43 protein-coding genes are annotated in these 57,671 nt (G+C 42.4%); 25 read left to right on the top strand and 18 right to left on the bottom strand.

From position 1 onward, the window contains the following. Nucleotides 1–70: 70 nt before the first annotated feature. The gene (locus tag Q7J63_RS01645; protein WP_304883703.1) at nt 71–3,016 is read right to left on the bottom strand and encodes an FAD-binding and (Fe-S)-binding domain-containing protein; all 2,946 of its coding nucleotides are present in this window, start codon (nt 3,014–3,016) and stop codon (nt 71–73) included. Nucleotides 3,017–3,514: 498 nt separating this feature from the next. Here Q7J63_RS01645 and Q7J63_RS01640 point away from each other — a divergent pair, with 498 nt between their 5' ends. Beyond that, the gene (locus Q7J63_RS01640) at nt 3,515–4,273 is read left to right on the top strand and encodes a YdcF family protein (protein WP_019598907.1); all 759 of its coding nucleotides are present in this window, start codon (nt 3,515–3,517) and stop codon (nt 4,271–4,273) included. A 95-nt stretch (nt 4,274–4,368) separates the two neighbouring features. Here the strand turns inward: Q7J63_RS01640 and Q7J63_RS01635 are convergent, their stop codons facing one another. The 5 genes from Q7J63_RS01635 to Q7J63_RS01615 all read right to left on the bottom strand — a co-directional run bounded on the left by Q7J63_RS01635 (nt 4,369) and on the right by Q7J63_RS01615 (nt 9,085). Next, nucleotides 4,369–4,827 (bottom strand): CBS domain-containing protein, encoded by a 459-nt coding sequence (locus Q7J63_RS01635; RefSeq protein ID WP_019598908.1) that lies wholly within the window; start codon nt 4,825–4,827, stop codon nt 4,369–4,371. Nucleotides 4,828–5,097: 270 nt separating this feature from the next. Beyond that, nucleotides 5,098–6,651 (bottom strand): VCBS repeat-containing protein, encoded by a 1,554-nt coding sequence (locus Q7J63_RS01630; RefSeq protein WP_304883702.1) that lies wholly within the window; start codon nt 6,649–6,651, stop codon nt 5,098–5,100. Between the two features lie 120 nt (nt 6,652–6,771). Further along, complete coding sequence (locus Q7J63_RS01625; protein WP_304883701.1) at nt 6,772–7,350, bottom strand: sugar O-acetyltransferase; 579 nt, start codon at nt 7,348–7,350, stop codon at nt 6,772–6,774. Further along, nucleotides 7,347–8,093 carry a copper homeostasis protein CutC gene (locus Q7J63_RS01620; protein ID WP_370691854.1) on the bottom strand — a complete coding sequence of 249 codons (747 nt, stop codon included), beginning with the start codon at nt 8,091–8,093 and terminating at the stop codon, nt 7,347–7,349. The genes Q7J63_RS01625 and Q7J63_RS01620 overlap by 4 nt, the downstream gene beginning before the upstream one ends. A 5-nt stretch (nt 8,094–8,098) precedes the next feature. After that, nucleotides 8,099–9,085, bottom strand: a complete 987-nt coding sequence (locus Q7J63_RS01615; protein WP_304883699.1) for an isoaspartyl peptidase/L-asparaginase family protein — start codon at nt 9,083–9,085, stop codon at nt 8,099–8,101. 229 nt (nt 9,086–9,314) lie between these two features. Between Q7J63_RS01615 and Q7J63_RS01610 the strand changes: the two genes are divergently transcribed. After that, on the top strand, nt 9,315–10,076 hold the full coding sequence (locus Q7J63_RS01610; RefSeq protein WP_304883698.1) for a creatininase family protein: 762 nt from the start codon (nt 9,315–9,317) through the stop codon (nt 10,074–10,076). Between the two features lie 224 nt (nt 10,077–10,300). Beyond that, nucleotides 10,301–10,489, top strand: coding sequence for a hypothetical protein (locus Q7J63_RS01605; RefSeq protein WP_019598917.1), 189 nt, complete (start codon nt 10,301–10,303; stop codon nt 10,487–10,489). A gap of 594 nt (nt 10,490–11,083) precedes the next feature. On the opposite strand, the gene Q7J63_RS01600 is transcribed toward Q7J63_RS01605, so the two are convergent. The 4 genes from Q7J63_RS01600 to Q7J63_RS01585 all read right to left on the bottom strand — a co-directional run bounded on the left by Q7J63_RS01600 (nt 11,084) and on the right by Q7J63_RS01585 (nt 22,223). Then, nucleotides 11,084–14,605: a VCBS repeat-containing protein gene (locus Q7J63_RS01600; RefSeq protein WP_304883697.1), complete on the bottom strand. Its 3,522-nt coding sequence runs from the start codon at nt 14,603–14,605 to the stop codon at nt 11,084–11,086. A gap of 163 nt (nt 14,606–14,768) precedes the next feature. After that, entirely contained in the window at nt 14,769–16,502 is a 1,734-nt protein-coding gene (locus tag Q7J63_RS01595) for a RagB/SusD family nutrient uptake outer membrane protein (protein ID WP_304883696.1), read from the bottom strand. A 59-nt stretch (nt 16,503–16,561) separates the two neighbouring features. Further along, complete coding sequence (locus Q7J63_RS01590) at nt 16,562–19,822, bottom strand: TonB-dependent receptor (RefSeq protein WP_304883712.1); 3,261 nt, start codon at nt 19,820–19,822, stop codon at nt 16,562–16,564. A 607-nt stretch (nt 19,823–20,429) separates the two neighbouring features. Beyond that, nucleotides 20,430–22,223 carry a tetratricopeptide repeat protein gene (locus Q7J63_RS01585; RefSeq protein WP_304883695.1) on the bottom strand — a complete coding sequence of 598 codons (1,794 nt, stop codon included), beginning with the start codon at nt 22,221–22,223 and terminating at the stop codon, nt 20,430–20,432. A 78-nt stretch (nt 22,224–22,301) separates the two neighbouring features. Between Q7J63_RS01585 and Q7J63_RS01580 the strand changes: the two genes are divergently transcribed. After that, complete coding sequence (locus tag Q7J63_RS01580; RefSeq protein WP_019598922.1) at nt 22,302–22,520, top strand: PspC family transcriptional regulator; 219 nt, start codon at nt 22,302–22,304, stop codon at nt 22,518–22,520. Here the strand turns inward: Q7J63_RS01580 and Q7J63_RS01575 are convergent. Beyond that, nucleotides 22,517–23,521: a glycosyltransferase family 2 protein gene (locus Q7J63_RS01575; protein ID WP_304883694.1), complete on the bottom strand. Its 1,005-nt coding sequence runs from the start codon at nt 23,519–23,521 to the stop codon at nt 22,517–22,519. The two genes, Q7J63_RS01580 and Q7J63_RS01575, sit on opposite strands and share 4 nt — an antisense overlap. Beyond that, on the bottom strand, nt 23,521–23,853 hold the full coding sequence (locus Q7J63_RS01570) for a YbaB/EbfC family nucleoid-associated protein (RefSeq protein WP_019598924.1): 333 nt from the start codon (nt 23,851–23,853) through the stop codon (nt 23,521–23,523). Before Q7J63_RS01570 ends, Q7J63_RS01575 begins: the two co-directional genes overlap by 1 nt. 210 nt (nt 23,854–24,063) lie before the next feature. Between Q7J63_RS01570 and Q7J63_RS01565 the strand changes: the two genes are divergently transcribed. Beyond that, on the top strand, nt 24,064–24,345 hold the full coding sequence (locus tag Q7J63_RS01565; protein WP_019598925.1) for a hypothetical protein: 282 nt from the start codon (nt 24,064–24,066) through the stop codon (nt 24,343–24,345). Nucleotides 24,346–24,464: 119 nt separating this feature from the next. Here Q7J63_RS01565 and hisS read toward each other — a convergent pair whose 3' ends face one another. Both hisS and Q7J63_RS01555 read right to left on the bottom strand, forming a co-directional pair. Further along, nucleotides 24,465–25,832, bottom strand: a complete 1,368-nt coding sequence (gene hisS, locus Q7J63_RS01560) for a histidine--tRNA ligase (protein WP_304883693.1) — start codon at nt 25,830–25,832, stop codon at nt 24,465–24,467. Nucleotides 25,833–26,365: 533 nt separating this feature from the next. After that, nucleotides 26,366–26,866 carry a metallophosphoesterase gene (locus Q7J63_RS01555; protein WP_304883692.1) on the bottom strand — a complete coding sequence of 167 codons (501 nt, stop codon included), beginning with the start codon at nt 26,864–26,866 and terminating at the stop codon, nt 26,366–26,368. A gap of 89 nt (nt 26,867–26,955) precedes the next feature. On the opposite strand from Q7J63_RS01555, the gene Q7J63_RS01550 reads away from it, so the two are divergent. Continuing rightward, nucleotides 26,956–27,375, top strand: coding sequence for a rhodanese-like domain-containing protein (locus Q7J63_RS01550; RefSeq protein WP_304883711.1), 420 nt, complete (start codon nt 26,956–26,958; stop codon nt 27,373–27,375). 119 nt (nt 27,376–27,494) lie between these two features. Next, entirely contained in the window at nt 27,495–28,475 is a 981-nt protein-coding gene (locus Q7J63_RS01545) for a pyruvate dehydrogenase complex E1 component subunit beta (protein ID WP_022582195.1), read from the top strand. A 508-nt stretch (nt 28,476–28,983) separates the two neighbouring features. Here the strand turns inward: Q7J63_RS01545 and Q7J63_RS01540 are convergent. After that, nucleotides 28,984–31,500: a TonB-dependent receptor domain-containing protein gene (locus Q7J63_RS01540; RefSeq protein WP_304883691.1), complete on the bottom strand. Its 2,517-nt coding sequence runs from the start codon at nt 31,498–31,500 to the stop codon at nt 28,984–28,986. Nucleotides 31,501–31,774: 274 nt separating this feature from the next. Here Q7J63_RS01540 and Q7J63_RS01535 point away from each other — a divergent pair, with 274 nt between their 5' ends. The 10 genes from Q7J63_RS01535 (at nt 31,775) to Q7J63_RS01490 (ending at nt 44,947) form a co-directional block, all read left to right on the top strand. Further along, entirely contained in the window at nt 31,775–32,848 is a 1,074-nt protein-coding gene (locus Q7J63_RS01535) for a sensor histidine kinase (RefSeq protein WP_019598934.1), read from the top strand. Then, nucleotides 32,845–33,576, top strand: a complete 732-nt coding sequence (locus tag Q7J63_RS01530; RefSeq protein WP_019598935.1) for a LytTR family DNA-binding domain-containing protein — start codon at nt 32,845–32,847, stop codon at nt 33,574–33,576. The genes Q7J63_RS01535 and Q7J63_RS01530 overlap by 4 nt, the downstream gene beginning before the upstream one ends. Nucleotides 33,577–33,752: 176 nt before the next feature. Next, entirely contained in the window at nt 33,753–34,229 is a 477-nt protein-coding gene (locus Q7J63_RS01525; protein ID WP_019598936.1) for a nucleoside deaminase, read from the top strand. 16 nt (nt 34,230–34,245) lie between these two features. Next, the gene (locus Q7J63_RS01520; protein ID WP_019598937.1) at nt 34,246–34,776 is read left to right on the top strand and encodes a hypothetical protein; all 531 of its coding nucleotides are present in this window, start codon (nt 34,246–34,248) and stop codon (nt 34,774–34,776) included. A 160-nt stretch (nt 34,777–34,936) separates the two neighbouring features. Next, nucleotides 34,937–36,202 (top strand): FAD/NAD(P)-binding oxidoreductase, encoded by a 1,266-nt coding sequence (locus tag Q7J63_RS01515; RefSeq protein WP_304883690.1) that lies wholly within the window; start codon nt 34,937–34,939, stop codon nt 36,200–36,202. Between the two features lie 337 nt (nt 36,203–36,539). Then, nucleotides 36,540–38,954: a TonB-dependent siderophore receptor gene (locus Q7J63_RS01510; protein WP_304883689.1), complete on the top strand. Its 2,415-nt coding sequence runs from the start codon at nt 36,540–36,542 to the stop codon at nt 38,952–38,954. A gap of 250 nt (nt 38,955–39,204) precedes the next feature. Further along, on the top strand, nt 39,205–39,624 hold the full coding sequence (locus Q7J63_RS01505; protein WP_304883688.1) for a DsrE family protein: 420 nt from the start codon (nt 39,205–39,207) through the stop codon (nt 39,622–39,624). A gap of 80 nt (nt 39,625–39,704) precedes the next feature. After that, nucleotides 39,705–42,113, top strand: a complete 2,409-nt coding sequence (locus tag Q7J63_RS01500) for a TonB-dependent receptor domain-containing protein (protein WP_304883687.1) — start codon at nt 39,705–39,707, stop codon at nt 42,111–42,113. Nucleotides 42,114–42,267: 154 nt separating this feature from the next. Beyond that, nucleotides 42,268–43,095 carry a ZIP family metal transporter gene (locus Q7J63_RS01495; RefSeq protein WP_022582191.1) on the top strand — a complete coding sequence of 276 codons (828 nt, stop codon included), beginning with the start codon at nt 42,268–42,270 and terminating at the stop codon, nt 43,093–43,095. An 82-nt stretch (nt 43,096–43,177) separates the two neighbouring features. Further along, entirely contained in the window at nt 43,178–44,947 is a 1,770-nt protein-coding gene (locus Q7J63_RS01490; protein ID WP_304883686.1) for an SLC13 family permease, read from the top strand. Here the strand turns inward: Q7J63_RS01490 and Q7J63_RS01485 are convergent. The 3 genes from Q7J63_RS01485 to Q7J63_RS01475 form a co-directional block, all read right to left on the bottom strand. Further along, nucleotides 44,942–45,253 carry a chaperone modulator CbpM gene (locus Q7J63_RS01485; RefSeq protein ID WP_304883685.1) on the bottom strand — a complete coding sequence of 104 codons (312 nt, stop codon included), beginning with the start codon at nt 45,251–45,253 and terminating at the stop codon, nt 44,942–44,944. The genes Q7J63_RS01490 and Q7J63_RS01485 overlap by 6 nt on opposite strands. After that, a complete protein-coding gene (locus Q7J63_RS01480; protein WP_304883684.1) occupies nt 45,240–46,154 on the bottom strand; it encodes a J domain-containing protein in 915 nt (304 codons plus the stop codon). The genes Q7J63_RS01485 and Q7J63_RS01480 overlap by 14 nt, the downstream gene beginning before the upstream one ends. Nucleotides 46,155–46,222: 68 nt before the next feature. Continuing rightward, on the bottom strand, nt 46,223–46,987 hold the full coding sequence (locus Q7J63_RS01475) for a TIGR00730 family Rossman fold protein (RefSeq protein ID WP_304883683.1): 765 nt from the start codon (nt 46,985–46,987) through the stop codon (nt 46,223–46,225). 389 nt (nt 46,988–47,376) lie between these two features. Here Q7J63_RS01475 and Q7J63_RS01470 point away from each other — a divergent pair, with 389 nt between their 5' ends. From Q7J63_RS01470 to Q7J63_RS01435, 8 genes are all read left to right on the top strand, one after another. Then, a complete protein-coding gene (locus Q7J63_RS01470) occupies nt 47,377–47,793 on the top strand; it encodes a hypothetical protein (RefSeq protein ID WP_304883682.1) in 417 nt (138 codons plus the stop codon). Nucleotides 47,794–47,878: 85 nt separating this feature from the next. Then, entirely contained in the window at nt 47,879–50,371 is a 2,493-nt protein-coding gene (locus Q7J63_RS01465; RefSeq protein ID WP_304883681.1) for a YbcC family protein, read from the top strand. A 3-nt stretch (nt 50,372–50,374) separates the two neighbouring features. Next, a complete protein-coding gene (locus tag Q7J63_RS01460) occupies nt 50,375–52,252 on the top strand; it encodes a proton-conducting transporter membrane subunit (RefSeq protein WP_304883680.1) in 1,878 nt (625 codons plus the stop codon). A 10-nt stretch (nt 52,253–52,262) separates the two neighbouring features. Further along, nucleotides 52,263–53,897 carry a SulP family inorganic anion transporter gene (locus Q7J63_RS01455; protein WP_304883679.1) on the top strand — a complete coding sequence of 545 codons (1,635 nt, stop codon included), beginning with the start codon at nt 52,263–52,265 and terminating at the stop codon, nt 53,895–53,897. Beyond that, nucleotides 53,894–54,292, top strand: coding sequence for a hypothetical protein (locus Q7J63_RS01450; RefSeq protein ID WP_304883678.1), 399 nt, complete (start codon nt 53,894–53,896; stop codon nt 54,290–54,292). The genes Q7J63_RS01455 and Q7J63_RS01450 overlap by 4 nt, the downstream gene beginning before the upstream one ends. Before the next feature lie 188 nt (nt 54,293–54,480). Further along, nucleotides 54,481–55,359 carry a LysR substrate-binding domain-containing protein gene (locus tag Q7J63_RS01445; protein WP_304883677.1) on the top strand — a complete coding sequence of 293 codons (879 nt, stop codon included), beginning with the start codon at nt 54,481–54,483 and terminating at the stop codon, nt 55,357–55,359. A 53-nt stretch (nt 55,360–55,412) separates the two neighbouring features. Next, on the top strand, nt 55,413–56,585 hold the full coding sequence (locus tag Q7J63_RS01440; RefSeq protein ID WP_370691853.1) for a threonine synthase: 1,173 nt from the start codon (nt 55,413–55,415) through the stop codon (nt 56,583–56,585). 66 nt (nt 56,586–56,651) lie between these two features. Beyond that, nucleotides 56,652–57,107, top strand: a complete 456-nt coding sequence (locus tag Q7J63_RS01435) for a CHY zinc finger protein (protein ID WP_304883675.1) — start codon at nt 56,652–56,654, stop codon at nt 57,105–57,107. Nucleotides 57,108–57,671 lie beyond the last annotated feature (564 nt).

Genomic DNA, 57,671 nt, shown 5'->3' with positions numbered 1-57,671 from the left:
TGTTTTTTTGAACAGCAAATTGACATAACTCCGGTTTCAAACCTGTTGCGCATGGCATTCACCCCAAAACCTATCGCATGGCTTCCCACAATATTTCAACAGGATGTTTAGCTTTTTTGCCCGTACCGTCTGAAATCTGGTGCCGGCAGGAAGTTCCGGGTGCGGCAATCAAGGTATCCTTTTCTGCCTGCCTCACTGAGGGAAACAAAACCATCTCTCCTATCTGCATGCTGACTTCGTAATGCTCTTTTTCGTATCCAAAGGATCCAGCCATACCACAACAGCCAGAAGGAATCACTTCCACGGAATAATTCTTGGGAAGGGAGAGAAGTTTTTCACTCCAGCTGACAGCCGACAATGCCTTTTGGTGACAATGTCCATGGAATTTTATTTTCTGCTGCTCCTCCGTAAAAGAACTTGCATTGATGTTCCCCGCTACGATTTCCCTTCCTATAAACTCATCTATCAAAAGGGTGTGGAATTTCAATTTCTTGGCTCCTTCTACCAAATCCTTTCCCACCAGTCTCGGATATTCATCCCTAAAACTCAAAATGGCCGATGGCTCTATGCCGATCAGTGGGGTATTCCCATCTACCAAATCCTGAAAAACCCGAACATTCGCTTCTGCATGTTTTTTGGCTTTTTCCAAAAGACCCTTGGACATTGCAGAGCGGCCGCTTTCTTCATGTTTCACCACTTTCACCCCATAGCCCAGTTTTTTGAGCAATTGAATGGCAGCAATGCCAATTTTAGTGTCATTATAATTTGTGAATTCATCTATAAAAAGATAGACGGATTTGATTTCTTTTGCATTTCCCGGCAATGAGGCATAATTTTTTTCATACCAGTTCCTCAAACTCAACTTACTGATCTCGGGAAGATTTCTTTTTGGGGCTACCCCAAGAAAAGACTTCATCAATCCTCCGGTCAATTTATTGCCCAGGAAGAAATTCGCAATCCCTGGGGTTTTTCCCCCAATTGTATTCAATGCATTGATATAGGCGAAGGCTTTGGAACGGAGCGGGATGCCATACGTTTTTTGATATTGGTACAAAAATTCAGCTTTCATTGTCGACATATCCACATTGGAAGGGCACTCAGCAGTACATCCCTTACAAGAAAGACAAAGATCCAAGGCTTCCTTTATTTCGGGATGGTCAAAGGCGTTGGGCTTCTGGTCCTGAGTCAAAAATTCCCGCAAGACATTGGCACGCCCTCTGGTAGTGTCTTTTTCGTTGCGCGTGGCCTGGTAACTTGGGCACATCGTCCCACCCGAGGAGGGAAGCTTGCGACAATCTCCAGATCCATTGCACTTTTCGGCCATCCTGAGGATTCCTCCTTCAAAGGTAAAATCCATCAGCGTTTCTTGAACGGGAGTCAACATGTCGGCTTCATACCGCAATGATGTATTCATGGGTGCGGTATCCACGATCTTACCGGGATTGAAAATATTGTCAGGATCCCAAGTATATTTGATTTTACGGAAGAGTTGGTAATTTTCCTCCCCTACCATCAGAGGAATAAAAGGAGCACGGACGCGACCATCACCATGTTCTCCACTCAGAGAACCTTTGTACTTTTTGACCAACTTAGCGGTGGCTTCCGAAATCTTGTAGAATTCCTCGCGATCCTCCTGTTTTTTTAGATCCAAGATTGGTCTCAAATGGATTTCTCCAGCTCCTGCATGGGCATAGTGAACGGGTTTTTGGTTGAAACCTACCATCATCTCATCGAATTCCTCGATATAGTCTGCCAAATCCAAGATGTCGACCGCCGTATCCTCGATACAGGCAACGGCTTTGCGATCGCCAGGAATATTCGCCAAGAGTCCCAGTCCCGCACTTCTTAACGCCCAGGCAGATTTCGTAAGTTCAGGGCCAATGACAGGATAAGCATATCCCAATCCTGCACTTTTCAAATCGGCAATCAGGGCTTGGCCTTTTTGCATCGCTTCCTCCAAGGTTTTGCCCCTGAATTCTATCATCAACAATGCCATGGGATCTCCCTCCACGAAATACCGGTTCTTGCTGTATTCGAGGCTTTCCTTGGTACAATCAAGGATAATCTTGTCCATCAATTCCACTGCCGTAGCCGGATGCTTCATCGCAACTTGAGCTGCTTTCATGCTTTCATGGATACTGACGAAATGAGCGCCCACGACGATCTCAACAGGATCAGGCAAGGGGTCCAACAGGATTTTAATTTCTGTCGTAAAGGCCAAAGTCCCTTCAGAACCCGATAGGAGTTTACAAAAGTTGAAGGGCAGACCATCCTCGGTAAAAAGTCCAGAATCCAATAAATAGTCCACTGCATAGCCTGTATTGCGTCTATGGATTGATTTTTTGGGGAAATGCTCTTGAATATTGTTTTGGTTTTCGGGATTGGAAAGATCTTCCTTTATTTGTCGATAGACATTTCCTTCAAGACTTTCCAATTGACATTTTTCCAGGAATTGATCTAGGTTCAATTCTCCAAAAATCGCTTCTGAACCATCACTGAGCAGCGTTTTCAACTCAATTACTTTTTCCCTTGTGGTCCCATAGACAATGGAGGTTGTCCCTGAGGAATTATTCCCCACCATCCCACCGATCATGGCGCGGTTTGCCGTAGAAGTAATTGGGCTAAAAAACAGTCCTTGTGGCTTTAAAAACAGATTGAGTTCATCGCGGACCACACCGGGTTGCACCCGTACCCATTTTCCTTCCTTGTCGAATTCCAATATTTTGGTGAAATCCCTGGAAACATCCACCACGATACCATTGCCGACGCATTGACCGGAAAGGGATGTTCCCGCCGTTCTTGGAATGAGGGAGGTATTGTTGTCTTTGGCAAAAAGAATTAATTTTTTGATATCCGCTTCCGATTTGGGAAAAGCGACTGCCAACGGAATTTCCCTGTAAACGGAAGCATCCGTGGCATATAGTGTCTTGGTAAGCGTGTCGAATTTCAATTCCCCTTGCAACTGGGTAGCTAAATTCTCCAATAATGGCAATAGGTTAGGCGTGGTCAAAGTCATGCCTCAAAAATACTGAAAAGAAACAGAGCTTTACTGGAATATGGAAAAAATTGAGTTCGACTTGGGCCTAAATTTTTAAAACCCGTGTGATGCATTACCATTTCTGCTTCAGTCTAAAATTGTTTAAAAATCAGCCAATTGCCTACCATTATTCACTTCATCCTGTTGGAAACACTCCTTATTGGCCAAAAGTCTGATTTTCTTGCAGTTAACCCTATAAGGCAACCTCATGCACATTTCGGGCTAAAGAGAATTCCTTCCCGGCTGATCAAGGAGTGAATAAAAAATTTGGTGAAGTCTTCAATAAGGGATTGTCCTCCAGTATTGAAAAAAATGAGTCGGGGCAAGTGGTTTTGAGTGGGTTGAAGGATGCTTCATTAAAACCTCATCCTTTGCAGACTTCTTTATCAACCTGATTCCTTCGCAAGCTGCATGATTTAGGAAACTGTTGGGTTCCAAATTCCCCTCTCCTTTTCTATATTGCCAAAAATATCAACCATGTTCTTCTACCTTTCCCAATTTCTGAGTTTCTTGGCAATGCCTTTGACCATTATCATCCTATTTATTTTAGTGGGTGTCATTGCCAATAAGAAAAAAATGCTCTGGATTGGGATTGTGCTGTTACTGTTTTTTTCCAACCAATTTATCAGCAACAAGGCCATGCTACTCTGGGAACCGGATTATAAGGTTTTCTCCACGCTTCCAGAATATGAAATGGGGATTGTACTCACGGGTGTGACCAATTTGAGCAAATCTGCCTTTGACCGTACATTTTTCAACAAAGGTGCCGATCGCGCGACCCATGCCGTGCAACTCTATAAATTGGGGAAAATCAAAAAAATTCTCATCACGGGAGGTCAAGGACTTAATCCAACCAACCCAAATACCGAAGCGGAACTCCTCCGGGATTTTATGGTCATGGCTGGCGTGGATGAAAATGACATCCTTGTAGAAAACCAAGCCAAGAACACCTACCAAAATGCAGTATTGGCCAAAGAAATGCTCTTGCGAAATGGAATATCAATTCAGGAAAAGTCTCTTTTGATCACATCCGCTTTTCACATGAGGCGGTCCAAAGGTTGCTTTGACAAAGTGGGTTTGTCTACAGAAACTTTTCCGGTGGATTACTATGCCCATGAATCCAAATATGACATTCCCTCTCTTTTGTATCCAAACCCAGATGCGATAAACCAATGGCATACATTGGCAAAAGAGTGGATTGGCATCGCTACCTATTCCCTATTGGGATATATGTAAGCATTGGGAGAGGCAAGCAGAAGAAGGTTAACTTTGGAAATTTCCTTTCCATCGAAAAATTGAAAAGAAAATCGGTTTGAACGTCGAAACAATCCTTACCAAGTGGTTTCCTTCAACCTGGGAAACGCCCGGATCACATCGCTCAAGCTGATTTGACCAATCAATTTTCCATCTTTCATCACGGGAAATCTCCTGATTTTCATTTCCAAAAACTTTCCCGCAACATCAAAAAGTGACATTTCCGGCGAAATTGTTGTTACCTCGGAGCTCATGTGCTCTGCCACTGTTCCAGGAAATTTGGGGGTGTTGGAATATTTACCTTTGATTATTTCCTTAAGACAATCCACTTCGGATATGATTCCCACCAAATTCCCCTCTTTATCGACCACTGGTCCACCGGATATTTTTCTTTTTGCCAATTGGTCCAAAACATGGTCGATACTGTCTTCTGGACCAAAAGTGACCAAGTTGGTACTCATGAAATCTTTGATCAACAATGCTGGGGCTGCTTTTTTGGATTCAACCATCCTAACTCCTTGAAAACTTTTTACCATTGTAATTTTGGGTTTAACGTGAGTTCAATAATTTAGCCCAAAAATCCCAAGTTTCAAAATTTTACCTTTTATTTCCAGTAAAAACATCCAGCTAATATCTTAAAAAACAATATAAATACACATTAATGACCCTTTTAAAGAAAAATTAAAATAATATTCTTCTCACTAAACGGTTATACCCGTTTTATGCATTACGAACTCCATTTAATATTGTAATTTACTGATAATCAATTTCATGCTGGAATAGAATTGATAATGCATAAAACAGATTCAATTCATACCTTGGTTTTTCAGTATCGCAAAAGGCATCCAGTTTTCCATTGGATATGCCCTTTGACTTTTGAAATCAAAACTTCCCAAAATGATGTCTAGGCTTCCATCTTGATCCACATCACCTTTTTCGATGGTGAGCCAGGAATTATTCCTTTGGTTTTCCAAGGCATGAACAGAAAAATCCATTAATCCATGATTTTTGAAATAGAGAAAATTCTGCTTGGGGGATTTGGAAGGATCTGGAAAATAGGACAAGACAGCAATATCCAAGCCTCCGTTTTGATCAAAATCGGCTACCAAAAGTCCGCTTGCACCATGCATCGGGTAAAACATTTTCTCCTCAAACCTATTTTGACCATCATTCAAAAATATTCTGAGTCCATGATAAGGTTTGAGAATGGGGGAATAATCGGCATTGTCACCGTTCACGAGGACTATATCCAAATATCCATCCGCATTCATGTCTGCCATTTCGAAATCAGAACCTCCAAAGACAGGATGGAAGTTGAGCCAAACCTCCTGTTTGAAATTACCGTTTCCCTGATTGATATAAGCATATATTCCTTCTTTCGCTTGGGTCATCAGCACAGCGATATCCGGTAAACCATCTAGGTTGAAATCTGCAATTATCGTTTTTCTTGCGCCGGGCTCAGTATTTAAGACATGCTGGATAAAACCGGCATCTGTATTTTCATACCAGGAAAGGTTTCCGATATGATGTCCAAAATTGCAGACCACCACATCTTCTTTTCCATTTTGGTTCAAATCCGAAAAGGAAAAATGAACAGGTCTCCGTAAACTATCCATTTTGATTTCTTCCACTTGCATATCAAATGCTGAATAAGCCAACCATTTTCCAATTGCGAAATTGGATGGATCCATTACACCCATAGTCAAAAGATCGAAGGTTCCATTTTCTCGGAAGCGGATATCCGAAGCGGGAGAAGAAATGGAAAGGGAATCCATTATTTCCAAAGTCTTTCCTTCCACCGTATAAAGCCGTCTGAATCGATCCCCGATAATGAGTTGATTGGAAATCCCATCCCAGCGGGTTAAAGTGGTAAGATTTGGTCTTTTATTTTTGTATTGGGGAAAAATCAAGCTAAAACCAGGAATCGGTCCCTCTGAATCCAATTTGGATTCAATCGTTGGTAATTTTTCTGGTGCAGCATCCAAATAATAGGTTTGGATTTTGTCCCAATTTTCCCGCGAAATCAATTTTTTTGTCGAATAAATCCCGGGAGGAGCATTGGTATCTTCGCCAACGTCATGACCAAAATCCTCAGCGATCACAAGTCCAAGCCTTCTCCTCATTTCCGGTAAAACGGTGGTTTCCCAAGTCTTCTTGTCCAAAAGTTCAGGACCAGGCTTTAAATGACAGGCACCACAATACACGGCCGCCAATTGAATCCCGTTCAACTCAAGACTTTCCTCCGAAAGTTTGTTCAAATATTCCCATTCCCCCATGGGTTGTTCTTCTTTCATTCCTGAGGTCGTACACGAAAAAAAGGCAATAAATAGAAGAAGAATTGAAATTGAAAAATTTTTCATGAATGATTTATATTCTGACTGACCCCTTGTATGGTTCAAAAAGCCAGCTCAAATTTTTGTTGGGTTTATTTCTTTAAACTGGGTGATTTCCTGCAAAACCCCAAAAATAAGTTCATCAAATCAAAGCGTTTTCACAATTTTTGCGGGAGCACCCATGACCAAAACATTGTCCGGAATGTTTTTTGTCACCAAAGATCCAGCGGCCACAGTTACATTTTCTCCTATTTCCACACCGGGCAGGATCACAGAGTTACCACCGATCCAGCAATTGTCACCGATTTTTACAGGAAATGCTTGCGTAAGATAAGGTGCTTCGTTTGGTTTTGGTTGGGAAATAATTCTTTCCCGGGCATTCAGGGGATGAGTGGCGGTATAAATCTGCACATTAGGCCCTATCAGCACATTTTTACCGATCGTGATGGTATTGCAATCCAAGAAGACGGCATTGACATTGACAAAGGTGTTTTCTCCAATAGAAATGTTTTTGCCATAATCGCAATAAAAGGGAGCCTCTACCCAAACTTTATTGCCAATATTTCCAAAAAGCTTTTGTAACAAATCAAATTTTGCTCCTCCATCCCGAGAGGACAATCCTTCCCAATCTTTCAGGATCGACTTTGCCCGATGGTACATTTCCAATAGTTCAGGATCCCTGGAATCGTAAAAATCTCCCCTGAGCAGTTTTTCCTTTTCAGTCATGTTGACTTCATGGCTTGTAAAAATTGATTTACCCTGTATTCACTTATTGTCAAAACAGATTTGAAGGATTCTGGATCATTGGACAGAAAGACGCGAGGATGTATAAAAGTACTCTCTGAATTTCGGTAAGTCTTGCAACTTGCATGGATTTCTCTTAACCCACCTGCTTCCATCAATATGGGGACATGTTGTGGCAGAAGTCCCCCACCTGGCAGGATAAGGATCCTATCTGCGGCATTGACAATCAATTTTCGAATGGTCTTCAACCCCTCACTCACTGAATTTTCCCCTCCCGATGTCAAAATCCTTCTAAAACCACATTCAATGATCGCTTCCAAAGATTTCTCCAGATTCAAAGAAATATCAAATGCCCGATGAAAAGTACAAGGAAGTCCTTGGGCTTCCTCCAAGAGTTCTTCACAAGCGCCCATATTGATATTTCCATCTGAATTGAGCACGCCAAAGACAAAGCCATCCGCTCCAAGGGATTTCAATATTTGAATATCCTTTTTCATCACCGCGATTTCATCCTCACTGTAAACAAAATCCCCTCCTCTCGGACGGATCATCACAAAAATCGGAATTTCCAATTTTTGTTTCAAGAAGGCCAAAGCTCCTGCGCTTGGGGTTTCGCCGCCCTCCCCGAAATCGGAACAAAGCTCCAATCGATCCACCCCGAATGCCGCAGCTTTCAGTGCTGCCTCAACAGTGAACACCGGTGCTTCCAACAATAATCTGGTCATCGCCATCAGAATTTACTTTTTGAATCCACAAGATCTTGCCCATTTTTATGGTGCCTGGCAAAGTTAAAACCAGGATGGACTGCATAGGCACCATACTCCCCATCTTTGTTGATGGCCAAAAATCCAGCTTGAATGTCCTTGATATCCTTGTTTTTTGCAATCAACCTTCTGACCGCCTCTTCGCAAGCCTCTTGGGGAGTCCTTCCCTGCCGCATCAATTCGACAATAAGAAAACTCCCACAAATCCGAATAATGGATTCCCCCAAACCGGTGGCAGTAGCGGCACCCACTTCATCATCCACAAAAAGCCCGGCCCCGATAATGGGACTGTCCCCTACCCTTCCATGCATCTTGAAAGCAAGTCCTGAAGTGGTGCAGGAACCTGCCAATTTCCCATCGGCACCAAGACCAATCATGCCTATGGTATCATGGTTTTCGATATTGACGACCGGCTTGTATTGCGATGTTTTCTTCCATTCCTGATACATTTCCTCCGCCTTGGGACTCAATTTTTCGGATTCCATCGGAAAACCTTGCGCAATGGCAAACTGTCGAGCACCTTCACCTACGAGCATCACATGAGGGGTTTCATCCATCACTTTTCTGGCTAGGGAAATGGGATGCTTTACCTGTCGGACAAAAGCTACTGTTCCACATGATCCATCTCCTTTCATGATACTGGCATCCAATGTTGGTATTCCTTCTCGGTCTGGAAGTCCCTGTAACCCTACAGAAAGGTTTTCCATATCCAATTCGGTTACTTTTACGCCCTCTTCCACTGCATCAACAAGGTTTCCTGTCCGGTTCAAAACTTCCCATGCACGATCATTGGCCGGCATGCCGTGGTTCCAAGTAGAAAGCAACAAAGGTTTGAATTTCTCGGATGCCAATGCAGTACCATAGAGTCCAGATGCAGCTTTGCTTATCCCTCCCGGCAATAACAATCCAGTAGTGATCAATGTCTTTTTTAGGAAATTTCTTCTTTGCGACATGGCTAAATATTAATTGTATAAGGTAAAGATTTTGGCTTGGATTTGTATAAATATTTGAAAGTCCAATATTCAAAAAAAATTGGACAAATAAGTTTGGGATCGTTGATTTTTTTAAGGAAGTTGACGTCCTTGGGGTCTATATTGGCAGGAGAACATACCCAAGAAGTCATTGCCCGTATGGAAAATTAGCGTTTTACTTTGAAATCTTTAACTTAAAAACACCAAAAAAATGAGACCTTATATTTTAGCTGAGAACAATTGGAAAAATCTAGAATTTGATCGGTTTGACTTGGCAGTGCTTCCTTGGGGCGCAACGGAGGCACACAACTACCATCTTCCCTATGGGACTGATGTTTATGAGGCGGACGCGGTCGCAGCTGGTGCGGGTAAATTCGCCTGGGAAAAAGGAGCTAAAGTAGTCATTCTCCCCACCATCCCCTTCGGAGTGAACACAGGCCAAAGCGATATTTACCTGGACATCAACTTGAATCCAAGCACGCAAATGGCCATCCTGAAAGATCTACTGACGGTTTTAGACCGACAGGGGATCAAAAAATTCCTGATCATAAACAGCCACGGGGGAAACGATTTCAAAACCATCCTTCGGGAATTGGGACTACAATTTCCGGAAATGTTGTTGACCACCTGCAACTGGTTCCAGGCGCTAGACAAATCCCTGTATTTCGAAGAGGAAGGAGACCATGCAGATGAAATGGAAACCAGCCTGATCATGTACTTGCACCCAGAAATGGTGCTCCCTTTGGAAATAGCAGGTCTTGGTGAAGAGAAAAAATCAGTCATCCCGGGACTCAATGAAAAATGGGCATGGTCAGAAAGGAAATGGTCACAAGTCACGGAAGACACTGGAATTGGAAACCCTAAAAAATCAACTCCTGAAAAGGGTGAAAGGTATTTCAAGGATGTATGTCAAAAAGTGGGCGGATTGATGGTGGATATCTGTTCCGCTGATCTGCATACGCTTTATCGATAAAATTTTTCATTGGACAGCCTTACCCGGAATTTTAAACTTCTTGAAACAAAGCGACCCTTTGAATCCTGTTCAGGATTACTTGATGTCAAAATGAAAAAACGTGGTATCACCGAAATAATCCATTGAAAACAATGTATTTCCAAAATGTTTTATGGCAATTCGAGACTTAATTTTCATGTTAGCAAGGTTTTTGATAATTTCCCGAAAAACTAAAACAATCAATTATGAATTTAAAGAGAATTTTTGGACCCCTACTCATCATATTGGGAATTGTGGGTCTTATTTATGGTGCAATTCTTTTTATGAACGATGATGGCGGTGAATGGAAAACTATTTTGGTGATGTGTATTCTCGGAATTGTTTTTTTTATTTCAGGATTGGGCTTGATTCAGGGGACGCAAGATAAAAGTTAGTGGCCTGTTGAAACAGAGATTCTTCTCGAAACAATTTGTGAAATTGCTGAATCAAATTATCAAAACAGCATCAAAACCCATTTTGGAAAACAAGCCTCGGATAACGACTTCAAAAGGTGGTTATCCGAGGCTTGTTTGGTTGTAATTCCATTTGAATTTAAACCCATTTTATGTATCGCGAATGCCATTCAATATTGTATTTACCTGATAATTAGTCAGTTGTTGACTTTTATTGACTTCAACATATCGGTGTCAGGAATTGGTCTCCCAATTTTCTGATTTTATTTCGGTTCCAATATCCTAAGAAAGCCTAATGCATATTTCGGGCTAAACGCCTGTGATACATTTTCGTCGCTATTACAGCTCGGAATTGGTCAACAATCAGTCGTTTGTTTGCTGTTTTTTACTTCATCACAAGTTATACGACTTATTCTCCCAATTGTCAATTCTCTTGCAGTTTCAGCCCATTGGGAAACCTAATGCGTGTTTCAGAAGAAATCCATCGGGTGAAAATCAAATCAAAAGGAATCCGAAGCTCCAAAACTCCTCTCAGCCCTTTAATATTCAAAGGATAAGAAACATTCTAGATCCACCCTACCAAACCAATTCTTTAATCATTCCTTTATAATCGATCCCCTTTAACCCCTTTAGATTGCTGGGAAGTAAGATCCGATTTCCGGAATTGGAAAGAAAACCGGAGCGATTGTGTATTTCCAGCCTTTGGGTTTTCCCATTTTCCAACTCCATGATCAAGGTGTGGATATCGGAATCCGGCAGAAAAGATTTGCCCGAAATGGTTTTCATGGAGATGTGGGCTTTTAATGCGCCTCGATTTTGACTGGAAAGATAGACCGAAGCACCCTTTGAGTCTGTCAATACCGCCATGGATTTGGCATCACCGGCAACCAGGAACCCACTTTCCAAAGACCTTACTGCTTTAAATCCACCACTGCCATTCCCCAAAAGCACCAATCCCGTAAAGGCATCGTATCGACCGGAAAACACTTCATTTCCATAGTCATTTCCAACCAACAAGACATCCAAGTTTCCATCTCCATCAAGGTCGGAAACCAACATGCCATTTACCGGAGCGGTCTGTGCCAAAAATGGCAATTCATGTACCTTAAACTGCCCATTGCCTAGGTTTTCGATATAGCTGCTGCGATCATAATTGCCGGTGCGCTCGATGGCTCCTTCCAATTCCTCTGGAGTAAACAGGTTTTCCCGAGTAGCCGCCGCGAAGTGTTTATAGCCCGAAAATTTCCTTCTAAAAAGGGGGCTCTGTCCGTAAAGATCATCCCAATAATGCGCAGGGACGGCTTCATATTCTCCTAAATTATTTTTGAAATGCAGAAAGGTTACAGGATCAACACTGCCATTCCCATCAAAATCCTTAGCCAAAACCGTGACCGGCCTTTCCTTGCTCGCATGATAATAATTATTGCTCCCCATATTTCCGACGATATAATCCATATCGCCATCTTGGTCGAAATCGCCCGCTACAATACTGTTCCACCAGCCCAAATGAGCTTCTAAACCTGTGTTTTCCATTTTGACAAAGCGCCCTCCTTCATTTCTGAAAACCGTGATCGGCATAAGTTCTCCGACTACTACCAAGTCAATCAAGCCGTCGTTGTCCACATCTGACCAAATCGCATCCGTCACCATCCCTACCTTGCGAAGCTCAGGGGCGATCAGATCGGTGACATCTTCCAAAACACCCGCATTGTTTTTCAGCAAAAAGCTTCTTTCAGCATATGGAAATTGGGCAAAAGGGGTTCTTCCTCCCACAAAAAGGTCCATAAATCCATCTCCATCAAAATCTCCGCCTTTCACCACAGAACCACTGGCTTTCACCTCGGCCATACGGTTTTCTGATAAAGTGAAATTTCCCTTTCCGTCATTGAGATACAGTCTATCCTTATATTCCTCAGCATCTGCGGGAAATTCATTGCTCCCGGAAACAAGATAGAGATCCAAATCCCCATCATTGTCCAAATCGAAAAGCAACATGCCTTGTTCCTCAAATTTGATTTCTTCCAAACCAGCGAAAAGTTGTTTTTTATCAAATTTCCCATCGCTTTTCTGAAAAAACACCATTGGTGAATAACCGGCTGATCCGCTGACTATAAAATCCTCCAACCCACTCCCATTGATATCCCCTACTACCAAAGAAGGCCCAAACTGGGTAAGTTTATGCGGCAATGTTCTTTGGACATTGTAATCGACTTTGTCCATTTCCTCATGAATGAAATCGATTCCCAGTTCTTTGGACACTTCATTTATCATAGGAATGACAGCCTTCGCTACCATTGGAAAGGAAAGTCCTGCCGATTGGGAAGAGGCATCCGCATGATTGATCTCCAATACCTGATTGGATTCCGGCGAGTTTACCAGCTGGTATTTTCCATCTGGCCAAAGCACTTCCAGGGACTGAATTCCTCCAATTTCTCCCAATCCAAAATGCACCACATCCTCCACTGCGGACATGTATCCCCTGGTCAAATGTTGTTCATGGTATTGGAATTGATCGTCTCCGTATCGGACGACGATTTTGGCCCCCAATCCCATTCCATTGTTTTTGGGGCCTTTCAATTTTATGCGCAGGTAATTGCTTTTTCCCGGCCGTTGGTTCAGCGTGTTTTCAAACACAAAAGCAGGATCATTGATATTGTTCACGACGTAATCCAAATCCCCATCCCCATCGAGATCTACAAATACGGCTCCATTGGAAAAAGAGGGGCGGTTCAAGCCCCAAGTGGCACCGACATCCTCAAAAGTCCAATCTCCTGAGTTTTTGAAGGAATAATTTGGGATTTTAACGATGGGAATAGAATCCAGCAACTGCCTTACGCTGGCAACATTGCCAACATCGGCCCTGTAATTGGCAAAATCCTTATCAGTAATGTCTCGTGGAAATCCATTGGTGACCAATAAATCCCGGTGTCCATCATTGTCCACATCGACAAAAAGCGGCGACCAGCTCCAATCAGTTTGATAGATTCCAGCCATAAATCCAATTTCACTGAAAGGAATTTCCGGACCGTTTCCAGCATGGAGCATGTTTCGAACATGTTGGTATTCAAAGCCCCATTGTTCATTATTGATATAGCTTTGATAGCTGTTTTTTCCAATTGTTGTTTTTTTACGGAAATTGGTTTCTCCCAACATATCCAGCGTGATGATGTCCAAATATCCGTCGTTGTTGTAATCTGAAATATCCGAGCCCATGGAAAACATGCTTTGATGCCCAAGCATTTCTTTGCTACGGTTTGAAAAAGTACCATCCTGATTGTTGATGTAGAGAATGTCATTGGTCAGGTAATCATTGCTGATGTAGATATCCGACCAGCCATCTTGGTTCAAATCAGCCACTGCAATCCCCAACCCAAATCCTTCTATGGTAATCCCTGCTTCCAGGGTAACATTTGTAAATGTACCGTCGCCATTGTTCCGATAAAGTTGGTCATTGTTGATGGCGGATCCATCGGTGATTTTTTGGCGGTAATTGCTGGGAACAGCCTTGCTTTGCTCATTATTCAAAACATATAAATCCAAAAATCCATCGTTGTTATAATCAAAAAAAGTTGCCCCCATACTGTTTCCGGTTTCAGCAATACCGAATTGATGTGCCAGTTCCTCAAAAACAGGAACACCATTTTCATTGAGACCTTGGTTGACAAAAAGCATATTTGCTCTTTTGGTTGGTTCCTTGTACATGGCGGCACTGACATAGATATCGAGTAAGCCATCTCCATTGATATCCACTACGGTAACGCCCGTACTCCAACTGTCCGAGGCTTCGACACCGGCTTCTTGGGAGATATCCTGAAATTTAAGTTTTCCTTTGTTCAAGTATAATTTATTGGAAACCTGATTTCCCGTAAAATACAAATCGGGAAGTCCATCATTGTTGAAATCACCCACAGCTACTCCTCCCCCATTGAATATGTATTCATCAGTAAGGATATTGAAAGAGTCCGTTTCTACAATGATATTGTTGAAATGGATTCCTGTTTCAGATTCCGGAATCAGTTTGAAAAGGGTTTTTTCCTCCTTTTTACAAGAGAACAGTATCAGGCCCATTAAGGCGAGGCATAAAATCTTGGTATTCATAATGGGAGTATTGTTTAATGACTTGTTGGCTGGTATTGGGAAATTAGGATATTTTTTGGAGAGTTAAAAGCAATACAAAAACTAGCTCATTTAATAATCGGGGTATAAAAAAAGAGATGGTCGTCGACCATCTCTTTTTTACTTTCAAAATATTGGATACTGATTAAAATCCTGGGTTTTGGATAAGGATAGTAGGTCCCACCAAGTCAATTTGGTTTTGTGGAAGCGGAAGAAGCTCATCCTTGTTCGGTGTAAAGCTTGATCCACCAAGCGGGGCAGCCAATAACTGTCCATCAAGTGCGATGTAAGCATCTAGCTCCTGCTTGGCAATTCCCCATCTGACAAGGTCATAAAATCTATGTCCTTCCATACCCAATTCAAGCTTTCTCTCGAATCTTACAGCATTTCTGGCAACATTGGCATCTGTCCAAGGACTGGTGTATGTTGAAATCACATAGTTCGCAGCCATTGTACTGCCATTACGCATCAGTTTCGAATTTACTGCTCTGGTTCTCACCATGTTGGTATATTCCCTGGCTTTTTCCAAGTTACCCAATTCCACTTCTACTTCGGCTGCCATCAACAGAACATCAGCAAATCTGATGATCATAAAGTTGATACCGGTATATCCTGGAGTCCAAGTACTGTTATCTTGGAAAGTTCCCTGCTCTGCTCTTGTATAGATAAACTTCTTGGGTGCATAAGGTCCTCCATTGGGTTGATTTCTAATCCATGGAGCGCCAGGATGGTCTTGCCAATCCAAATAAGGCAATCCCCTTCTTCCCACTGTATGGTCCAATCTTGGATCCAAGTTTCCTGTATCTGGAGTAAAAGCACCAGTAGCAGGAACACCCTGATCATTTTTTACCCGATTGGCTGGATCATTGAAAGATCCATCCAATAGAGGCAATCCATTTGCATTGGTTCTAAAGGAATTTACAAATGTGAAGGAAGGTTGAAAGAAACCACAGCAGTTTCCTGGTCCGCTTGAACCTGTTTCATATGGGAAATTCAGATCAAATTCAGGGTTGGCGTTATTGACAGAACCTGTATTGGCAGCTGCCTGATAGGCCCAAACTGACTCTTGGTGATTGTCATTGGCTCCCCTGAACATGTCGTCATAATAGGGTACCAAGCCATATTTCAAACCATTGGAAGTAACACCATTGGCGATGATATCATCAAACAATACTTTTGCTTCGGTGTTTTTCTTCTGATAAAGATATGTTTTCGCCAAGTAGGCCTTTGCTGCCCAGGAATTCACCCTTCCAACTTGTCCTTGAGTTGCTGGAAGATTTTCCGCTGCGAATTTAAAATCAGCCTCAATCAATGGCCAAATTTCAACATTGTTGGAAACCTCTTCCAAGCCAGCTTTATAATCCTCGTTTTCAGTCACAAAAGGAACATTGTTGAAATTCCTTTTCAGTTGAAAGTAATAATGCCCTCTCAGGAATCTTGCCTGTGCCGTAATCGACCTAACCTGAGCTTCTGTAACATCCTCTGATCTGGCCTCCAGCAATCTCAATACATTGTTGGTACGGGCAACACCCTCATAAAGACCAACCCAATTTTCCTCAATGACATCAATAGTAGAATTCGCCTCATACCGTTGAATAGGATTGATAGAACCAAAATCCCCTGGATCTGTACCTTTATTGGCGTCTCCACCTCGGATACTTCCCCACACCCAGTTGGAAGGAGAAGCCATTCTTCTCTGCCTCCCATTCACTTGGGAATAGGCCGCTATCAAGGACAGGTCCAAGCCATCGAAGGTGTTCAATTGCAAGCCTGATAACTGACCTGTAGGGGGCACATCTAGGAAGTCGTCACAACTTGTTGCGAATAACATCATCCCAGATGTCAGTAAAGTCGCAATTTGAAATTTATATTTTTTCATAACCGGTATATTCTTTATGAATTCGATTGATTTAACATTTTGTTTATTTTAATGTTTGGTTAGAAAGACAAATTCACACCAAAAGTATAACCTCTTGTTACTGGGTAGTTACCTACGTCGATACCAAAGGTAAGATCTGCGTCACCACCAACAGCTGGATCCAATCCTGAATAACCTGTTATGGTAAAGAGATTGTTTGCTCCTGCAAAAACCCTAAGATTTTCCAATCTCCATTTTTGCAACAATTCCCTTGGCATGGTATATCCCAAGGTCAAATTCTGAAGTCTCATGTAAGATCCATCCTCCACATAAAAACTACTTCCTACAGTACTTGTACTGAAGTTGGCTGTTTTTTCTACTTGTGGGATTGTGGCATTCAAATTTTGAGGAGTCCAAGCATCTTTCAAGCGGTTGGATATGGCTGCACCTTCGAATGTCTGATAAAAATCGGTAAACCAACGGGATTGATTCCAGATCTTGTTTCCAACTGAAGCATAGACATAAGCCGACAAGTCAAAGTTCTTATACCCTACTGTGAGCGTTACACCACCCGTGAATTTTGGTATTGGGCTTCCCAACCAAACTCTATCTTCTGGTGTGATCACACCGTCACCGTCTACATCCTGGAATTTAAACCTACCTGGAGCAGCTCCATCTTGTGTGGGACTCCTGGATACATCTTCATCACTGCTGAAAAGTCCTTCAACCTGATAGCCGAAGAAAGAAGAAAGCGGTCTGTTGATTTGGTTTCTGATCGGCTGAATTCCCCTAAATCCAGGGTTTGATTCGGGCGAAGTAATAAATTCCAATCCATCAGAAAGGAATACGATCTCATTTTTAAGGAAGGATCCAATTACATTCACTTCATAAGTAAATTCGCTGGAAAGATTACCTCTTGTGATGACCTGAAGATCCAAACCTCTGTTCAGCATTTGCCCAATGTTTACTGATGGTGCAATTGCATTTATACCAGCGGTGGCCGGCACAGGAACTTGGAACAACAAGTCCTTGGTATCTTTTTGCCATAAATCAACAATCACGTCCAATCTGCCGCCGAATGCTGTCCCGTCAAAGCCAATGTTTTTGGTTACAGCAGTTTCCCATTGCGCATCTGGATTTCCCAATCTGGTTCTCATAATACCGATTACAGCATTTGAGTTGGATCCATTGATATCATAAGAGGCTGCCCCCAAACTGTTTCCGTACAAGCTAAATTGATTGAATGGATTCACATTATTGGAATTACCCATTTGACCCCAACCCCCACGGATTTTCAAATCATCCAACCAATTGGCAGAAGCCAAGAAACCCTCTGAAGAAACCCTCCAAGCTGCGGAAAAGGCAGGGAACACACCAAATCTTGTATTTGCCCCAAATCTGGATGAACCATCTCTCCTGATTACACCACTCAAGATGTATTTGTCATTGTAAGAATAATTTACCCTCGAAAAGTAAGACAGGAAATTTACGCCTAGAAACTGGTCACTGTTGACCTGTCTGGTGGATACCGGTAAATTGGAAATATTGATAAAGTTGGGATCCTTTGAAAATGGATCTTGTCCAATTGCTGAAATATTTCTTCCAACACCAGTATTCAAGGCTTCCTGACCTATTAAAACATCAAGGCTATGCAGTCCGAATGTCTTTTTGTACTGCATCGTATTGGTAAAAGTCCAACCAAATGAAAAACCCGATCCTTCACCATAACCAAATGCCGAGTTGTTCTCCGAGTTTTCGTACTGACGTCTTGAGTAGTTCCAGAAATAATAGTTATTGTACTGTCCACCTATTGAAGTTCTAAAGGTAAGATTGTCAATGATGTCGTATTCCGCATAAAGATTTCCAAAACCATTGGCATTGAAGCTTCTGTTATCCAACTGACCTTCTCTTTCCGCCACAGGATTTCTTGGATTGTTGAATTCACCGACATTGGTTCCTGCATAGCCACCAAATTCATCCCGAACTGGAATGATGGACGGCATACGGAAAGCAGAGAGAATTGTGTTTTCATCCCTTGCAACACCCGCACCGCCAGCACCACCTTGCTGACCTAGCACCTGACGGTATGTAGCTTGAAAATTCTGTCCAATTCTGAATTTACTGGTCACATCATGCTCTGAGTTAGCCCTTAGCGAGTATCTTTTGAAATTGTTACCAATCTGAATACCTGCTTGTTCCTGAACACCTAATCCAATAAAGAACCTGCTGGTTGCTGATCCTCCATAGAAACCTAAAGAGTGTCTTTGTATCGGGGCATTTCTGGTTATTTCAGAGTACCAATCCGTTCCTTCACCTGTGGCAGCTCTTACTAATTGATGCACAGGACCTTTTGAAGGGTCAATATTATAAAGTGCGCGTTGCTCCTCGATTTGCTGCTGATTCAAAGGATTCAAAACCCCGGTTTGACCGCCTACTGCCAAGTAATAGGGCAATACAGGAGTGTTTCCCGTTCCAAAATGTCTATTTGAGTACGCTGGTGGTCTGCCACTGATTCTTGCCTGATTCGTTTCTGCCAACCAGGTATATTCAGCGAAATCCGCAGGATTCATCATGTCAAGACCTTTACCTGGTGTGGTAAATCCAGTCATTCCATTGTAATCCACTCTGAGTTTTTGCGCTCCTTTTTTACCTCTTTTGGTGGTGTAAATGATTACACCGTTTGCAGCCCTGGCTCCGTAAATGGAGGCAGCTGCGGCATCTTTCAATACAGTGGTGGATTCGATATCATCCGGATTAAGAAAATCCGTTGATTCGACAGGCAAACCATCCACGATATACAGAGGCTGATTACCACCAAACGCACCAAAACCTCTAACCCTTACTTGGGAGGCAGTTCCTGGCTGACCATTGGTGATCACTGTCAAACCTGAAACCCTACCTTGTAGCGTCTGTTCAACGTTTCCAGTTGGAACTACCTGAAGATCCCTTGGACTAACGGTAGATATCGCACCTGTTGTTTCTCTTCGACTATCAATGGTATAGCCGGTGACGATCATTTCCGAAAGTGTTCTTTCGTCCGGAGACATTTGAACATCGATAACGGATCTGTTTCCTACGACTTGTTCGATGGAGCTATATCCTATAAAGGAAAAAACCAGAACACTTGCGTTTCCCGGTACATTGAGCGAGTATTTTCCATCGATATCAGCAGCTGTACCTGTGGTGGTTCCTTTTACCAAAACGGTAACCCCGGGTAGCCCCATGCCGAATTCATCCAGGATTGTTCCTGTGATTGTTTTTTGCGCCAGCACGGTTGCGCTGGAGAGCACTAAGAGCAGCATCAGTACGCCTAGCCTTTTGTAAAGTTTTTCCATATTCATAGATTGATTGGGCATTAATTATTAATTGATATATTAGTTTGAGATAAATGCAAACGTTTGCAGAAATTAATAAAACAATTAGAAGTGTATTGAAGGTGTGTTGATGAAAATTTCCTTGCGAACCTTTTTCCAATTGTACCTGAGCAGAGGTTCTCTGCCCGCACATTCTTCTTGATTCAAGGATCAAAAAGCCATTAAAATTGTGCTAAAACGATTTTGCTTTGCTAACTAAAAGTAAATTTGATTTTCATAGGCTTGAGATTTTGGGGTTTGTTATTTTTATTAAAATTAAAAGGCAAATAATGACCAAAACTAACATTTACAAAACATGACCTTCATTTTATTTGGCATAATGGCAGCAGCTGTAAGTTTTAATTGCGCTTTTAAACATATCAACATCTAATTTAATGGAATAAAAATGAATACAAAAATTTATCGTGAAAAAATACTTTTTAAATTTTTTTAACAAAGCCCCTCCTGAATAATGAAGCTTTTTAAATTACTTCATTATCTTTTGAAAATCCCAAAATTCTAATAGGTAAGTCCCTCATTTTGAATCAAAATGGCAAAAATGTTTAATAAAGTTTTGGGTAAAAGTTTCGTCGAATTATTTAAAAATATTTCTGAATTCTTGCTTATTGACATAAGCTTTAAATGACACATCCCTAAGTGCTCGGGCTTTTAAGAATTCACTTCGTTTCACCGCTTTTTCAAGATTTTCATACAAGGCCTGCTCATCTCCCGTACTCGCAGCGACCAATGCCAAACCATAAAATCCGTAGCCATACTCCCTGTTGAATTGAACGCTTTCCTCAAAGGACTCCAAGGCCTGCCTCAGTTCATCAGATAGCAGGTGGGCCAATCCCTTATTGAACAAATTCACCTCATTTTCCGGTGCCCGGTTCAGGCGAATCGTTGCCAACTTGTAATCTCCGTTGACAATATCAATGGCTCCCCTCAAGCCTTCATTAAACCGCAGGAACTCATCATTCTCATTCCGCTCCAATGTGGAGGCCTCCGAAATGGCAACATAGGCCTCAAAGTAATCCCCCCTTAGCAAATATGCCTGCCCCAAGTTGTGCATGGAAATGGAAGTGGTCTTCAGTTTATTGGACTGACGGATCATGTCAATGGCTTTGCTGATCAGTATATTTCGCTCCTTCAGATCCAACTCCCTATGGGCCTGATTGAGGTAAACCACCGCTAAATTATTATATCCAAGTTCTGAATTGTAAAGCTCGACGAGTTTGAGATAAATCGCTTCCTTTTCATTCAACCTGACGGCCTTCTGTCCGGCGTAAGCCAGATTTTCTTTCGTAATGTTGTCCAGAGAATTCCCTTCTTGGATTAGCTTAAAAATATTCGCTGAAATCTCCGGATCCGAAAGCCTGGAATTCTGGAAAGTTACGGTGATTTTGGCTGCCCGAAGTTTGGGAAACAATTCACGCGACACCTTATTATAGGAGGACAATTTTCGCATCTCGGCCAACTGCTCTTCAAAAGACCTTTTGCTTAGAATCACATCGTAATAAGCCTCTTTTTGGCTATCAGAAATCCCCTTGTAATCACTCAGGAGTATCCGGAAATCAAACCAGTCATTTTTTCGAGCCGATGTTCGCACAGGTGTGTTTTTATTGACCAACATCGAATTTAAATTTGCCTGTACTGCCTTGGCTCTATTTTCAGCCAAATAGCGATCCCTAATCTCTTGAGGCTCTGCCGTCGCCAAACCCGTCACCAAAATCTGGGAAATCACTTTACCTGGAACTTCCAAAGTCACCACGTTTTTCCCAGCCGAATTCTGAAAACCCCTTCCGGAGAGCTTGGAATTTCCAAGGGCAAAAGGAACCCAAAATTCCTGGGTTTCCACTCTTGTCCTGTCCGAAAAATCAGTTTGCATGTACACTCCAATATTAGGTATGGGTTCATCCGGAGTGATTTGCCCGATTCTGGCAAGCAGTGCTGTCGTCACCAACCCTGTTGCCATTTCCTTTTGAGGAATGCTTTTGGCTTTGGATTTTTCCTGGACGATTCCCTTCAAAACCAATTTCCCGGAATCCATTCCCTCCAAATAGGGGAAAATATATTGACCGGATATCTTGGCTTCTGAACTGACTCTATTGAACGTTCCATCGAAGGCAACCAACTCGCCCAATCGCAAAGCCCCTTCACCATAAACATACTCCGGGTAAAGTATTATTTTCCGATCCTTCTTCAAAAATTCCAATGGAATGGCTCCTTCCATTGTAAATCTCACCGAATCTTGGTGCAAACTCAAAATTTCGGGCTTCACGGATAAACCACTCAAAATGGTGTTGTATTTCCCGATTTTTGGACTGCAGGAAATCATGATGCCTGAAAAAATAAGGAATAATAGAAAATTTGGATTGAATTTAGACATCTGGCACTAAAATGGTTTATGAGAATTATTGAAAATATTTTATTACTTTTAGATGAACTTACTTGCTACTGACTAATTATGAACAAATTAAAGCATTTTTTTGAAGAAAGAGCATTTGGAGTCTGTTCCAAACTTGGAGAAAAATTCCATTTCCCCATCGATAGCATTCGTTTGTTTTTCATATACAGCTCTTTTATCACCATGGGTTCACCCGTTATCGTTTATGTCTCCATGGCCATGATGATGAAAATCAGGAAATACCTCAGGAAAATGAACAATCCCGTATTGTTTGACTAAATATCAGCGTATATTTTTCTACCTTTTATATAGTAGGTCCAAAGTATGGATTTGATCTTTTTCTCTTGATCCTCATTTGACAAATCCGGTGCCAAAACCAAGGGTTTTCTCTTTGATTTCAATCGAAAAAAATCCTGGTGTGCACGGAAGACGGATAGGGCATGACTTGGATTTCCCCTCAGGAAGAAAACAAAGGCTGCCAACAGGTCCAATAAAACCCTGCACAAGTACCTGAAAATGAATTTTTCTTGAGGAAGATTATTGTGCAACATCAACAAACTATTCCTGAAATTCAGGAAGGTTTTCTGTGGACTTGATTTGTCCAATGTGGCCCCGCCGACATGCTTGACTTCCACTCCTCCATGATAATAAATATCCTTGCCCAAGAGTCTCCATTTCCAACAAAGATCTATTTCTTCCATGTGGGCAAAAAAGCGATCATCAAAACCGCCTGTACCGTGAAAATCTTCTGCCCGTACCACCATACAGGCACCTGAAGCCCAGTCTACTGGAATGATGTCGTCATACTGACCCTTGTCCAATTCCAAGGTCTCGAAAATCCTCCCCCTACAAAATGGATAACCTAAGCTGTCCAAAAAACCTCCCCCAGCACCTGCATGATCGAAATATTGAGGATTGGTATAGGAAAGAATTTTGGGTTGGACCGCTGCAACATGTGGATGATCCGAGATCCATTCAATCAGGGTTCTGTCCCAGTGGGGAGTGACCTCTACATCGGAATTCAGCAAAATATAATAGGCAAACTTACCCTCTATTTTCTCCAAAGCCCGGTTATATCCACCGGCAAAGCCGTGATTTTGGGTTAGGGCCAAAATCTGGACTTCAGGATGGTTCGTTCTCAAAAAATCTATCGAATCATCCTGACTGGCGTTGTCAGCCACGAAAATCGAGAATGAGGAATGCTGAATTGCAATGGGAAGGAACTGCCGGAGCATTTCCTTCCCATTGTAATTCAGGATGACAATGGCACAATGCTCCATCAGAACATATTACCGAGATCCATTCCTGGAATATTGGGCATCATGCCTTCTGTGGCAGATTTCATTTCTTCTTTGATTTTGACATCAATGGCCTCAAAAGCCTTGTTTGTCGCCGCTACGGTAAGGTCACGCAACATCTCTTTATCGGCCAAATTGATAAGGGAATCATCCATATGAATGGAAATAACCCTTCTTTCGCCATTTACGAAAACTTTGACCATGCCGGCACCAGCTTCCCCTTCGGCGGTCAAATGGACCAACTTTGCCTGCGTTTCTTTGATCTTGGCTTGGGCTTCCTTGACCTTGTTCATGATGTTCATAAAATCAAACATATTTCCTTATTTTAATTTGTTCAAATATAATCTTTTTGAAATCAGTGATAAAAATTTTCTACAATTTTTTATACTGTTAAAATGCATTTAAATAAAATTTATTTTCGTTTATAATTATTTTTAAAAATTATCATACACAAAACACAACTTTTTTAGTATATTAACGGTATATGAATTCATTGTCCAACAAATTTATAAAGAGCACAAGCCATGAAACCCATTGAAAAAATTGAGAAAGAAAATATCTGGAATATAAAATTTTCCAAAAAAGAGGTCTTGTTGGACAAGGATGACATCAAAAAACGATGGGTGGACCTTTATCGGGCACAAGCTTTGGGAAATCTTCTCCAAAACAAGGTAAACCTCACCTTCGAATCCGACAATGAAAGTATCTATCAGGTGTACACGACAGTTTGGGCGGTGGGTCAAGATTTCATCACCTTAAAAGGAGGCGTTTATCTCCCTGTCAATTCAATCTTGGAAGTAAATTGAAAACTGGATCCCTTCGAAAGCGAAACACTATCCAAAGGGAAATGCTCACCAAAAACCATTGAAAAAACCCTGAGGAATGCATTCTTCAGGGTTTTTTAATTCCAAGGGTCATATTATCATCATTGAATTTGCGCCAAAGCATCTGCGAGGGAAAGGGATTCTTGATGGCCTGTTTCCAAGTTTTTCAAACTCACTTTGCCACCTGCCAATTCGTCCGCTCCAAGGATGATCACGAATGGGATTTGCTTTTTGTCCGCGTAGGTGAATTGCTTCTTGATTTTGCCGAGTTCGGGGTATATCTCGGAGGAAATACCATTATCCCGCAAAGCTTTTAGCACCGTCAATCCATACTTCTGCCCTTCTTCATCAAAATGTGTGATCAACACCTTAGTTTCATTCAATTGTCCCTGTGGGAAAATATCCAACTCCTCCATCACGTCATAAATCCTGTCGACACCGAATGAAAAACCAACACCCGAAACACCTTCCAATCCAAAAATACCAGTCAAATTATCGTATCTCCCTCCCCCACCGACAGAACCGATGGAGACATTGTTTACTTTCACTTCGAAAATCGCTCCTGTATAATACGACAACCCTCGTGCCAATACAACATCAAAATCCACATGGGATTGATCTTCGCCATACGATTGAAGGAATTCAAAAACCTCCTCCAATTCCACAATGCCTTGACGGCCAACTTCCGAAGTGGATAGAAAACCTTTCAAAAAATCCAATTTATCGAGATTGGATTTCTCAAGATGGATGATTGGACTGAGTTTTTCTATCGCATCTTTAGAAAAATCCCTTTGGGCCAATTCTTCCTTCACTTTTTCCCAACCGATTTTATCCAACTTATCAATGGCCACACAGAGTGCGGATTCCCTTCCGGGTTCACCGATCACATCGGCCAATCCCGTGAGGATTTTTCTGTTGTTGATCTTTATGGAGTAATCCTTGATGCCGAGCTTTGAAAACACTCTTTTGATCATCAGGAGAATCTCCAGTTCACAGATCAAGCTATCGGTCCCGACGACATCTGCGTCACATTGGTAAAACTCTCTGTAGCGCCCTTTTTGTGGTCTATCCGCTCTCCAAACCGGCTGTACTTGAAAGCGCTTGAAGGGAAGCGTAATGTCATTTCTGTTCATGACCACATACCGCGCAAAAGGGACAGTCAGGTCATACCTTAAGCCCTTTTCGGCAACCTTTGGAAGGGTTTTACCCACCCCAGATGCCAAGTCCTCTGCGGTAACATCCTTCAAAAAATCCCCGCTGTTGAGGATTTTGAAAATCAGTTGGTCTCCCTCATCCCCATATTTCCCTGTCAGCGTGGACAGGTTCTCCATTGTGGGTGTTTCCAATTGCTGAAAACCAAAAAGCCTGAAGGATTCCTTTATTGTATCAAAAATGAAATTCCTCCTCCCCATCTGCATTGGATTGAAGTCTCTGGTACCTTTGGGTAAACTTGGTTTCTGAACAGCCATTTTTTTAGAATTTTGGGCAAAGGTAAAAAAATATAAAGATATTTGAATGGGACAAAGCTGCAGAGAGAGATTAAAAAAAGAAAACTTTGGGAAGTGTGCCAAAACAAAAAAACGCAATCTCGAAATATTCTGAATGTAAAAAGCTTCGCAATTGAAACAAAATTGCGCTGGGCAAGGCCTGTTGTGGAAATCAATGTATTTTATCCAAGCTCTCACAAATAGAAATCCAACCTATTCATTAAAAATTTAGCGCTATATACGGTTATTTTGAAATATTGTGTTACTTTTGCGGTTCATTTTGGCATAACATAAACAGATAAAACAATGGCTGTTACTACATTAAAGAGAAAATTAAAAAGAAAGCGACTAAAGCAAACGACAAGGGTTATCAAGATCAAACAATTGAGTGCCAAGCCGGTAATCAAAAATGTGGATGTTGAAGAATTGAAAAAGAGCTTTGAAAAATAATCACCGTTTCTTTCCAAAGATATAAGAAGGGCAGCGATCAGATCGATGCCCTTTTTATTTTGACTTTATTTTCCCCTTTTCCCCAGCTCCACTACCCGCAGGTTTTGGATTTTCCCTTTTTCAACTTCAAAGATCAGCAGGGTCCGCATTAAATGGAATCCATGCTGACCGACCGCCCCTGGGTTCATGTAGAGACAATCCAGCTCTTTGTCAAACATCACCTTACAAATATGTGAATGGCCGCAAACGAAGACCTGCGCTTGGGAATGCCTTAATTTTTCCTTGATGCCATTGGCGTAGCGGGGAGGAGTTCCCCCGATGTGGATCATCAGAACCTTTAAGCCATCGACTTCAAACAACAATTCTTCGGGATATTGCTGTCTTGCTTCTAGGTCGTCAATGTTACCCGTGATGATCCGATACTGCTTTTCCTTGGGCAGCCGGTCCAAGATGGAAATATCTCCTATATCACCCGCATGCCAGATTTCATCCACAGTCTCCAAATGATGAAGGATACGTTCATCCAAAAAACTATGGGTATCTGAGATCAATCCTATTTTTATCAATTTTCGAGGGGTTTTGAATTATTTAAATCGGTAAATTTGTCACCAAAGAAAAATATTAATTATCCATTCACAAAAAAAAATAATACGTGATGAAAAACATCCGCTTAAATTTCAATTTGTCAGCTGCCTTCTGCATGGTGGTTTTTTTCTTTATCAGTTCCAGCACATTTGCCCAAAAGGAAACGACCGTACTTTCTCCCGACAAATTCGAGGCCAAGTCGAATAAAGGCAAAAAAGCAGTGATTTTGGATATCAGAACCCCAGAAGAAATCGAACAGGGCCATATTGAAGGCACAGATTCCGCTGATTTTTTAGCAGATGATTTTGAGGAGAAATTATCAGGTATGGATAAAAACAAGAAATATTATGTCTATTGCAGATCTGGGAAAAGAACCGTTTCGGCTGCTGAAAAAATGCAGGAGATGGGATTCAGGAAAATTTTTGTGCTTGAAGGGGGATTGAACAATTGGATAGAACAAGGGAACCCAATCGTGATCCCCAACAAATAACCTGTTTCATTTAAAACAGAAAAAACGCCCCCTGATTTTCAAATGTTGGGTTTATGTCAATTGTAGTTTGTAATTGAACAATTACTTTCTATTTTTACACACGAAAATTTTGTCTTAAAATGAGAGTTATACAATTTAGAGAAGCAATAAGAGAGGCCATGAACGAAGAAATGAGACGCGACGAAAACGTGTTTCTCATGGGCGAAGAAGTAGCCGAATACAATGGAGCCTACAAGGTTTCGCAAGGAATGTTGGATGAATTTGGACCAAACCGTGTTTACGATACGCCTATCGCTGAATTGGGTTTTGCCGGACTGGGCGTAGGCGCAGGAATGAACGGTCTCAGACCGATCATTGAATTCATGACTTTCAATTTTTCTTTGGTAGCCATCGATCAGATCATCAATTCCTCTGCAAAGATGCTTGCCATGTCAGGTGGCCAATACAGTGTCCCCATTGTGTTCCGCGGACCAACAGGGAGTGCTGGACAATTGGGTGCAACCCACTCTTCCAATTTCGAAAATTGGTTTGCGAACACGCCCGGCCTCAAAGTGGTGGTTCCCTCCACACCTTACGATGCTAAAGGCTTGCTGAAGGCATCCATCCGTGACAATGATCCGGTTATCTTCATGGAATCGGAAATGATGTACAACGATAAAGGTGAAGTTCCTGAAGGAGAATATCTGCTCCCCATCGGTGTTGCAGACATCAAAAGAAAAGGGAAAGATGTCACCATCATCTCTTTCGGAAAAGCGATGAAAATCGCGTTGGAAGCAGCTGAGGAATTGGCGAAAGACGGTATAGAAGCCGAAGTGATCGATCTCAGGACAGTTCGTCCCATCGATTATGCGACTTGTCTAGAATCGGTTAAAAAAACCAACAGATGTGTGGTCGTAGAAGAAGCCAATCCATTGGCGGCCATTTCTTCCGAATTGACCTACCATATCCAAAGGAATGCATTTGACTATTTGGATGCTCCTGTGATCAGGGTGAATTCGATGGATATTCCTTTGAGTTTTTCTGCTCCCTACATAGAGGCTACGCTGCCAAACGTGAAGCGAACCCTCGAGGCGGTGAAGCAAGTGATGTACAAAAAATAAACCAAAAAGGACTCCCTGCAATAAGGGCTTTAGCATTTGAAATTAGAATTGTAATTTGCCTGTTGTATCCTTTTCATCCCATAAAAAACACCCTCAGAAATATCTCTGAGGGTGTTTTCTTTTTGGGGTAAGTTTCCGTTTAACCCGAATTCTAAGACAGTTTAAAAGTAACGTAGGTCATCTATTTTGATTAAGTTATAAAGAAGTATGCATGAGGTCTACTAACGGGATCGAATCTCCATGAAAACCAGGCCATAGGGAGACTAATTCCTGACACCAATAGGGTAAAGTCAAAAATGAGACGCACCTAATTGGATATCAGTCAACTACAGTCTTCAATTGAGTTCGCTTTGCTTAAAACGGGTTTAAATAGCGTAGCACAAATTGTAAGGCTGCAAAAAAGATCAATTGATTGATTCTTCATTCAGAATGGGACAATCAGGCAAAAAAAACATCCTCATAAAATGAGGATGTTTTTTAATCATTACCCAATCAAAATTTTAAATCTTTAATTACTTATCGCAGCGCCTGCACCGTTTCCTTCACCACCTTCTTTGAGATCTTCGTTGGTCACACCACGTTTTTTCTTTGGAGGGCCACCGACACTCAATTTTCCAATTCTGTAGGAGAAATTGATCTTGAAATTCATGTTTCTCAAGGTATTGGTACTTTGTTGCATGATGGAAGGAGTCATCAATTCATTTTTGATTTTGAATTCAGTAGCCAAAAAGTTTTCCGCACCGAATCCTATACTTCCTTTTTTATCGTTGAATTGCTTGTTTAGATTCAAACCATAAACTCTGAATCCACCTTGGCTCCCCTGAAGCTGAACCTGTCTACCCCTAGCGAAAGTAAAGGCTTGGACTTGCCAATCTTTAGGCAGGGTATAGTTACCGAATAGTCTTCCACTGAATACGAATCCTTCATTGTAAGCAGCAAACTGTGGATCTTCCAATCCATTGTCCAGCATGGCGAAATAACCGTCAAGTCCGCCATTTAGGGAGAACTTACCTGAGATATTGATGTTTGTGGAAAGGCTCATTCCGACCGCTCTTTCATTCCCGATGTTTTCGTAGGAAGTGAAGATAATGTCATCGTCCTGAATCGTTCTTACAGGTTGAATGGATCCAGTGGTATTTCTGAAGAAGGAAGTCAAATTGATGGAACTTCCCTTGATGAATGTGCTGTAAGAGACTTCGTAATTGTCTGTCAATTCAGGATCCAACAATGGATTACCTTGAGAAATTTGCTGAGGATTGGCAGCATTGATGTTGGGGTTCAAGAACTGAAGCGATGGTCTTTGTACCCTTCTGTTGTAGGCGGCTTTCACCATGTTTCCGTTGGTCAATTTTCTACTCAAGTTTACACTTGGCACAAACAATCCATAAGACGGAATCTCGGCAGGCAATTCAGAATTTTTGAAATCCGCATCAATGTTGGTGTACTCATATCTCAAACCTGTTTTGATGGTGTAATTATCCAAGAAACCAAGCGTGTAGGAAAGGTAACCCGCGGTAACGTTTTGGTCATAACTGAATTCATTGGAGAATGTAACGTCGTTGGATTCTACAAAGGGTCCGTTTGGCCCTTCAGCGTTGAAATAGGCAAATTCACTGACTGCACTTCGCATGATGTTCTTCGCTCCATACTCCAAAATCTGTTTGTTGCTATTCCCCAAAGGGGTCACGTAATCCAACTGGATGGTAAACTCCTGGTTGATGGCACCATTTTCGTTTTTCACCCTTCTCAATACGTCGTCAAAGCTTTCTGTAAACAAGCTGTTTACAAAGTCGTTTGTCCTGTTGTTTTTGCTATACAAGCCCGAGATGCTGAATTCTTTTTGGGCTTTTTCGAACGTTTTGGTATAGTTGTAATTGATATCGATATTGTTGGAAAGATCTTTCACCTCCACATTTCTCAACAAGGAATTTATCAATTCTTCCTCAAAAAATGTCTCCGTCAAAAGATCATTCTGTTTGCTGTTCATGTTTCTGACACCTAGACTGACAGATGCCGTCATGAAGTTGTATTTGTTGATTTCGTAATCCCATCCAAAGTTATATCGGCCAAATAGCATGTTGCTCTTCGTGTCTGCAGACTGGTTGATTTGCAAAGCCGTTCCATCAGAATTGGAGAGGGTTTGTTGGTTTTCAAAAGACCCAAGGATATTGTATCCACTTCTTCCAAAACCTCCCAAGGTAAATCCCATTTTCCCCTTTTTCAGACTGGCATTCAGTCCAAGATTAGAACCTCTCAAGCCAGCACTTGTATTGATATTCAAGGATGCACCTTGAAGATTGTTTTTCTTTGTGATGATATTGATGACCCCACCGGTACCTTCAGCATCGTATTTTGCCGATGGGGAAGTGATCACTTCCACCGATTTGATTTCTTCTGCGGGGATCTGCTTCAATGCATCCGCAATGTTGGAAGCGACAATGGCAGATTGTTTTCCATCGATCAGTACCAAGATATTTGTACTTCCTCTCATGGAAACATTTCCGTCCAGATCGACCGACAACATCGGTACTCTCCTCAATACATCAGAAGCATCTCCACCCATTGTGGTTTTGTCATTTTCAGCATTATATATGGTTCTATCCACTCTTTCTTCAATCAAGCTGCGCTGACCCTGCACAGTCACTTCCTGTAGATCGACAGCATCTTCTACCAAAACCAAGTCTCCGATAGTGATGTTTGTGTTGCCGGCAGTCACTTTGATGACTTGAGAAATGGAAGTCTTGAAACCAAGAAAGCTAGTTTGCAACACAAATTCACCATTTTTGAATCCAGTGATAAAAAACGCCCCATTTAGATCGGCAACCGCTCCTGCGATGCTCTGTTTGCTTTCGGCATCCAAGAGTGCTACTGCTGCGTAGGCAACAGGCTCTGAAGATGATTTATCGATTATCCTACCGGAGATCCGGTACACGGGTTTTTCATCTTGGGTGGTTTGCGCCATCACTTGCAGTGAAGAGGCCAGAACCAATAAGGTCAGGAATAAAAGTTTAATGGGGTTTTTCATAATTGCTGTTGTTTTGCTTGGCGGATCCACAAGGGACACATTACGGAAACAAAGGAACAGCAAGGAGAAATCACAACAAAATCAAATAGACCGAAAGGAAGGATTCATCGACCAATCCCAAGTTTGAACTGATGAATCAATTCCGCTTTTCGGGAAAAGAACTTTATCTATTGAGAGCATCGATTGGCAGTCAAAATCGTTGCATTGGTAGATTGGCTATGGCCTAAAACAAAATTTTATACTAGTTTAGGTGCCATTATCTTAATGTAATTCTATGAAAGAGCTCGTCCTCAAGAAACAAATCCCTTTGATCATCCATATTCTTGGTTGGAGTTTGTTCGGGTCAGTCATCTTCCTGATATCCCCCCTATCTGCCGGGGTGGAGCGTCCCAATGAGTTTTGGATCAAGCAAGGCCTGATGTTTGCAAGTTTGGTCGCGACATTTTATTTCAATTACTTTTACTTGGTTCCCAAGGTCTTGTTCAAAAACAAAACCTCCATTTTCCTGCTACTCAACCTTATTGGAGGCTTGACATTCGTAGGTATTTTTATGTTGTATGACGATTGGACCAATATGTCGGAATTGATGCACAAAGCATTCAGACCCGATGTTCCTTATAAACCAAGAGGAAGAAATTATTCCTACGATTTCTTTAACTTTTTGATTTTCATCATGGCCGTCGGGATCAGCACGAGTGTGGCTGCGGTCCAAAAATGGCAATCAGATGAAAAAGTGAGGGTTGAGCGCGAGCAGCAACAAATCAACTCGGAGCTCTCCTACCTGAAGGCCCAAATCAATCCGCATTTCTTCTTCAATACACTCAACAATATATATTCCCTGACAAACATTGATGTGGAAAAAGCCAAAACCGCCATCCTCAAACTGTCCAGAATGATGCGGTATGTACTTTATGAAACCGAAAAAGAAAACACATTATTGAGCAAAGAACTGGATTTTATCAAGGATTTTATTGAATTGATGCGACTTAGGCTTTCCGAAAAAGTGGAGCTGGTCTTGGAAATCCCTGAAAAATTTGATGATGCCGTGATTGCCCCAATGCTCCTGCTTCCGTTTGTTGAAAACTGTTTCAAACATGGCATCAGTTCCCAAAAGCACAGTAAAATCCAGATCCATATTCAGATCAAGGAAAAACATGTATATTTAAACACAGTGAATTTCAATTTTAAATCCAGTGAAAATACTCCTGAAGGTGCCGCAAGTGGGATAGGATTGGCCAATACCAAACGAAGATTGGAACTACTTTATAAAGAAAAGCACAGCCTTGATATCAAAGATCAAAATCCTGAAAATGAATACAGGGTAAATCTAAAAATCGACTTGAAATGAAAATTAAGTGCATTGCAGTAGATGATGAACCCTTGGCTTTGAGCCTGATCAGCAGGTTTATCGAGCAGACCTCTTTTTTGATTCTCTTGGGGAAATTTGAAAATGCAATCGATGCACTGGGCTTTATCAATCAAAATGAGGTGGATTTGATTTTTTTGGACATCCAAATGCCTGACCTATCGGGGATGGAACTGGCCAGGGTTTTGGATGGCAAAACTTCTGCAAAAAAACCTAGGATCATCTTCACGACAGCCTATAACCAATTCGCCATTGAGGGGTACAAAGTGGATGCGTTGGATTATCTCCTCAAACCTTTCAGTTATGAGGAGTTTTTGAAAGCATCCACCAAGGCATATCAATACCTTGATCAACAAGCGAATCCTGTGGGAGAAAGTGTAAATACCGATGCCTACATTTTCCTGAAGGTGGAATATCAGTTGGTGAAAATCATGTTGAAGGAAATCACCCATGTGGAGGCTTACAAGGATTATGTAAAGGTCTTCCTCCTGCACAAACCCAACCCAATCCTTTCGCTTACCAGCTTGAAGAGCATGGAAGACATGTTGCCATCTGACCGGTTTATGAGGATTCATCGCTCCTACATCATCGCTTTGGACCATATAGATTCCATCGCCCGAAACACAGTCAATATAGGAAACACACAAATCACGGTGAGCGAAAATTACAAAGATAATTTCATGCAGTTTCTCAGTAAATGGATAGGTTAAGTCTGGGCGCTTTTTTTACTCAGAATTAAAAAATATTTTATACACAATTCAAAGAATTTTATTGTCAAAAAATCAATATTACAATTTTTTTAATTCAAAAACTTTAACCTTAAACCACTCCTGCCCGTAAACTAATACAAATTGACAGGTGGAAATCCCTACCCCATTTTTATGATATGAATCAAACGCAAAAAGAATTTATGGAAATCGCCATTGGACTCTCCCAAAGTGGAATGGATCAAGGCAAAGGCGGACCTTTTGGATGTATCATTGTCAAAAATGGGCAAATAATCGGAAAGGGATCCAATTCAGTGCTCAGCACCAATGACCCAACTGCCCATGCAGAAATCGTTGCCATCCGGGAGGCTTGCAATTCATTGGGTAACTTTCAATTGGAGGGCTGTGAAATCTATACCTCTTGCGAACCCTGCCCCATGTGTTTGGGCGCCATTTATTGGGCAAGACCTTCACGTGTTTTTTACGCCAACACCAAATCCGATGCTGCTGAAGCAGGATTCGATGACCAATTTATTTACGATGAGCTAAACCTCCCCTATTCTGACAGAAAAATTCCCTTTGACCAAATCCTACAAGATGAGGCCAAAAAGGTTTTTGAAAATTGGATTCTTAAAGAAAATAAATCAGTGTATTAATCAACAAATACTTATCATGAAAAAAACAATCATCGCAATCGCGAGCATAGGAATACTTGCCTCATGCACCAATGAAAAATCAATTGAAGAAAGATACCTCTATGAGGGTGACAAGATCGTGGATATCGAAACAGGTGATGAATACTTCATGGAAGATTCACTTGGTTTTACTTTGATTCACAAAGACGGAAGCAAAGAGCAAGTTGCCTTCGATGACACCCCGTTTTTTGAGACAAATCTTTCCGATGAATATGTGAAAACCTGGAAGGAAAACATAGCCGAAAGGGAGGAAAAACTCCTTTTGGAAAAAAAAGAAAAATTCCAAGCAGCAAGAAAAGCCCGATATTCCGATTTGGATAACGAGGCATTAATGGCAAAATTCCAAAAAGCACATCAGGAGAAAGTCGAAATAACCCTTCAAATGGATATGATTGCGGAATTGATCGACAGAGAGGTGATTGCAACAGAGGATGCGCCAGGCTTACTGGAAATTGATATTGAGTTTATCGATCTGGATTTTAACATCGAGGAAGCGGATGAAAATTGAGATCTAAATTTATCTTTGGATTTCCAGGTATTGGAAATTATTGAAGGAAAAATAAAAAAACGAACCAAACATCTTCCAAAAAATTTGTGTGTGACCCTTATCACCGAAGGATCGTTTAATAAATTTTATATTTCCAATAAATACACCAATACGAACACTCATGAATCACTACCAAATTTTGATCATTGGAGGAGGAACTGCAGGAATAACAGTTGCAGCTCAACTTCGTCGAAAGGATAAAAATCATAAAATAGCCATCATTGAACCCTCTGAAAAGCATTATTACCAGCCAGCTTGGACATTGGTAGGTGCGGGTACTTTTGATTTTAAGGACACGGAAAGAAATGAGGCCGATTATATTCCGGATGGCGTAGACTGGATCAAAGACAAAGCTTCAGATATCCTTCCCGAATCCAACACCGTTAAAACAGAATCATCTGGCGATTTCACCTATGACTACCTTGTGGTGGCTCCTGGATTGGTCATGGCTCCGGAATTATTACCAGGTCTAAAGGAAGCTTTGGGCAAAGGAGTAGTCTGCAGCAACTATACCGACCCGGAACATACCTGGGAGGTTCTACAGAATTTCAAAGGCGGCAATGCCGTTTTCACTCAGCCTCTGACTCCGATAAAATGTGGTGGTGCCCCACAAAAAATCATGTACCTGGCAGAGGAATATTTCCGGAAGACGTCAAAGGTCCGTGACAATACCAATGTGATTTTTGCCACTCCCGGCTCAGTGATTTTTGGCGTGAAGGATTTTGCAAAAACCCTGAACAAGATTCTCATCGAGAGAGAAATCATTTTCAAACCGTACTATGCTCCTGTGAGAATTGATGCTGAAAACAAGTTCATCTATTTCAAATACATTGAAAAAGGGGAAAATGGATGTATCATCAATGAAGGAAACAAAATCGGTAAGGAAATCGTGGGTGATTCAGAAATCAAGATGTCTTTTGACATGCTTCATCTTGCTCCTCCACAGCAAGCACCAAAGTTTATTAGAGAATCCTCAGTTGCCTTACAGGATGGTCCCAATAAAGGCTGGGTAGATGTAAACATCAATACACTTCAGCATTTAAGATACCCGAATATTTTCTCATTGGGAGATGTAGCTGCTTTGCCCACCGCCAAAACTGGCGCAGCAATCAGAAAACAAGCCCCAGTGGTGGTCGAAAACATCCTCCACCTCATCAAAAACAAGACGATGGGAAAAGAAATCTATGAGGGTTATTCCTCCTGCCCATTGGTGACGGGTTACAGCAAAATGGTGTTGGCCGAGTTCAAGTATGACAATGTGAGGGATTCAGACCCAATGATTTCAAAATTTGTGGATACCACCAAAGAACAATACAGCATGTGGCTATTGAAAAAATATGGATTGCCTTTCATGTATTGGAATTTGATGCTCAAAGGAAGGGCGTAAAAAAAATGCTCATCGGAAGATTCAAAAAAGTCAGCAAATCAACGTGCTGACTTTTTTTTTACCCAAGAAATCTGCATTAATTTTCCCAATTGGGTTGATACAGGAAGAAAATCAGAGTATTTGGAGAATAAGGAGTGAAGTCGGAAACCGTAAACAGATGACAGATTTATAAGCAATTTCAGGATGGAACGGAATTGACAATGCAGAGCGTGGGTTTAAGTGTCACTTTCTTACCACTTAAGAATCCCTTTTGCCCTAAAGAATAATTCCTTAGCCATATGCCAAAATTTGGGTAATTTCAAGCCTTGATTCTAAAATTCGATCCGTTGGCTGTGACATGAAAAAGTTTCTCCCCCTCATTTTTTTGATCCTTTTACATGTGAATGGCTTTTCTCAAGTCCTTTTTGTATCCGACCAAGAGACGGGACAACCTTTGGCATTCGTCAGCATTTCCCACTTGACCAGCAAACGCTTCAGCACCACAGATCAGGCTGGAAAAGCGGATATATCAAGTTTCCGGGGTTTGGATCAAATCGAAATCAGGCTTTTTGGTTACAAAGCCCAAAAATTGAATTACACGGATTTGGAACAACAAAAATTCCTTGTCCACCTCCTTCCTTCACAGATCACCCTTCAGCAAGCAATCGTATCTGCCTCCAGTTGGAGTCAGTCCAGGCAGGAAATCCCGGCCCGCGTCACCCGCATTTCCAAAGAAGAAACCGCGCTGCGAAACCCCCAAACAGCGGCGGATCTTCTGGGAATTTCCGGAGATGTATTCATTCAAAAGAGCCAACAAGGAGGAGGAAGCCCCATGATCCGTGGATTTTCGACCAACCGCTTGCTATATACCATCGACGGAGTAAGAATGAACACCGCCATATTCAGAATCGGAAATATCCAGAATGTCATTTCCTTGGATCCTTTCGCCACGGAAAGTACCGACATTTATTTTGGCCCAGGCGCCATTATCTATGGAAGTGACGCCATAGGTGCGGTCATGAGTTTCCAAACTTTGACGCCAAGGTTATCGGACACAAACATGCTCAAGGTTTCCGGAAGTGCCGTACTGAGAGCCTCCTCAGCCAACCAAGAAAAAACTGGGCACGTTGATGTGGCATTGGGAGGGGAAAAATGGGCTTCCGTAACCAGTTTCAGCAGCAACAATTTCGGAGATCTTAAGATGGGAAAACATGGACCCGAGGAGTATCTCAGACCCAATTTTGTGCAAAGAATAGAAAACAGAGATGAAATCGTTCCGAATAAAAATCCCCGGATCCAAAACCCAAGCGGATACTCCCAAGTCAATTTGATGCAGAAAATCAGGTTTAAACCCAATGAAGCTTGGGACTTCAGGTATGGTTTTCACTATTCGGAAAGCTCTTCCTATTCCAGGTATGACCGCCACATCCGCTTTCGCGCCAACGGTCTACCCCGAAGTGCAGAATGGAGTTATGGTCCACAAACATGGATGATGCATCATTTGCAGGCGGCTTATGAAGGCGAAACAAAACTTTTCGATCAACTGACCATACGGCTTGCCCGCCAAGATTTTGAAGAGAGCAGGATTGACAGGAATTTCAATGATCCCATCAGAAGGACAAGATTGGAAGAAGTGGTCGCTCTATCCGCCAATATCGATTTCTTCAAAAATGTCGGTGAAAGGGCAAAGCTCTATTACGGATTTGAAAGCATCAGGAATGCGGTGGATTCGAGAGGGACGGATGAAAATATCGACATGGGCACCAAGGTCACAGGCCCAGCCCGATATCCCATTTCGGATTGGTCTTCCCATGCTGCCTATGCCACCTACCAACAAAAAATCTCGAAAAATTCATTGATCCAAGGAGGGTTGAGGTACAATCAGTTTATCCTGAATGCTGATTTCAGCAATAACATGCCCTTTTACCCCCTACCCTTCGAAACCGCCGCGATCAACAAAGGGGCCGTCACTGCGAGTATGGGATGGGTATTCAATCCCACTGACAAATGGATGATGCATGTAAATGCCTCCACAGGGTTTCGTTCTCCAAATGTGGATGATATCGGAAAAATCTTCGATTCCGAACCGGGAACAGTCTTGGTCCCCAACCCAAACTTGGACGCTGAATATGCCTACAATGCGGAATTGAATGTAGGGAAGGTTTTTGGAGAAAATGTGATGCTGGACTTGACCGCCTATTATACCCTGTTGGACAATGCGATCGTAAGAAGGGATTTTTTGCTCAATGGCCAGGACAGTATTCTGTATGATGGCGAACTGAGCAGGGTATTTGCGCTCCAAAATGCAGCATTCGCAAGGATTTATGGTCTTCAGGCCGCCCTGGAAATCAAACTTCCCCGAGGGTTCACCTTTATCACCCGACTCAATTATCAAAAGGGGACAGAGGAAACCGACGATGGTATCCAAAACCCCTCCAGGCATGCTCCTCCCCTATTTGGTTCAGCACGCATGGAATACAAAAGAAAAAAACTGCGGTTGGAGGGATATACCGAATTTTCGGGAAAAATGGATTTCAACCAACTTCCCTTGGAAGAGAAAGGGAAACCCGAAATCTATGCGATCGATGAAAATGGCCGGCCTTACTCTCCTTCATGGCTAACACTTAACCTAAAGGCTTTCTATCAATTGTCGGATTTATTTTCCATAAGTGGCGGATTGGAAAACATCGCCGATGTGAGGTACAGAACCTATAGTTCTGGCATTGTTGCTCCGGGAAGAAATTTCATTTTATCCTTGAGGGCGAACTTTTAACGCCTGTATGCATTATCGGTGATTCAACACCCATTTGAAAACCTATTGTATATTTCCATCTAACTCACCTCTAGTTAGCTGCTTTACGTTACTTTTCCGCTGTCTTAGGATTCGGGTTAAACTTCTTCCAGCCAATATTGTCAAAGTGATCAGAAGCTTACTTCTGGAAATTGGGAGTTGAAAAGGTGAAAAGTGATGAAAATCACAAAGCCTCCCAAACAAAATAAGTTATATTGTGAACAAAAAAATCATGCGCAAAATATACTTCTTGCTCTTCTTCCTTTTCATTTCCTTTGCCTCTCTGGCACAAGTCGTTTCCGAAAAAGAACACCTTATCGTCATGCAACTGACAGATGGCGATACGGATGTCCACAAAAAATTCATTCGCCAGTTAAACAACATCATGACTGCGGCCCCCAATGCCAAGATTGAGGTAGTCACACAAGGAATGGGGATAGATTTGTTGAAAACACAACAAAATCCATATGAAAAAGAACTCGGATTATTGGTAAACAAAGGTGTACAATTCGTGATCTGTGAAAACACACTGAGACAACGGGAAATGAAAAAAGATCAATTCCTCACTTTGGCGGGATTTGTTCCTTCAGCGATTCTTGAGATTGTAATGAAACAGGAAGCTGGCTGGATTTACATCAAGGCCGGAGACTGAATGAAGGAGGAAAACTTTCATTTTCCGACTCCCTTTTTTAAAAATAATAGTTTAAATACAACCCTTTTTAATTCAATAAAATGAAGTCTGCCGTCTTTCTAATTTTTCTCTTGGTACAATCATTTGTCTCCTTGGGTCAGAACCAAGAGGTGGTGGTTTCGGGAATTGTCAAATCCAATCAAGACAAGGCCGCCATACCTTTTGTCAACGTGCTGGTACAAAATCCAAAAGACAGCAGTTTTGTGGCAGGCACAATCAGCAACGAAGAGGGACGTTTTACCCTTGCCCCCATCAAATCCGGAGAATATCGAATCGAAATTTCCCACATGGGTTATTTGACCTCCTCCAAAAACTTCACTGTGGGCAGATTGAGTGATTTCTTGGATTTGGGAACCTTCTTTTTGGAGGAAATCACCACCGATTTGGATGCCGTCACGGTTGCAGGAATCAAGGAGGAAGTGGAGATAAATTTGGATAAAAAGACCTTTTTGCTCTCTGAAAACATCAGCCAATTGGGAGGCTCAGCCCTTCAGGCCTTACAAAACCTGCCCGGGATTACGGTCGACCAAAATGGTAAGGTTTTCCTGCGGGGAAGTGATAAGGTGTCCATACTTTTGGAAGGAAAACAAACTGCCATTACCGGAATTGGTGCGCAATCCGGTTTGGAAAACTTTCCTGCCTCATCCATCGAAAGCATCGAAATCATCAACAACCCCTCCTCAAAATACGATGCCTCTGGAAATGCCGGTATCATCAACATTATTTTCAAAAAGGAAAAAGAAGAAGGATGGAATGGGAAAGTAGGGTTGATTGCAGGAATGGGCAATTTGGTCGAAAAGAAAGCCAACTTGGAAGGCATTCGGGATCAATACAGGTTTACTCCCAAAATAAATCCATCAATATCATTGAATTATAGAAAAGGAGATTTGAATTTTTTTGTCCAAGGAGATGTGCTTTCCCATAGACAGATGATGAAAAATGAGTTTATCGAAAGGATTTTTGACAATGGGGAGCGTATCCAGCAGCAATTTCTTGAAAACAGGACCCAGCCCATTTATAATTTTAAAACCGGCATCGATTGGACTCCCAACGAAAGGCATGCATTTACCTTTTCTGGACTTTTCAACTATCGGGCCTATACCGACCTTGGGGATTTACCCTATTTCGATGCCCGTAGTGGCGATCGGATCAGGCTCTGGCAATATTATGAGGAGGAAGTCAACCAAACCCTTTTTGCCTCCATTTCTCACAAATATTCTTTCAAACAACCTGGACATGCATTGACTACGGCCTTTAATTATTCCTTCAGGCGAAAGGATGAGGTCTTTTATTTCGAGAACCGACAATTGGAATTCTTTGGGACAGATACGACGATGCTGGTTGCGGATGAGAACATTTTTGACCTGACTATCGATTACATCAAGCCACTCAAATCGGGGAGATTGGAGTTGGGAACCAAACAGAGGGCAAGAGTCTTCCCGAATCTGATCACCTTCAAACCGGGCGTCAATTCCATTTTGGATCCAGGACTGGACGGCACTGCCGAATACCAGGAATGGCTTTCCGCAATCTATGGGAATTATATCTATGAGCGGAAAAACCTGGAACTGGAAGCAGGTCTGAGGGTGGAATACATCAAGGTTGATTACTTGGTGGATCCAGACCATGCAGTTTATGTAAGCGACGGATTCAGTTATTTCGAGCCATTCCCAAGTCTCAGGGCTTCATATTTCATCAACGATCTGAGTAATTTCTCCCTTTTCTACAACAGAAGAGTCGACAGACCGGAGGAAAGAAACCTCCGGGTTTTCCCTACCTATGCCGATCCAGAGATTCTGCAGATTGGAAATCCGGGACTAACCCCTCAGTTTACCCAATCGATAGAAGCCGGATACAAAAGGTCCTGGGACCGGGGTTATCTCTACGGGGCCGCTTACCACCGGGCGAGCCGGAATATCCTCACCAGAATCCTTACCAGTATATCCGGAACCAACCGACTGGCATCCATAGATCAGAATGCAGACAAAGGCTGGAATACAGGTATCGAACTGGTTTATAACCAGAAAATCGGAGACAATTTTTCACTCAACATCAACTCCAATATCTATCAAAATAAAATCGGCGCATTCACCCTCACAAACGCCTATCCCTCGGACATCGCTTTTTCCAGGGGTGCAGAAAGTGCTTACACCGGCAACATTAAAGTAAATGGAGTCCTCAAACTTCCAAAAAGCGTGGATATTCAATTGACAGCAATTTATTTGGCTGCGGACATTGTGCCTCAGGGAAGAATTAAGGCGAGATATCACTTGGATGGTGGAATTACGAAAAAAATCCAAAAGGGAAAAGGAGAAGTTTTTCTGAATGCTGCGGATATTTTCAATACCCTTGTGATCAAATACCAGCTTGAAGGCGATGGTTTCAATGTGATTTCAAGTGACTATTATGAGTCTCAAGTGTTTCGCATGGGTTACAGTTATCGGTTTTAGCACAAAAAAAAGTCTTTCCCAGAATAGAATAGCTTCTTAAAATTTCAAAAAATACCTCAGGGACAATACAAAAAACCAGTTTATCATTTGGTAGGTCGAACAATTAGATGAAAATTATCCGAAAAGATCTATATTTTTGTCCAAAAGAACACCCATGATGGAATCCTTGGAAATTTTTGTAAAGGAGATCGGCCCTGTTAAATCTGCATTTTTAGCGACTTCCTTTACCTGGCTCTTGACTGCTATGGGAGCATCTTTGGTGTTTTTTTTCAAAACCGTAAAAAGATCTGTCTTTGACACACTCCTGGGTTTTACGGGTGGAGTCATGGTCGCAGCGAGCTTTTGGTCCTTGTTGGGTCCCAGCATCGCGCTATCCGAAAAATCATTTCCTGATCACCCCTGGATTCCAGCAGCCATCGGGTTTCTCTCCGGAGGACTTTTTATTTTTTTCCTGGACAAACTCATGCCCCACCTGCACATTAACTTCAGCAATGAAGAAACCGAAGGAGTCGCCACCAAATGGCATAAATCGACACTTTTGCTTCTGGCCATCACGATGCACAACATCCCCGAAGGTTTGGCTGTGGGGATATTGTTCGGAGCTGCCGCGCTGGGATTGGACGGAGCCACTACCAGTGCAGCCATCGCTTTGGCTATCGGGATTGGTATTCAGAACTTCCCAGAGGGAATGGCGGTGGCCATGCCACTAAGAAGACAGGGAGTAGGACGCAGAAGAAGTTTTTGGTATGGACAATTGTCCGCAGTGGTAGAGCCCGTCGCCGGGGTGATCGGGGCTATTGCCGTGATTTACGTTCAAGAAATCCTTCCCTATGCACTTTCCTTTGCCGCCGGAGCCATGATTTTTGTAGTGGTAGAAGAAGTGATTCCCGAAACCCAAAGAGACAAGTACACCGATCTTGCCGTTTTGGGCTTTATGGGAGGCTTTACTGTCATGATGATCTTGGATGTGGCTTTGGGTTAATCGATCATTTCCTGTTTTGAAAATCTCCCTTTAAGTGACTTTTAGGGTAATTTGGTATAATTGTTGGCTTAGTCGTTTTTATATGGATCAAATTATTGTTTTCGTCACCCTTTTTGTAGCCTTGTCCTTATTTGTTTGGGGTAAATTAAGACACGATTTAGTGGCCATCATTTGCTTGATGATTTTGGTTTTTTCTGGAATTGTACCTCCCGAGGAAGCATTCTTGGGCTTTGCCAATCCCGCGGTGGTGACCGTTGCCATGATCTTGGTGGTCAGTTTCGGGCTGCAAAAATCCGGATTGATCGACTTTATCGGCAATTGGGTAATGAAATTAGGCGACAACCCCACCCTCCAAATCGGGGCGCTTTGCGTGATTGTGTGCTTTGCGTCCGCTTTCATGAACAACGTAGGTGCCTTGGCTGTGTTGATGCCGGTTGCCATCAGTGTGGCCAAAAAAAGCGGGACTTCTCCTTCTGTCATTCTGATGCCCATTGCCTTTTCATCCTTGCTTGGGGGAATGATTACCCTGATTGGTACACCTCCAAATATCCTTATTTCAAACATCAGAAAAACCTCACTCGGTGAGCCCTTCAAAATGTTTGATTTTGCACCGGTAGGTTTGGGTGTAGCCTTCATCGGATTGCTTTTTATCGTGTTCATCGGTTGGCGTTTGATCCCCAAGAGAATCGGTAATTCGGACGACAAGGAAAAATTCAACATCAATGATTATATCACCGAGGTTCGGTTAACTGAAGATTCCAAAATCGTCAAAAAACCTCTTTCCGATATCCATGAACTTACAGAAGGCGATATCATTGTCCTTAATCTTGTCCGGAGCCGGCACCTCATCCATGCGCCCAGCCTGAACATGATTTTACAGGAAGGTGATATTTTGACATTGGAAGCCAGTTCCGAGGATTTAAAGACTTTCGTGGAAAACAGCAAAACCCAACTGGTTGGAAAAAGTGAAGAAAAAGAAGACGTTGTCGGCGGGGAAAATATTTCCACGATCGAAGCGGTCGTGATGGCGGATGCCTTGATCAGCAATCAAACCGCTGCCAGTCTAAACCTCAGGAAACGCTATGGTGTGAATCTACTGGCTATTTCCAGACAGGGTAAAAAAATCAGGAAGCGCATTGACCATGTCAAGTTCCAGGTCGGCGATGTATTGCTTTTGCAGGGAGATACCGACAAATGGACCGATTTGCTTCAGAATTTGGGATGCTTACCCCTTGCTGATCGGGGATTCAACATCGGAGAACCCAGAAAAATCATCTTGGCGGTTGGTATTTTCCTATTGGCCCTGGCCCTGATCATCTTTGATTTGACACAGGTCCAGATTGCTTTTTCTTTGGCGGCCCTGTTGATGGTGATTACCAAAATCATCCCGCTCAAGGAAATCTACACCAATATCGATTGGCCGGTAATCATCCTTTTGGGTGCATTCTTGCCCATCGGCACCGCAATGGAAACCTCCGGAGGTGCCGAAACAATCGCCAATCAAATCCTAAAATTTGGCAGTTCCCTGCCAAATTGGGGGATTTTGGCTTTGGTTTTGGTGGTGACCATGTTCCTTTCGGATGTCATCAACAATGCCGCTACGGTTTTGTTGATGGCCCCTGTAGCCATTGGTTTGGCCATTGGATTGGATTGCTCGCCCGATCCTTTTCTGATTGCCGTCGCCGTGGGAGGTTCCTGTGCATTCTTGACTCCGATTGGACACCAGTCCAACACCCTGGTCATGGGACCTGGAGGCTATAAATTTACCGATTACTGGAGAATGGGATTGCCACTGGAGATCATCATCCTTGTCGTCAGCATTCCCTTGATCCTTTTCTTTTGGCCACTATAAATTTCCTTCCAGAGATTCCAATCGTGACAGTCTTCTTTTAAGGGATTGATTTTCTTTTTGAAGGAAATCAATCTTATCCAGAAGGTGCAAGACCACACCTATTCCTTCGGGATTGATTTCCAACTCCTTGTAAAGCCGGACAATTTTTTCCAAAAGGGGCAATTTCTCCTCTTGGATAAACCCGGTTTCCTCCACGAAGACTATCGTTATCAAGTCCTGCTCCTGAATCGACGAGACAAAGGAGATATCGACATTGTGGAAGTTACAAAAAGCATCGATGGCAATAAGGCTGCTATTTTCCATCATGATTTAGTTTTGAAAGTTCAGTAAACAACTCTTTTTCGACCTCTGAAAGCTTGGTAGGGATTTTGATTCTATAACTGATAATCAGATCACCAAACTCCCCTTCCTTCTTGTACACCGGAAATCCTTTTCCCTTCAACCTGATTTTTGTATCCGGCTGTGTCCCTGGAGGCACTTTCAACTTGACCTTACCCTCAAATGTCGGCACCACGATTTCTCCTCCCAGAATTGCGGTGTAGAGATCCAACTCAACATTGGAATACAAATGATTCCCCTCCCTCATGAAGTCTGTGTCATTGCGCACCATAAAAGTGATATAAAGATCCCCTTTGGGTCCACCGTTGACACCTTCTCCACCATACCCCCTGATTTTGATGGTTTGCCCATCTTCCACGCCCGCTGGAACCGTGATTCTGATGTTTTTTCCATTGATGGTCAGTGTATGTTTTTTGGAGGAATACACCTCCGAAAGCGAGAGGTGCAGCTCGGCTTTATAGTCCGAACCTTTGTATTTCACACCACCACTTGAGCCTCCAGAATAGCCCCTTTGGCCTCCCCCAAACATGGAGCTGAAAAAATCAGAAAAATCCTCCTCTCCAAAATGTCCTGAATATGCCCTTTGCCCCGATTGGCCAGACCGTGATGCTCTCGTGCGCCCCGCTTTTTCGAATTCTTCCGCATGCTGCCAATCTTTCCCATATTGGTCATATTTCTTGCGTTTTTCGGGATCGCTCAGGACTTCATTGGCCTCATTGATCTTCTTGAATTTCTCCTCCGCCTCCTTGTTGCCTGGATTTAGATCCGGATGAAATTTTCTAGCCAACCGCCTATAGGCCTTTTTGATATCCGCCTCGGATGCTCCCTTGTCAATTTCCAGGATTTTGTAATAATCAACGAATTCCATATTTGTAAAAGGTCATTAAAAATGGGTATAACTAACGTTTATTATTTTTGTCTTTTGGGGGCAAAAAACTATTTGTGATCACCACCATTCTCGCCAAACAATAGAGAAGGAACCGAGGTTTTCCTTTTCAAACCATAACTGTCAATGGCAAATCTTTGGATATGATTTTCCATTTCTTCAAGGGAATCCGTCAGCAGGAATAAATTCAGGTCATTTTTATCAATGGTCCCCACTTCTGCCAATTTTTGAATGTATTCAAATAAGTGGGTGTGAAAATCAGAGCAAAACAAAACGACCGGAAATGGTTTCATCACCTTGGTTTGGATGAGTGTCAAAGCCTCAAAGAATTCATCCAAGGTACCGAAACCTCCAGGCATCACCACAAAGGCGAAGCTGTATTTGGACAAGAGCACTTTCCGAACAAAGAAAAAATTGAAATTCATCCACTTGTCCAAATAGAGATTTGGATGCTGTTCAAATGGTAGGTTGATGTTGCATCCTATCGATCTGCCGCCCACTTGCTTCGCTCCACGATTGGCGGCCTCCATGATTCCCGGCCCTCCTCCTGTCATCACCGTGAAACCCATTTGGCTGATTTTTGCACCAACTTTCATCCCTAACTGATAATATGCATCGTTCTCTTCAAATCGGGCAGAACCAAATACAGTGACACAGGGCCCCACAAAATGGAGCATTCTGAAACCCCTGATGAATTCAAAGAAAACCTCTACTACAAATACCAGTTCCTTCCACCTCGATTGTGGACCTGCAAAAAAGGCTTTCTCATCGGGATGCCCCAGAGGGGAAAATTTATGTTCAATATCTTTTTCCATCGTTTCTCAGTATAAAACCCATGCTATGGAGCCCCAAGCCCATCAAAGCCTGAAAGAAATTAATAATCAGTCAGTTAGATCCTGCTTTTTGACCTCAACATATCGCTACATCGCCGTATTCTCCAAATAGCCTGATTTTTTCACAGTTTCAAACCCAAAAAGAAAACCTAATGGATATTCCGGGTTAAAAAGACCCGAACTACAATAGGATTTTTTCTTTCTCCAATTTAATAAATTATGGGGATTTCAAACCTTGATCCGTTAAAAATCCAGAAATCACTTGCTTCAAGGCTTAGGGAAAATCTCTCGGGACACCTCGGAATTAAATTTTCAATGAAAGCGTTGATATCTTGGAATAATGATCTAAATTTCGACATTTTATTATCATAATGAAGACAAAGCAACCGATAGCTTACAATGCACTCCTCAACAACGACAGGTTGAGCTTCCTTGCTTTGTTGTTATTCATTTTTTTCTTGTCTAGTGTCCCCCGATTTAGCCAAGCTTTTTCGACGAATGGATCACACGGAACGGATACCCGGTTGACAACTCAACTTGACATTGACCATTCCCATTCCAACTCAAAAGAATCAAAAAACTTGTTTACTTGGGAAGAGCAACAAAAAGAAGAGCGGGCTGAATCCGAGATCAATGTCGACTTCTCCTACGGCATTTCATTTGTTGGCTATCCAACAGCTTTTTATAAAATCTCAGGTGCTGAGATGGCCGCATTAAAAATCCCAATTCATAAAGGAAAAAACCCTTATTATCTTCTTTTTCATTGCCTTAAAATCCATTTGGGCTAAGTTTTTTTTGCAGTTTATGCATACCGGGTGAAACCATTAGGTTCCCCAAAGTACTTCCTATTTTCAATCTAAAAACCAAACTTTTATGACGCAGCCCGTGTCATCAAGCCTTACTCATGTACTCCATGAATTGGGTCATTACCTGCCCGCACAGTCCCCGTTGAAGGACTTTGTTCACCACAACACCTTGCACGCTTACCAACATCTGCCCTTTCACGAGGGAATCCAGATCGCTTCCGAAAACTTTGGATACAAGGTGTATTGGCGACTCGAAAAATATCGGGAATTGTACCATGCTGGCAAAATCAATGATGAAATTCTGGACAGGATCATCACCGAGCATAAAGGTGCCGAGAAACTGAAGCACTGGAAACAACTTTTGATTCACCAAGCTCCCCAAGAATTTCCGGAACCCAAGGTGGGCAAATTGAGGAAGCTCTGGAGAGAAAACTACAATCTCAACCTGGACAAGGAAGTGCACAACACCCTATTCCGGATTGTCAGCAGCTACCTCGATCAGGGAATCGCCATCTGGAAATTCCCTTCTGAATCCAAAGGGCTCTTGTCTGCGGTGAGAATCCTTGAAAAAAACAGTTTTTCCACTTTCATAAAAAGTGACAGATCCAGAGAATTGTTATTTTCTACCAAAACCCGTTTAGAGGATTTACTCATCCTATTGGTAGGGAATGAAGAACGCTACTCCCAGTATCTTTTTGACCAGCAATTTGCCCATCCAGGATGGTCTGGGATGGTTGCAGGTCTTGAAAACCATCCAGAACGCTTGTTGGACAAAAAGAAAGTGTCCTTGCATGACTTGATTTTTCTGGAATGTCTACTCGAAATTGATGCCTTGGACCGGAGAAGGGGGACTAAATGGACTGCTTTGGCCAAGCATATTCCCTCAGAAATGCCGGGCATATTCGAAGCCTCCCAGCCTTCGGAAATCCTACAAATCCACTCCCTTTGGCAAGAAGCGTTCGAATGGACCTATTATGACCAAGTCATCAGAGGTCTGCAGCTGAGCCATGCAAAAAAAGTCGAAAAAGACAGGCCCTCTTTCCAGGCAATGTTTTGTATTGACGACCGCTGCTGCTCCATCAGGAGATATATAGAGCGGTTTTCGCCAGACTGTCAGACCTATGGGACAGCGGGGTTTTTCAACATTCCCTTTTATTTTCAACCGGAACACGGAAAGTTCATGACCAAGGTTTGTCCTGCTCCGGTGGACCCCATTCATGTGATCAAAGAGTCGGGGGCCAAAATACGGCATGAAAAAGATGCTCATTTCAGCAAACATTCCAAGGGCGTTTTCGGGGCATGGTTTATCTCACAAACCATGGGCTTCTGGTCCGCCATCAAGATCGCCAAGAATATTTTCCGCCCCGGGCCCACTCCCGCCATGGTTTCCTCCTTCAATCACATGGATCCAAAAGGGAAATTGAGCATAGAATGTATGCATCCCGATCAAAGGCACCATGGGCTTCAAGTTGGTTTCACTGTCGAAGAAATGGCCAACAGTTTGGAAGGATTACTCAAAAGCATAGGCCTCGTCAATAATTTTGCACCATTGGTCTATGTCATGGGACATGGCGCCAGCTCCGTAAACAATACCCACTATGCGGGCTATGACTGCGGCGCCTGCAGTGGCCGAGCCGGTTCGGTCAATGCCCGGGCCATTGCCCATATCGGCAACCATAAAGCTGTCAGGACAATTTTGAAAACCAGAGGAATAGAGATTCCCGATGAAACCCAATTTATCGGCGGCCTTCATGACACCACAAGGGATGAAATGGAGTTTTATGACTTGGATATCTTGGTGGAAAAAAACAGGCTCCTTCATGCCAACAACGTCCAGACTTTCGAAATAGCCCTAGATTTCAATGCCAAAGAAAGGTCCAGAAGATTCAATACGATCAATTCCAAAGACGACGCAAAAAAAATCCACGATAAAGTAAAGTTACGGGCCATGTCTCTTTTCGAGCCCAGACCGGAATGGAACCACGCCACCAATGCATTGTGTGTGGTGGGCAAGCGGGAAAACAATCGGCACCTTTTCCTTGACAAAAGAGCTTTCCTCAATTCCTATGACCACAGCATCGATCCAGAAGGGAAATACCTTTTCAATATCCTCAAAGCTGTCGCTCCAGTGTGTGGGGGAATCAACCTGGAATATTATTTCTCCAAAGTGGACAACCAACAGTTGGGAGCTGGCAGCAAACTGCCCCACAATGTGATGGGTTTGATCGGGGTTGCCAACGGCATGGACGGTGACCTCAGGACGGGATTACCACTGCAAATGGTCAATATTCATGATCCCTTGAGGATTTTGATCACTGTCGAACATTATCCAGAGGTGATTCTCAATGCCATCCAATCCCATGCCGCAACCTATGAGTGGTTTATCAATGAATGGGTAAGGCTGGTCTGCATCCATCCGGATTCCAAAAATGCATTCTATTTCAAGGAAGGTCAGTTTTTTCTTTACCAGCCTGTCACGAAGCAGATTGAAAAAGTCACCAATCTGGATGTCATTTTGGAAACAACATCAGAAAATCTACCGGTTTACCTCCTCGCTTAAACTATGGAAAATCAATATATCATCAGCGCTTTTGTCTTGATTCCACTGATTGGTTTCCTGATTTCCCTGTTGCTGTCAGGAAATAACGAACGTCCACTATCGCGTCTTGCTCTGTTTACGGTAAGTCTTCAACTGATCGGGGTGACAGGCTACATTGTCTATTGGATCATTCAGGGCATGCATCCCATCAATATCCGGGAACTGGATATCTACAACAACGGCGAATACCAGTTTTTGCTGGACTTCTATTTTGACAGCATTACGGCAGTTTATTTGTTTGTGGGGGCATTTGTCACCTTCCTCATCACACGGTACAGCAGGTTTTATCTGCACATGGAGGAGGGTTACAAGCGGTTTTTCAACACGATGTTGTTTTTCTTTCTTGCCTACAACCTCACGGTCTTGTCCGGCAATTTTGAAACACTGTTTTTGGGTTGGGAAATGCTGGGGATTTCTTCCTTTCTGCTGATTGCCTTTTACCGGAACAGGTACATTCCGGTCAGAAATGCCGTCAAGGTATTTTCAATTTACCGGATTGGAGATATTGGAATTATCCTGGCCATGTGGGCCAGTCACCACTTCTGGCATGAAAACATCGCATTCATCAAATTCAACAATTCCGAATTGGTCAGCGCACAAATGGCCCAGCATGGAGGAGTCGGACTGATGATTGCCATTGGATTGCTGATCGCCGCGGCGGCCAAGTCTGCCCAACTTCCCTTTTCCTCCTGGCTTCCCAGAGCGATGGAGGGCCCCACGCCTTCCAGTGCAATCTTCTATGGATCCCTTTCCGTTCATTTCGGCGTGTTTTTGCTCTTGCGGACTTTTCCCTTTTGGGAGCATCAGCTGTCGGCCAGGATCCTGATTGGGACGGTTGGCTTACTTACGACTTTGGTTTCCTATTCGATTGCAAGGGTGCAATCCACGATCAAGACGCAAATTGCCTACGCCTCCATCGCGCAAATTGGGTTGATGTTCGTGGAAGTCGCATTGGGCTGGGAAACATTGGCACTGGTGCACTTTGCAGGAAATGCCTTTCTCAGAACTTACCAATTGCTGGTATCCCCATCTGTAGTGGCCTACATGATCCGGGATCAATTTTATCATTTCAAGCCCAAGGAAATCAGTTTGGAGGATACTTTCCCCAAAAGATTGGAATTCAGCCTTTATGTGCTTTCCCTCAAGGAATGGAATCTGGACAATTTTATGAACCATTGGGTTTTTTCACCCATCAAAAAAATCGGGAGAAAGTTGGATTTCCTGACCCCCAAAAACCTCCTCTTGTATTTTCTCCCGATTTATGCTTTGGGTTTATTCCTGTATTTCAACCAGGAATACATTTACCCTCCCATCAGGGATTTCCTTCCCATCTTTTTTGCCTTTTTGGGCATGATGCTGGTCTTCAAGGCCTTTTCAGAAAGAATATACCCACGGCTTGCCTGGATGCTCATCATCGCCAATCATTTCTGGATCGCGCTGGCAGTTTCTTTCAACGAAACCTTCGATAGCAATCAAACTTGGATTTACCTCAGCGGAGTGGTCGTATCCGGATTCATTGGCTATTTGGCGCTCGAAAATCTCCTGAAAAAGGAAAGACCCTATTTTGATTTGAACCAATACTATGGACATGTGTACGAGCATCCAAAACTTTCCCTGATTTTCCTGATTGCGGCACTTGGGCTGATGGGTTTCCCGATTTCCCCCACCTTTATTGGCGTGGATCTGATCTTCAGCCATATCCATGAAGACCAATTCCTTTTGGCTTTCTTTGATTCCGTGAGTTTCATCATTGGAGGCATTGCCCTTATCCGCATTTATGCCCGTCTTTTTCTAGGCCCGCATGTCAAAAATTACCATGAAAAAGCACTTAAATCTTCCTAACACTATATTCATGAAAAATCACAAAATTGAAATCCCTTTGACCGGTTTGTCAGGACTTCGTCAAAATTGGAAGGCTGATCTTACCTCAGGATTCTTGGTTTTCCTGATTGCCCTCCCACTTTGTCTGGGCATCTCCATGGCCAGCGGCTTTCCTCCTGTAGCGGGAATATTCACCGCCATCATTGGTGGACTTGTGGTCAGTTTCTTTGGTGGTTCCAATCTGACCATCAAAGGGCCGGCCGCAGGATTGATCGTCATTGCATTCGGTGCCGTCACCGAACTTGGCCAAGGAGATGCTCTGCTTGGCTACAAACTCACTTTGGCAGTTGTCGTGGTTTCCGGGATCCTGCAAGTGATTTTCGGATTGGTCAAATCCGGTGTATTGGCAGATTTCTTTCCCTCTGCAGCTGTTCACGGAATGCTCGCGGCAATCGGAATCATCATTGCATCCAAGCAAATCTTCACCCTGATGGGAGTCAAACCAGAGGCCACCGAAACTTTGGAGCTTTTGGCAGAAATACCGAAGGGATTTTCTGAAATCAACCCTGAAATTGCCATTATCGGTGTCATCAGCTTGTTGATTTTGTTTTTGTTTCCCCTATTCAAAAACAAGTATATCAAAATGATCCCAGCACCTCTTTTGGTTATTTTGGTTGCCATTCCCATCGGGAGATATTTTGATTTGGAACATGAGCATACCTATTTGTTTTTGGACAACCATGAATACCTGATCGGCCCAAAATTCTTGGTCACCCTGCCAGACAATCTCCTTGCAGCCATCACCTTTCCGGATTTTTCTCAGGTTTTTTCAGGAACCTCCATCAAATACATCATCATGTTTGCTTTGGTGGGCAGTTTGGAATCTCTCTTGAGTTCCAAGGCCATTGACGTATTGGATCCCTATAAAAGAAAATCCAACATGAACAGGGATCTGCTTGGCGTGGGTATTGGGAATACTTTGGTAGGATTTATAGGGGGAATACCCATGATATCAGAAATCGTCAGGAGCTCTGCGAATATCAACAACGGAGGAAAAACCTGGTGGTCCAATGTTTTCCATGGCTTGTTTCTCTTGATTTTCGTCGCCTTCTTCCCAATGCTCATTCATCAAATCCCCATGACGGCACTGGCAGCGATGCTGATTTATACAGGATACCGTTTGGCCGCTCCCAAGGAGTTTTACAATACCTACAAAATCGGAAAAGAGCAATTGGTCATTTTCTTGGTCACGATTCTCTTCACTTTGGCGACAGACTTACTGATCGGGATCGGAGTGGGTATTCTGACCAAAATCATCATGCACCTGAGCAACGGATTGCCACTGAAATACATCTTCAAACCCCTCTTTACTGTGACAGTAAGCGAAGATGAGGAATATACCGTGGACGTATTCCACTCCGCGGTTTTCAGCAATTATATCAAATTGAAAAAATCCCTGGACGCACTCCCAAGAGGCAAAAAAATCAGCATCGATTTCTCCAATGCCAACCTTGTAGATCATACCGTGATGGAAAACCTGCATCAGTATCAGCATTCCTATGAAAACGATGGAGGGCATTTCCATATCAAGGGGATGAGCCATTTGCAGAAAGTTTCAGACCATGACCTTTCAAGTAGAAAAACCAAGAAAATTCCTGTGGTATGAAAGTCAATGAAACAATAGAATTTTCCGATTTCCTAGGAAAAGTCGCCAGTCCGACCTTGATCATTTTTTCAAATGATTGTCTTCTAATGGAAATGGCAATCCCCAATAGTCAATTGCAGGTCATGACCTGTTTTGGTTTGGATTTGATTCATGCAGGGTCAGACACTTTGAATTCCATCATTAACCAGTTGGAAAATGAGGTTCAGCCACAAATCATATTGGTCAATCATTACCCAAGCAGGATGCACAAAATGCTCCTCAATGACTTCAACACGGAAGCTAGGTGGAGCAAGCAGGCTGAAATGGTTAGAGGGAATTATTTGAAACTAAAAAAAGAAAGTGTACAACTCATCTCCGATCGGGATTTTGCCATAACACACCTAAGCAGCAAGTGATTTTCCTCAGCGTGTTTTTGAAAAACACACTGAGGAAAAATTTTCGTTCACTTCTGATCAAAGGAATGCTTTTGGATCAGCAGGAGAAAGAAGGTGTCAAAGAAGTGAGCTAGACAAATGCCGGAGGCTCATATATGAATGATTTTTGCTAGGTTTGGTAGATGATTGATTATCGGTATGAGGTTTTTTTGGCAGTTGCAAGCAACAATAGCTTTTCCAAAGCAGCGCAGGATCTTTTTGTTTCGCAACCGGCAATAAGCAAACATATTAAACTCCTGGAAGAACAAGTTGGAGTCGCATTGTTTGAAAGAAATGGCAACTCAATTTCACTCACACATTCTGGCAAGAAACTTCTTGAACATCTTCAGAAAGCCAAATTGATTCAAAGAGATATCATTTCAGATTTTACATCTACAAAAAACAATCTGGAAGTAAAGGGGGAGCTAAAAATTGGGGCCAGTACGACAGTTTCCCTCTATGTCTTTCCCAAAATCCTAGCTGCATTTCATAAAAGCTTTCCCAATTCCAAGATTTTACTCATCAATAGGAATAGTGAAAATGTAATGAAGGCACTTCTGCAACACGATGTAGATCTCGCCTGTATTGAAATCAACCCCGGAATAAATTCGATAAGTAGTTCATTTTTTATGGAAGATGAAATTGTAGCCGTTTGCTCCAAAAACAGTCCCTATAAACCCGAAAAATTAGACAAGACTACGCTTTTGAATAGTCCTTTAGCCTTACGGGAAATTGGTTCTGGAACACTTGTGGCTTTATCAGATAGCTTAAAAACTTGGGGAGTTAAGTTAGGAGATCTCAATATTATTGCCCGGTTAGGTGGGACGGAGGCACTTAAAAACTACCTTTTAGAAGGAGAAGCGATCGGCTTTCTTTCCAAACTTGCCGTTAAAAAAGAAATTGAAAAAGGAGAGCTTGTCGAGATAAACATGCCCAATCTTGTAATTCGAAGGAAATTTTATTTTATCAACAGAAAAGGTGAGGAAAATATAGGGTTGACCAAGCACTTTCTTAAAATTGCCAACCTTAGTTATAACAATATATTATAGGTTATAATTTTTTAATATTTTGAAGTTATGATGAAGGTGTGAAAATTTGCATCATGTTCATGACTACAACAATACAATCAAATTTCAAATCCCTCATTTGTTCCAAATGTGGAGAAGAATCCAATCTGCACTCAATTAACACTTTCTCAACGTGTTGTCAAAAACCGCTATCTGCAGAATACAGTATACCGGAGAAATTTGACAAAAAACAGTTGATTGGTAGAGAAAACACGATGTGGCGGTACAGGGAAATGCTTCCTCTTTTCCATAAAGAGAATTGTATTTCATTGGGCGAAGGAATGACTCCTTTGGTTAATTGGAAGAATTTATCTTCAAAATATGGTTTTGAAAATCTTATGATGAAAGATGAAGGGCTAAATCCCACCGGTTCTTTCAAAGCAAGAGGACTAAGTATGGCGATATCAAAAGCCAAAGAACTTGGAATTGAATCTTGCGTCATTCCCACTGCGGGAAATGCCGGAGGTGCCATGAGTGCCTATTGTGCCAGGGCTGGGATAAAATCGACTGTTGTCATGCCGCGCAATACACCGAAACTATTCAAGGAAGAATGTGAGCTTTATGGAGCAGAGTTAATCATGGTTGACGGATTGATTGACGATTGTGGACATCTTGCCGGAGAAATCGCTTTGAAAAAAGGAGCATTCAATATGGCGACCTTGAAAGAACCTTACCGTCTGGAAGGTAAAAAAACGATGGGATACGAAATTGCTGAACAATACAATTGGAATCTTCCTGATACAATTATTTATCCGACAGGTGGGGGAACAGGTTTGATCGGCATCTGGAAGGCCTTTCATGAAATGATCGATTTGGGTTGGCTTCCAAAAGACGTCAAATTACCAAGAATGATTGTAGTTCAGTCAGACCTATGTTCACCTGTATGTGATCTCTTCAATGGCCTAGTGCCGATGAAAAATTATGAAATGTCCATTGCCAACGGTCTTTCTGTACCAAAAGCTTTTGGAATGGATATGATTATGAATGTTTTACAAAATTCTAATGGTAAGGCTATTGCAGTATCCGATCAGGAAATATTGTCCGGAGTTCGTGAAATTGGAAAGCATGAAGGAATGGTGATATCACCTGAAGGAGCTGCTATATGGGAAGGCTTAAAAGCATTGGTAGACCAAAAAATTATCTCCCGAAATGAAAAGATCTTACTCATAAATACAGGCAGCGGATTCAAATACATGGAAAATTATTAATTACTTTTGAAGCTATATCAGAATATGTAGAAGTATTACTGCATGCTTCCCATTGAATTGAAAACAATGAAACAAAGACTACTGCTCACCTTCTTGCTGACCCTGATTTTTTGGGGCCAAACTTATGCCCAAGAAAAGATGGACTCTCCCTTCAAATTCATTGAGATAGGTGGGGTCAATGTCTTTGGCAAATCCATAGACAACCAAACCCGCTGTGTGCATTGGCATTCACAATTGGATATCATTGCGATCAAATTCAAATGTTGTGATAAATATTACCCGTGTTTTTCCTGCCACGAAGAAGAGGCGGATCACGAACATGAAGTATGGCCACAATCGGAATTTGACGAAAAAGCCATCCTCTGTGGCGTTTGCGGTACGGAGCTGAGCATCAAGGATTATATGGCCTCAAATAACACCTGCCCTCATTGTGCATCCAGCTTCAATCCTGGCTGTAGCAATCATTACCACTTGTATTTTGAGACCAAGGAAATCAAAACCAAGCCGCCAACTGGAGATTAACCCGGCTGGGTGTTTTTCTATTGTACCCAAATATTTCCCGCACTGGGTGTAGTTTCGACTACACCCAAATATCGGTGGCTTCACGATGGAAAGCTTCACGTAATAGGCCATTTCTAATGGCAAAGGCAAAAACGAATATCGAATTCATTCGAACGGTCTTGCGAGTCGAATTACAAATTCGATGAATAGAAAGGCGGAGTGAAATACTACGCCTAGCGTACTGGGTGTAGTTTCGACTACACCCAAATATTGGTGATTTACCAATGGAATGCTTCACGTAACAAGCCATTTCTAATGGCAAAAACTAAAACGAATACCGGATTCAATTGAGCGTTCTTGCTACTCGAATTGCAAATTCGATAAATAGGAAGGCGTAGTGCACACTACGACTAGCACGCTGGGTGTAGTTTCGACTACACCCAAATATTGGTGATCTCCCAATGGAATGCTTTTCGCAATAAGCCATTTCTAATGGCAAAAACTAAAACGAATGCCGGATTCAATTGTACGTTCTTCCTACTCGAATTGCAAATTCGAAGGATAGAAAGGCGTAGTGGAAACTAC

It is taken from the genome of Rhodonellum sp., assembly GCF_030656585.1.
Classification (GTDB): Bacteria; Bacteroidota; Bacteroidia; order Cytophagales; family Cyclobacteriaceae; genus Rhodonellum; species Rhodonellum psychrophilum.
Note: the sequence above shows the minus strand (reverse complement) of the source record. Positions and strands in the feature narration are given on the sequence as shown.

Bases quoted from the DNA above. Each gene is read 5' to 3' on its own strand.
- Q7J63_RS01645 (WP_304883703.1), bottom strand. From the start codon at position 3,016: ATGACTTTGACCACGCCTAACCTATTGCCATTATTGGAGAATTTAGCT.
- Q7J63_RS01640 (WP_019598907.1), top strand. From the start codon at position 3,515: ATGTTCTTCTACCTTTCCCAATTTCTGAGTTTCTTGGCAATGCCTTTG.
- Q7J63_RS01635 (WP_019598908.1), bottom strand. From the start codon at position 4,827: ATGGTAAAAAGTTTTCAAGGAGTTAGGATGGTTGAATCCAAAAAAGCA.
- Q7J63_RS01630 (WP_304883702.1), bottom strand. From the start codon at position 6,651: ATGAAAAATTTTTCAATTTCAATTCTTCTTCTATTTATTGCCTTTTTT.
- Q7J63_RS01625 (WP_304883701.1), bottom strand. From the start codon at position 7,350: ATGACTGAAAAGGAAAAACTGCTCAGGGGAGATTTTTACGATTCCAGG.
- Q7J63_RS01620 (WP_370691854.1), bottom strand. From the start codon at position 8,093: ATGACCAGATTATTGTTGGAAGCACCGGTGTTCACTGTTGAGGCAGCA.
- Q7J63_RS01615 (WP_304883699.1), bottom strand. From the start codon at position 9,085: ATGTCGCAAAGAAGAAATTTCCTAAAAAAGACATTGATCACTACTGGA.
- Q7J63_RS01610 (WP_304883698.1), top strand. From the start codon at position 9,315: ATGAGACCTTATATTTTAGCTGAGAACAATTGGAAAAATCTAGAATTT.
- Q7J63_RS01605 (WP_019598917.1), top strand. From the start codon at position 10,301: ATGAATTTAAAGAGAATTTTTGGACCCCTACTCATCATATTGGGAATT.
- Q7J63_RS01600 (WP_304883697.1), bottom strand. From the start codon at position 14,605: ATGAATACCAAGATTTTATGCCTCGCCTTAATGGGCCTGATACTGTTC.
- Q7J63_RS01595 (WP_304883696.1), bottom strand. From the start codon at position 16,502: ATGAAAAAATATAAATTTCAAATTGCGACTTTACTGACATCTGGGATG.
- Q7J63_RS01590 (WP_304883712.1), bottom strand. From the start codon at position 19,822: ATGAATATGGAAAAACTTTACAAAAGGCTAGGCGTACTGATGCTGCTC.
- Q7J63_RS01585 (WP_304883695.1), bottom strand. From the start codon at position 22,223: ATGTCTAAATTCAATCCAAATTTTCTATTATTCCTTATTTTTTCAGGC.
- Q7J63_RS01580 (WP_019598922.1), top strand. From the start codon at position 22,302: ATGAACAAATTAAAGCATTTTTTTGAAGAAAGAGCATTTGGAGTCTGT.
- Q7J63_RS01575 (WP_304883694.1), bottom strand. From the start codon at position 23,521: ATGGAGCATTGTGCCATTGTCATCCTGAATTACAATGGGAAGGAAATG.
- Q7J63_RS01570 (WP_019598924.1), bottom strand. From the start codon at position 23,853: ATGTTTGATTTTATGAACATCATGAACAAGGTCAAGGAAGCCCAAGCC.
- Q7J63_RS01565 (WP_019598925.1), top strand. From the start codon at position 24,064: ATGAAACCCATTGAAAAAATTGAGAAAGAAAATATCTGGAATATAAAA.
- hisS (WP_304883693.1), bottom strand. From the start codon at position 25,832: ATGGCTGTTCAGAAACCAAGTTTACCCAAAGGTACCAGAGACTTCAAT.
- Q7J63_RS01550 (WP_304883711.1), top strand. From the start codon at position 26,956: ATGAAAAACATCCGCTTAAATTTCAATTTGTCAGCTGCCTTCTGCATG.
- Q7J63_RS01545 (WP_022582195.1), top strand. From the start codon at position 27,495: ATGAGAGTTATACAATTTAGAGAAGCAATAAGAGAGGCCATGAACGAA.
- Q7J63_RS01540 (WP_304883691.1), bottom strand. From the start codon at position 31,500: ATGAAAAACCCCATTAAACTTTTATTCCTGACCTTATTGGTTCTGGCC.
- Q7J63_RS01535 (WP_019598934.1), top strand. From the start codon at position 31,775: ATGAAAGAGCTCGTCCTCAAGAAACAAATCCCTTTGATCATCCATATT.
- Q7J63_RS01530 (WP_019598935.1), top strand. From the start codon at position 32,845: ATGAAAATTAAGTGCATTGCAGTAGATGATGAACCCTTGGCTTTGAGC.
- Q7J63_RS01525 (WP_019598936.1), top strand. From the start codon at position 33,753: ATGAATCAAACGCAAAAAGAATTTATGGAAATCGCCATTGGACTCTCC.
- Q7J63_RS01520 (WP_019598937.1), top strand. From the start codon at position 34,246: ATGAAAAAAACAATCATCGCAATCGCGAGCATAGGAATACTTGCCTCA.
- Q7J63_RS01515 (WP_304883690.1), top strand. From the start codon at position 34,937: ATGAATCACTACCAAATTTTGATCATTGGAGGAGGAACTGCAGGAATA.
- Q7J63_RS01510 (WP_304883689.1), top strand. From the start codon at position 36,540: ATGAAAAAGTTTCTCCCCCTCATTTTTTTGATCCTTTTACATGTGAAT.
- Q7J63_RS01505 (WP_304883688.1), top strand. From the start codon at position 39,205: ATGCGCAAAATATACTTCTTGCTCTTCTTCCTTTTCATTTCCTTTGCC.
- Q7J63_RS01500 (WP_304883687.1), top strand. From the start codon at position 39,705: ATGAAGTCTGCCGTCTTTCTAATTTTTCTCTTGGTACAATCATTTGTC.
- Q7J63_RS01495 (WP_022582191.1), top strand. From the start codon at position 42,268: ATGATGGAATCCTTGGAAATTTTTGTAAAGGAGATCGGCCCTGTTAAA.
- Q7J63_RS01490 (WP_304883686.1), top strand. From the start codon at position 43,178: ATGGATCAAATTATTGTTTTCGTCACCCTTTTTGTAGCCTTGTCCTTA.
- Q7J63_RS01485 (WP_304883685.1), bottom strand. From the start codon at position 45,253: ATGATGGAAAATAGCAGCCTTATTGCCATCGATGCTTTTTGTAACTTC.
- Q7J63_RS01480 (WP_304883684.1), bottom strand. From the start codon at position 46,154: ATGGAATTCGTTGATTATTACAAAATCCTGGAAATTGACAAGGGAGCA.
- Q7J63_RS01475 (WP_304883683.1), bottom strand. From the start codon at position 46,987: ATGGAAAAAGATATTGAACATAAATTTTCCCCTCTGGGGCATCCCGAT.
- Q7J63_RS01470 (WP_304883682.1), top strand. From the start codon at position 47,377: ATGAAGACAAAGCAACCGATAGCTTACAATGCACTCCTCAACAACGAC.
- Q7J63_RS01465 (WP_304883681.1), top strand. From the start codon at position 47,879: ATGACGCAGCCCGTGTCATCAAGCCTTACTCATGTACTCCATGAATTG.
- Q7J63_RS01460 (WP_304883680.1), top strand. From the start codon at position 50,375: ATGGAAAATCAATATATCATCAGCGCTTTTGTCTTGATTCCACTGATT.
- Q7J63_RS01455 (WP_304883679.1), top strand. From the start codon at position 52,263: ATGAAAAATCACAAAATTGAAATCCCTTTGACCGGTTTGTCAGGACTT.
- Q7J63_RS01450 (WP_304883678.1), top strand. From the start codon at position 53,894: ATGAAAGTCAATGAAACAATAGAATTTTCCGATTTCCTAGGAAAAGTC.
- Q7J63_RS01440 (WP_370691853.1), top strand. From the start codon at position 55,413: ATGTTCATGACTACAACAATACAATCAAATTTCAAATCCCTCATTTGT.
- Q7J63_RS01435 (WP_304883675.1), top strand. From the start codon at position 56,652: ATGAAACAAAGACTACTGCTCACCTTCTTGCTGACCCTGATTTTTTGG.